This window comes from Gordonia sp. NPDC003424 (genome assembly GCF_053588655.1).
Genome location: NZ_JBSFQJ010000021.1, coordinates 56,705 through 101,116 on the forward strand (window position 1 = coordinate 56,705; position 44,412 = coordinate 101,116).

Here is a 44,412-nt window from a genome sequence, read left to right on the forward strand (position 1 = left end):
CAGGACACCGTGCACGAACTGGCCGAGACGGTCGATCTGCTCAACCAGACGGTGGCCCCGCTCGGCGGTCTGGCCGACCGCCTGCCGAAGCGACTCACCCGCGCGCCCCGCGGCGGATCGTCGCAGCAGTCGACCGACACCCACCACGCACTGACCGACGGCAGCGAACGCTACGACCGCAACGGTCACCCACCGCGGACCTGATCCGACAACGTCTGCCGCACCGTTCGTATGACCTCGATCAACCTCGCGACGTAGGCGTCCACCTCCGACCCCGACATGATGTCCGGGCTGGTGGTCACCGACAGCGTGACGGTGTCGCCGATCCCGTGCACTCCGTGCGTGAGCCCCTGGGCGGGCGAGAGCGCCGGAAAGCCGGCGGTGCACAGGACCTTTCCGCCCGCCAGGGTGAGATCGGCCGGGCCCCGGTGGACCGACGACACCACCGTCACCCCGATCATCGTCTCCGGTCGCTCCTCAACGTCGAATCGGCCGACACCCCAGTGGGTCAGCGCCGCGGGGCTCGCGTCGGATGCGCGGCGTTCGGCGACGCGGACGGGGTCGGCGTCAGCGGTTCGGGCGCGGGCGATCTCGGCGTCGATCGCGTCCGCGCGGTCGGCCACGTCGTCGAGTTCGGTGTGCAGGTCGATACCGACGTTACGGAAGTTGTTGCGCGCGTGCGTTTCTGATGACCGACCGATGGTGAGTTCGACCGCGAGCGGGCCGACGCCGAGGTGACTGCCGAGCGCGAGGGAGACCGCGGTGAGCGCTCCGACGGTCACCGGGTGTGTGGTGGGCAGCATGTCGCGGGGACCGACGATGGTGCGCAGCAGGCGATCCGGTCCGGGCGGCCGGTTGAGGCGGGTCGGCGGCACACCCGATGACGGTCGGGGCGGATGCGCGTGGGCGGCGCGATAGGCGGCGGCGCCACGGACGATCGTGCGGGCCAGGTCGACGGGCAGCCGCGCGATACCGACCGCGAGGGCACCACCGGCCAGCACCCGGTCCGGAAGTCGGTCGACCACCGGGATCGCAGCCGCTGCCGCACCGGACGCGTTGTCGGAGAACAACATCCGCGCGATCTGTGACGCCCGGCGCCCGTCGCCGAGCGCATGACAGATCTGTAGGACGACGACGACACCCGCGCCGGAGCCCATCGGCGGATCGGCGATGGGGCCGAACAGGTGGACCCGCCACGCGGCGCGGGTGGCATCGAGCGATTCGCCCGTCAGGTCACCGAGGCGATCGAGACACGCCTGCCAGGTGGCGGGACCGGGGTGCACGACGATCTGATCGTCGGACGGCGGCCGCTCCACCCAGTACGGCCGGTCGAGCGTGGCGGGGACCTCCAGCACCCGAAGCGAGAGTTCGGCCGTCGCCCGGCTGCGCCGGCGTAGGTCCGTCGCGATCTCGGACAACGGGACCTGTTGATCGGCAAAGCAATACAGCAGGAACTGGTCGTTGGGGATGACGTCCGACAGCCAGTGGAACAGGGCGTCGGCGGGCGCGAGGCGTCTCACCCGGCGCGGCTCTCCAGGTGCACGAGGGCCTGCACGTGAATGTCACTGCCGTCCAATGCCTCTCGCACATCCTCCACAGCGTCCCCGACGACCGACGCGAGCTCGGCGAACGAATGGGTCGGTGCGGCGGTGACGGTGAGTCGGATGATGGTCCGGCCGCGGTCGTCGGTGGCCTTCGACGTCACCCGATGCAGGATCGGTGCCCTCGCGAGTTCGTCGCCGACCGCGTCGGCGATCAGCTTCGGCGCGACGGTCATCTCCCCTTCCGCTCCGCTGCCCGCGAGGACGAGGTCTTCGGCCTTGCCCGGGCGGATGACGGTCGCGATCAGGCGCCACCCCCAGATCAGTGTGACCAGCGCGATTCCGATCAGCACCACGGGCCACCAGTCCGTGTCGGCGAGCCGCGCCCCGGCCCGCTGGTCGATCCGGTCGACCCAGGTCTGGACGGGATCGACGCCCAGTTTCCAGAGGATGGCGGCGATTCCGACGACCACCAGCACGATTCCCACGAGGGCGACGGTGATGCGCAGCAGCGCGGCGGGTCCGCGGTTCATCGTCGGTCACCTCCGCCCGGAGCGCGTACATAGCCGACGCGGGCGGTCAGCGGCGCGTCGACGGCCGACACGACGGTGCCGACCACCCGGTCGATCTCGTCGGTGTCGACGTCGGGGCCGGCGTTGACCGACACGCGCACGGTGCGGCGTCCGACGACGGTGCTCGCGTGGTCGACACCGGGCACCTCGGATACCGCGGCGCTGCACCGGCGGGCGAGATCGACTCGACGGGTCCACATGACCTGGTAGCCGGCCAGGCTCAGGTGGGTCCGCTGCCGGGGCCTCACCGCATGCCAGAGCAGGAACAGACCTGCCAGGATCGCCAGCACGGCGACCGGCCACATCCAGGTCCACCACCGGATGGCGGCCACCCGGTCGAGGGCGGCACGAATCCACTGTTCTCCGGACAGCCAACCGATGTCGACGAGAAGGTCACGGACGGCGATCGCCGCGAGGGCCAGCAGGGCGATGCCCACGAGCAGCCCCGGCCAGGTCGCCGACGGCATGGCGGCCGGCGCGAAGACCTTGGCGTCGGCGGTGTCGACGGTTTTCGCGGTCGCCGGCGTGGCGTCGTCGGGCCGATCGATCTCGGTGGTCATCGGGGCACCTCCTGCTCGTCGCGCTCGGGGATCGTCTCGATAGGGGGCGGCAGTTCGACGAATCCGGGCCGGTCGCCGGCCGGATCGGGGATCGACGCGGTCGGTACCACGGCCGCGACGGTGACGTCGACGCGGTCGGGCCGGATGCCGGTCAGCCGCGCGAGTTCGTCGGCGACCTCCGCCCGCACCGACCGGCAGATCTCGGTGACCGGCGTCGGCCAGCGCACGGCGATGGTCATCGCGACCCACGGGGTCACCGGGGAGAGGTCGACCGTGGCGCACGGATAGTCGCCGCCGGCGACCGCCCGTCCCGGCGTCGAACCGGACAGCAGCGCGCCGAGCGTCGTCGTGTGTTCGATGACGCCGTCGACGCCGAGCGCCGTGCGCACCGCGATCTTCTCGCCCACCCGGTCCGCGATCGTCAGCGAGCCGCGGGGTTGGCGGTCATCCACGATTCCGGCTCCGCAGCAGAACGCCCAGATCGACGGTGCCGTCGCGCTGCAGCCCGACGGCCAGACCGACGGCGCCGAACAGGACGGCCAGGATGAAGCCGCCGAATCCGCCGGTGGTGACCGCGAGCGCCAGCAGTAGCCCGACGAAGAGTCCGATGGTTGCGTTGTTGGGCATGGTTTTTCGTCCTCGGTTCAGGTGTGCGGGGCATCCGGGATGGTGATGTCCTCGACCGTCACCGTCGTCGGCAGGCCGGTGAGGTCGCCGACGACGTCGCGGACCCGGGCCGCGGTGTCGCGCAGGTTGTGGGACATGTCGACGACGATGTGGATCGCGACACCGTCGTGGCCGATGACCACGCCGTTCACCCGGCCGCCCGGAAGGTAGGTGGCGACCTCGCCGAACATGCCGCCGTGCAGTCCGGTGACGCCGTCGACGGCGGTCACCGCGTCGGCGATGCGGCGGGCGGTCGGCGGGCCGGCGGGCGGATGCGGGTCAGGGGCCATCACTGGACCCGAGGAGGCTCGTCGACGTCGTCGGACGGAAGGTCGTCGTCGCCGAAGTGGACGTCGTGGACGGTGACGTTCACCTCGGTGACCTCGAGTCCGGTCATCTGCTCGATCGCGGCGATCACATTGCGGCGGATGGCGCCGGCGAGCTGGTGGATCGCCACCCCGTAGTCGGCGACGATGGACACGTCGACGGCCGCCTGCCGCTCGCCGACCTCGACGTTGATGCCTTGCGTGGTGCTCGTGGTGGTGCCGGGCAGCACGTCACGAACCTTGCCGACGACGCGCTCGGTGGTGCCGCCGACGTCGTACACGCCGTCGATCTCGCGGGTCGCGATGCCGGCGATCTTGGCGACGACGATGTCGGAGATCGAGGTCTTGCCACGCTCGGAGATCAGCGAGGATCCCTTGCCGGCCAGGGCGAGACTCGTGCCCGTCGTGCCGGCGTTACCGGTGGCGACCTCGGCGGGGGCCACGCCGGGCGTTGCGGCGTCCTGCGGGCGTTGTGCGGCGTCTGACATCTGAACTCCTTCGTTCTCGACGGACCTCGGTCATCGTGTGACCCGTGTATAGAGTCAGTCGCAGTGGACGCGGAAAGTGCACGCACGATTTCTGGTGAGGCCGATCACACCGCTCGCGTGGTGTCGATCGCGGTGGCCCCTGCCGGCGGCAGGCCGGCCGCCGAGCGGCGGGGCGTGGACCTGTCGGAGATGTCCGACGATTCACTGGCGGCGGCGGCCGCCGCCGGTGACCGGGAGGCCTTCCGGGTGCTGGTGGCTCGCCTGTCACCGGGTCTGCTGCGTTATCTGCGGCGGATGATCGCCGACCCGCAGACCGCCGAGGACCTTGCGCAGGAAACGCTGCTGCACACGTGGAAAGGGCTCCCGGATTTCGGGTTCCGCAGTTCGTTCCGGACGTGGATGTTCGCCATCGCGCACCGTAAGACGGTCGATCACCACCGCCGGCGCCGCGACGTGCCCACCGACGAGGAACGCTTCGCCGAGATCGCCGACCCCACCCCACTCCCCGCCGAACAGGTCGAGCATGCCTCTCTGGTGGAGGCGCTGCGACGTGAACTCTCGGCGCTGCCGGCCACCTCGCGCGCGACGTGGTGGCTGCGCGAGGTGGAGGGCCTGTCGCTGCAGGAGATCTCGCGGGTGCTGCAGATCAGCACCGGATCCGTCCGTGGCCACCTGCAGCGCAGCCGTCGCTATCTGTCGGTGCGGCTGGCGCCGTGGAAACCGGCCGACGGCGCCGCCGCGGCCACACCCTCGCATTCGGAAGGAGTCCGCCCATGAGCGACATCGTCGTCGACGACGCCTCTGACGAGACCGACGCCTGGCTGGTGGAGGCGAGTCGTCGGCTCGACGAACCGGCCGGCGACGTGCAGAGGCTGATCGCGTCGATCTCGGCCAACCTGTCGCGGGTGCGCCGGCCCGCCCGCGTGCTCGCCACCGATACCGCCGGGGTATGGGTGAGTGATCGAATCCTCAAGCAGCTCTTGGCAACCCGCATCCGGACGAGTATCGGGCGGCTGGTGGTGTTCGTCGCCCTCGACGGTGCCGGCGACGCGGTCGACGGGGTGCGCATCGGGCTGATCGCACAGTACGGCGACGACCTGCCGGCCGCGTCCGAGGATGTGCGCGACGTCGTGGAGGACCTGATGGGCGACGCGCTCGGTCCGACGATCACCGCACGGGCGCGGCGCAGCATCGAGGTGCACTGGCGCGACGTCTACACCCGCGAGTGGCTGTCGTAGCCGGTCGTCGTAACCGGTCGTCGTAACCGATTTCAGGCCGGGTTCGGCCCCGCGTCGCGGATCTCGTCGACCCGGCTCATCGCGTCCCGCAGGTCCGCGAGCCACGAATCCGTGTGCTGGCCGACCAGTTTCACGCACCAGGCGAGGGCATCGGCACGGCTGCGGGCCACTCCGGCGGCGACCAGGGTGTCGAGCACCTGCCGCTGAGGTTGCCGTAGCCGCGTCATCACCGGGACCGCGAGGTGCGTGAACAGCTGTGACGACTCGCCGCACCGCACCCCCCAGGCGACCTTGCGGTCGAACCGGTGCTCGGCCTCCCGCGCCACCTCGATGCGCCGCTCCCGCGTGGACTCGCGGAAACGCGCGATCCGTCCGGCCTCCGCCTGCCGGCGACCCGCGTCGTCGGCCGCCGCATCGCCACTCGCCGCGTACTCCGGCGGTTCGATGGTGCCGACGATGGTGATCTCCTCACGGTCGACGGTCACTTCCGGGGTTCCGGTGAACAGGTCGTCGGGCAGTCGGCCCGTCAGCCACCCGGCGATGGATGTATCGGTGTCGGTCATGTTCTTCTCCTTGTTCTCCGCCCGCGCCCTGACGTGCGAGGCGACAGCCGTGGCACGTACCGTCACGGTAATTACTTGTAATCACTGTAACACCGTAATGGCGCCGTGAACCAGGAATAGGAACCTGTTACAGGGCCGGTGAACGCCGCATCGGGCGCGGATGGATAAATAGAGCGAGCACCCTGTCATCGACCCGCTCGAGGAACCGAAAGGTCGTCCGATGTCGTCGCCGTCCCAGCCGCTGTCCGCCCTGGCCCCGAACACGCCGGTCATCGTCGGTGTGGGCCAGTCGTCCGAGCGACTCGGCGACCCGGACTATCGCGCGCTGTGCGAAGCGGATCTGGCCACCCTCGCCGTCGAACAGGCCTTCACCGACATCGGGATCAGTGTCGCCGCCGTGGCCGCCGAGATCGACACCGTCGTCGGCGTCCGCACTTTCGAGGAATCGAGTCCACTCTCCACCTCACCCCTCGGCCGGCCCGACAACATGCCGCGCGCCATCGCCAAGCGAATCGGCATGGATCCGCCCCGCGCGGTCCTCGGGGTCACCGGCGGCCAGAGCCCGCAGAGCCTGCTGACCGAGTTCGCGGGCCAGATCGCGGCCGGACGGTCCGCGGCAGTCGTGCTCTATGGCGCCGAAATAATCTCCACCACAAGACATCTCAGCAAGGAAGTCGACGAGGCCGAACGCCCCGACTTCAGCGAGCGGGTGGGCGGTCAGCTCACCGATCGCGGGTACGGCATCGCCGGGCTCACCTCGGCGCAGGAGGCGCGGCATCATCTGCTGGCCCCGATGACGCAGTACGCCGTGCTGGAGAACGCCCGACGGCACCGGCTCGGCCTGAGCCGCGACGAGTACGCCGCCGCGATGGGCGAGCTGTTCGCCCCGCTGTCGGTGGTGGCCGCGGCCAATCCGCACGCCGCCGCGCCGACCGTCCGCACCCCCGGCGAACTGGCCGCCGTCACCGACGACAACCGGGTCGTGGCCGACCCGTACACCCGCCTCCTCGTCGCCCGTGACCAGGTGAATCAGGCCGCCGCCGTGGTGCTCACCTCGGTGGCGACCGCCCGGTCCCTCGGCATCCCCGCCGAGAAGTGGGTGTTCCTGCACGGTCACGCCGACCTCGTCGAGCAGACCCTGATGGTCCGGCCCGACCTGTCGCGAGCCCCCGCTGCCGCGGTCGCGGTCCGGCACGCACTCGACGTCGCCGAGGTGGGCATCGACGACATCGATCACCTCGACCTCTACAGCTGTTTCCCGATCGCGGTGTCCAACGTCATCGATCCCCTCGGCATCGCGCCCGACGATCCACGTGGACTGTCCCTGACCGGCGGTCTGCCCTTCTTCGGCGGCCCCGGCAACAACTACTCCCTCCATGCGATCGCCGAGGTCGTCGATCGGGTCCGACGCTCACCCGGGTCCTACGGCCTCGTCGTCGCCAACGGCGGTCTGCTGTCCAAGACGTCGGTGGGTGTCTACTCGACCCGCCCGACGCAGTGGCGCGACGACGAATCGGCCGACCTGCAGAAGGTTCTCGATGCGGCAGAGCAGGTCCCGCAACGCCGAGCGGCCAACGGGCCCGCCACCATCGAGTCGTTCACCGTGGCGCCCGGCAGATCGGGCCGCCGCACCGGGGTCGTGCTGGGCCGGATGGACGACGGCGCACGATTCGTCGCCAATGTCGAGCCCCACGACGACGCGATGTTCGACCTGCTGGCCACCGACGACCCCATCGGCACCCGGGTGCACGTCCGGTCGGACGCCGAGGGAAACCGGGTGTTCGTCGACCGGTCGGCGATGCGCCGCCGACACCCGATCGCCGCACCGGGATTCCGGGAGTCCTACGAGCACATCCGGATTCACCGCGACGGCCACCTACTCGAGGTGACCATCAACCGGCCCGAGGCGCGCAACGCGCTGCACCCGGCCGCCAATGCCGAACTCGATTCGGTCTTCGACGCCTACATCGCCGACCCCGACCTCTGGGTCGCCATCCTCACCGGCGCCGGCGATCGGGCGTTCTCCGCCGGAAACGATCTGGCGCACACCGCAAGTGGCGCCGGACTCGAGATGCCGGAGAACGGATTCGCCGGCCTGACCTCACGCCGGCACCTGCCGAAACCGGTGATCGCCGCCGTCAACGGGTATGCGCTCGGCGGCGGGCTGGAGATCGCGCTGGCCTGTCACATCATCGTCGCCGACGAACGTGCGACGTTCGGCCTGCCCGAGGTGAAGGTCGGGCTGGCCGCGCTGGCGGGCGGACTCGTCCGGCTGCCGGAGGCGATCGGCCCGGCGCTCGGCCGTGACATGATCCTGACCGGCCGCCGGCTCGACGCCGCCGAAGCGCTGGCCGCCGGGCTGGTGAGCCGGGTCGCACCCGCCGGCGAGGTGATGACGCTGGCCCGCCGGGTCGCCGACGAGATCCTCGCCGCCTCACCGACATCGGTGCGGGTGTCGCTGGAGACGATGGCCGCGGTGGCCGACATCCCCGACCGGATCGACGCGATCGATCGCACGCTGTCGGCCATGGACGGTCTGCTCGTCAGCAAGGACACCGTCGAGGGCATCACCGCGTTCGTGACCAAGCGCGAACCCCGATGGACCGGACGCTGACAAGTCATCACCCCGGGATGAGCGGTCTACGCCTCTGCGACGTTACGATCAGCGCAACTCACGGCGCGTCGCCGTGTCACGGAGAGGCGTGCGATGACTGTTGACGGATCGGTGACCGACTCGGACAAACACTGGTCGATTCCTCGCGGCACCATCGTGCTGCTCACGCTTGCCGGACTCGTGATCACGGTGGGCGGCCTGAAGGAGATCCGCGGCATCGTCGGTCCGGTGTTCCTCGCACTCATGTTGACCGTCGCCGTGCAACCGATCCCGGCCTGGATGCGCCGCAAGGGGATGCCGACGTGGCTCGCATACCTCACCACACTGCTGGTGCTGTGGGGCATTCTGATCGGGATCTTCGCGTCGCTGGTCTTCTCGGTCGCCCGGCTGGCCACGATCCTGCCCGAGTACAGCGACAAGATGCAGAGCCTCATCAACAACTTCCAGAAGTTCCTGACCGATCATGGCGTCAGTCAGGAAAAGGTGCAGGACACGCTGTCGCACGTCAGCCCCAGCACGATCGTCGGCTACCTGAGCGACGTGCTGTCGAGCACCCTGTCCGTCGCTTCGGCAGTGATCCTGGTCCTCACCCTGCTGCTGTTCATGGCCGCCGACGCACTGTCCTACGACAAACGCATCGCGGTGGTGCGCGGCCAACGATCCGACATCGCCGCCGCGTTCAGTTCGTTCGCCCACGGCACCCGGAGCTACCTGCTCGTCTCCACCGTGTTCGGCTTGATCGTCGCGGTCCTCGACACCGGCGCCCTCTGGCTCATCGGCATTCCGCTGCCGGCGCTCTGGGGTCTGCTCTCGTTCATCACGAACTACATCCCGAACATCGGGTTCGTCATCGGCGTCATCCCGCCCGCGCTCCTCGGACTGCTCGACGGCGGCGTGTCGAAGATGCTGCTGGTGATCGTCGTGTACAGCGTGATCAACGTGATCATCCAGTCGGTGATCCAACCCAAGTTCGTCGGCGACGCCGTCGGACTGTCGACCACCCTCACGTTCCTGTCGCTGGTGGTGTGGGCGTGGGTCATCGGCCCGCTCGGCGCCATCCTGGCCGTGCCGCTGACCCTCATGTGCAAGGCCCTGCTCATCGATATCGACCCGTCGACGCGCTGGGCCGACGTGCTGCTCACGTCTGCGGCACCCGCCGCCATCGCGGAGGTGGCCGAAGAGGAGGAAGAGGCCGAGGCCGAGGGCGAGGAACCGCCCATCGAGCCGCACCCGGCGGCCAGATCATCGGCCGACGACGATGCGTCCCCGGACGACCCGAACGCCGGATCGCGCGCGTCTACGCAATCCGATTGAGTAGTCGCACGCATGTGAACCCCGGCGCGATGGCCGAATCTGGTTGCCATGACCAACACCGAGATTCCCCAGACCCCCACCACCGCCGCCTACTTCCTGCAGGCCGCCATCGCCTTCGGCATCAGCCTCGCCACCGCCGTCGTCGGCATCGCCTACCTGCCGATCGACCCGTGGCAACGCGGATTCCTCGGCATCACCCTGATGTTCCTCACCTCGAGCACCTTCACCCTCGCGAAGGTCGTCCGCGACCGGCAGGAGCAGGGCACCGTGCGGGCACGCCTCGACGAAGCGCGCATGGACAAGATCATGGCCGACCACGACCCCTTCAACCGCATCGCCTGACCCGTCGGACTCCCCCTTTTGCTCCCCGCTGCCCGTCCAGTACCCTCCTTCACATCACATATATTTGATATGCCATCGATCCTGATGGCCTGATGCGAGGCAGGGTGACAGCCCGATGGACATGACCTGGTCGGACGCCGACATCGCGTTCCGCGATGAGGTGCGGACGTTTCTCGACGAGAAACTCACCCCCGAGTTACGCGCCGCAGGCCGCCTGAACACCAGCGTGTACGCCGATCACGAGGCGTCCATGCACTGGCAGGCGATCCTGCAGGAACGCGGATGGGCCGCGCCCGCCTGGCCGGTGAAATACGGCGGCTGCGACTGGTCGCTCACCCAGCACTACATCTTCAGCCGCGAATCGGTCCTCGCCGGGGCACCGTCCCTGTCGCCGATGGGCATCCGCATGGTGTCGCACGCCATCATGGCTTTCGGCACGCAGGAACAGAAGGACTTCTTCCTGCCCGGCATCCTCGACGGCAGCGTCTTCTTCTGCCAGGGCTACTCCGAACCCGAGTCGGGATCCGACCTCGCGTCGCTGACGATGGCCGCCGTCAGCGACGGCGACGATCTGGTGGTCACCGGCTCCAAGATCTGGACGACACACGCGCAGGAGGCCAACTGGATCTTCTGCCTGGTCCGGACCTCCAAGCAGGAGCGCAAGCAGCAGGGCATCACCTTCATCCTGATCGACATGACCTCGCCCGGCATCGAGATCCAGCCACTGGTCATGGCCTCCGGCGAGGAAGTCCAGAACCAGGTCTTCTTCGACGGCGTCCGGGTGCCCAAGAAGAACGTGCTCGGTCAGATCGACGACGGCTGGACGGTCGCGAAGTACCTGCTCGTGTTCGAGCGCGGCGGCGGTGCGGCCGCACCCGCGCTGCAGGTGATGACCGAGAACCTGGCCGAGGAGGCGAAGTCGGTGACCGGTCCCCTCGGCGGTCCACTGAGCGAGGACCCGGCGTTCATCCACAAGCTGGCCGATGCCCGCGTGCGCGCGAAGGTGCTCGAGGTCCTCGAATACCGGGCGTTGGCGACGATGAGTTCCGGCAAGGACCCGGGGCCGATCGCGTCGATGCTCAAGATCCTGGCCACCGAGTTGAGCCAGAAGATCACCGAACTGAGCCTGGAGGCGGCCGGATCACATGGCCGCGTCTATCAGCCGCATGCCACCAAGCCGGGCGGACCGATCGAGAAGTACATTCCGCCGGCCGACGGATACGTGAGCGGCGAGGCGTGGCAGGCCGTCGCGCCGCTGCACTACCTCAACGATCGTGCGGGCTCGATCTACGCCGGCAGCAACGAAATTCAGCGCAACATCCTGGCCAAGGCCGCTCTGGGACTGGGCTGAGAGAGCAGGAGAACAACAGATGGACTTCACCCTCACGCCCGAACAGCAACTGCTGCGCGACGGCCTCGCCAAGTTCCTGGACACCCGCTACGACCTCAACACCAGCCGTGACGTCGCCAAGATCGGCGACGGCTGGCAGCCCGAGATCTGGCGCGCCTTCGCCGACGACCTCGGGGTCATCGGCGCGGTGCTGCCGGAATCGGTCGGCGGCGCCGACGGCGGACCCGAAGAACTCATGGTGGTCACCGAGGCGCTCGGACACGCGCTGGTCGTCGAACCGTTCGTCGACACCGTCGTCCTGGGTGCGCGACTCCTTGCGCGATTCGACGACAAGAACGCACTCGCGGTCGCCGAGGCGATCGCCGAAGGCACCGCACTCACCGCGCTGGCCGCTCTCGAGGACACCTCCGGCGGCAACCCGGGCCGGGTGTCGACGACGGCCATGCGCGCCGACGACGGCTGGATCCTCAACGGCGCCAAGGCTGTTGTCACCACCGCTCCGCTCGCCCAGTACCTGCTCGTCAGCGCACGCACGTCGGGTGACGTGGCCGACCGCGACGGGATCTCCCTCTTCCTGGTCGATCTCACCGACGGTGTACCCGACGGCCTGCGCATGGAGCCGGTGCGGACGGTCGACGACCGCCGCGCCGCCGACATCACCATCACCGATCTGCGGCTGCCCGCCGACGGCCTGATCGGCACCGAGGGCGAGGCACTCGATGCTCTCGAGTTGGCGTGGGACGAGGCGACGGCCGCCGTCGTCTCCGAGGCGGTCGGCGCGATGCGCAAGGTCCTCGACGACACCGTCGAGTACAGCAAGCAACGCCAGCAGTTCGGTCAGCCGATCGGTCACTTCCAGGCGCTGCAGCACCGCATGGTGGACATGTTCATCGAACTCGAACAATCCGTTGCCGCACAGTATCTCGCGATCCTGACGCTGGACGCGCCGGCCCCGGAACGCGCCGCGGCGGTGTCGGCGGCGAAGGCGACCATCAGCCGCGCGGCGCGGTTCATCGGGCAGAACGCGGTGCAGCTCCACGGCGGCATGGGCATGACCGAGGAACTCGCGATCGGGCACTACTTCCGGCGCCTCACCGTCATCGAGTACGAGTTCGGTTCCGCCGACGCGCATCTCGCGAGATACGGGGCCCTCACCGCACGCTGATCACGAGCGGCCCTGCTGATCAGGTAAGCCAGGTGATGCTGGCGCCGAGTCCCCTCGCTGATCGGGTAAGGCCCCGAGGCCCCGCGCATCCCCCCGCTGATCGAGTAAGGCCCCGAGGCCCCGCGCATCCCCCCGCTGATCGAGTAAGGCCCCGAGCGAAGCGAGGCGCCGCATCGAGATCACCGGGCAGGAGATCGCAAGCTCGCTCGCTTACTCGATCAACGGGGAGGACCCTTCGGATCAGGCTCCGAGCGCAGCGAGGCGCCGCATCCGGTGGGTCGAGTAAGCGCGGCGACGAAGGAGCCGTGCGCATCGAGACCGAGATCACCTGCCCGAACTCCCAGCGGGGTTCAGGAGTCGGTCCAGACGGGATCCCGCTTGTCGAGGAAGGCCGAAATGCCTTCCTGCGCATCGCAGGTCATCGCGTTGGTGGCCATAGTCTCCTGCATGAGGGTGTACGCGTCGGGTTCGGTGGCGTCGATCTGCCGGTAGAACGCCTCCTTGCCGATCGCCAGCGTCGAGGTGCTCGACTCGGCGATGCGCAGCGCGAGATCGCGGACCGCCGTGGGGAGTTCGTCGTCGTCGACCACGTCGTTGACCAGTCCCCAGTCGGCGGCGGTGGGTGCGTCGATGATGTCGCCGGTGAGCAGCATCTTCATCGCGCGCTTGCGCCCGATCGCCCGGGTGAGCGCGACCATCGGGGTGGAACAGAACAGCCCGATCCGCACGCCCGGAGTGCTGAAGCGCGCCGAGCGCCCGGCGACCGCGAGGTCACAGGTGGCGACGAGCTGGCAGCCCGCGGCGAAGGCCATGCCGGCGACCTCGGCGATCACCGGCTGCCGCACGGCGTGCACCGCCGTCATCAACTCGGTGCAGGCGGCGAACACCGCGCGCTCGTCGTCGAGGGTGCGGTCGACGAGTTCGCGAAGGTCGTGACCGGCCGAGAAGGCCGGCCCGAGCGCGCGGATGACGATCACCCGGACCGCCGAATCGGTCCCGAGTCGCCCGAGCGCGTCGGTGATCGCGGCCATCGTGGGCACCGAGAGCGGATTGCGCCGCTTCGCCTCCACGAGCGTGATCACCCCGAGCGGGGCGTCGACCTCGACCTCAACCGAACCCTGCGACATGACGGTCTCCTCATCGATCCTCGGCGTGCGCGCTACTCGTCTCGGTTGTAGCACGCGGGGCGACCAGCGGTAGCACCACTTCGTCGACGATCGCGGCCATCGCCGCTTCGGACAGCGGCGCCATGCTCATCATCAGATCGTGCCGGAACAGGTCGAAGGCCACCGATCGGACGCGCGGCGTCAGGCGCGCCGGGTCCGCCTCGCCCCGGGCGACCGCACGGTCGAATATCGCGTTCATGTTCGCGGTGGCGCGTTCGCCGAACGCTTCTTCCCGCAGGTCGGCGAATGTTCGCCCGGTCTCCGAGTGGTAGGCGCCGACGATGGCGACGATCAGTGCCGCGGTCTGGCCGCGGTTGTCGTTCGCTCGCCGCAGGATGGCGAGCAGGTCTCCGCGCAGCGACCCCGTGTCGTCCGGTTCACGGTGCGACCTGCGGTTCAGCGCATGTTTTATGGCGGCTCCGGCCAGCTCCTCGCGATCCTTCCACCGTCGGTAGATCACCGGCCGCGATGTCCCCGCCCGCTCGGCGACACCTTCGATGGTGAACCCGGCGTACCCGGACTCGGCCAACTGCGCCCAGGCGGCATCGAGGATCGCCTCCTCGAGTTGGCGGCCGCGACGTCGTCGAGGGCGCGCCACATCAAGACTCATTTGTGTATCTTAACGCCAGAGCGTACGGTTCTGTTAGATACACGACTGTTTCTTGCATGGCAGGGAGACCTCATGACCACACCGAGCAGTCCGTCGGCCGCTCCGCCGATCCCCCGGTCGGCGATCATCACCGCTCTCGTGCTGATCGTCGGCGGCATTGCGGTCATCTTCGACGCGACCATCGTCAGCATCGCCCTGGACACGCTGGCCCGCGAGTTGAACGTGGGCGTGTCCACGATCCAGTGGGTCAGTACCGGTTACCTCCTCGCACTGGGTGTGACCATTCCCGTCGTGGGCTGGGCGCAGGCTCGCTTCGGCGGCAAACGCCTGTGGCTGGCCGGACTGGTGATCTTCATGCTGGCCTCGATCGCCTGTAGTCTGGCGTGGAATGCGCCCAGCCTCATCGCTTTTCGGGTGATCCAAGGCGTCGGCGGCGGCATCCTCATGCCGCTGATGGCAACGCTGGCCATCCAGCAGATGCCCGGCACCGCGAACCTCGGTCGGCTGATGGCGATGGTGAGTCTGCCCGCCGCGCTCGGCCCGATCCTCGGACCGGTCGTCGGCGGCGTCATCCTGAACTGGGGCGACTGGCCCTGGCTCTTCTGGGTCAACGTGCCGTTCTGCGTCATCGGGTTCGCCCTCGCCTGGAAGTTCGTCCCGCCCGACGAGCCCAGCGGACGGGCGCGCCTGGACACCGTCGGCCTGCTGCTCGTCTCGCCCGGCCTGGTCGGCATCCTCTACGGACTCTCCAACGTGCACGGCGACGGCGGCTTCGCCCGCACCGACGTGTGGCTGCCCGTCGTGGCCGGCGCGGTCCTGGTGGCGGCCTTCGTCGGCTGGGCAGCGAGCCGTCCCACCACCGCCCTGGTCGATGTGACCCTACTCAGGCGCCGGTCGGTGGGTTCGTCCTCGGCGGTTCTGTTCCTCTCCGGCGCATCACTGTATGGCTCGATGTTGTTGTTGCCGTTGTTCTTTCAGATCGTGCACGGCACCGACGCGCTCAAGGCCGCGCTACTGCTCATCCCCCAGGGAATCGGGGCGCTGCTCAGCCGCACGCTGGCCGGCACATACACCGACACCATCGGCGCGCGGATCGTCGCGATCTCCGGTTTCGTCATCATGGGCGCCGCGACCATCCCGTTCGCCGTCGCCGATGCGAACACCAGCGACTGGTGGCTGATGGCGGTGCTGCTCGTGCGCGGATTCGGCATGGGCGCGGTGATGATCCCGGTGATGGCGGTCGCCTTCGTCGGCCTGGACCGCGCGGAGATCCCGCACGCGAGCATCATCACCCGGCTGGCCCAGCAGGTGGGCGGCGCGTTCGGCACCGCCTTGCTCGCGGTGATCCTCGAGGCCTCGATGTCCGGCGCCCTGACCCTCGGCGATCGCGCACATGCCTTCGACATCGCGTACTGGTGGGCGGTCGGCTTCACCGTCGTCGCGATCGTCATCTGCATGGCGCTCCCATCACGGCCGGCGGGTGCAGCGGCGGGATGACACCTGCGGCAGGCGATCTCGATGCGCTCGTCGCTATCGCTCCTCGCTTACTCGATCAACGGAAGATGCGCTTCGTCGCTATCGCTCCTCGCTTACCCGATCAACGAACAATCCTCGGCCCTCCCCCGATGATCGAGTAAGACACCGAGCGAAGCGAGGCGCCGCATCGAGATCACCTCCCGGCCAACCGAAGTGGCCTCGATGCGCTCCCTCGCTAGCGCTCGGTCGCTTACTCGACCAACGACGGGTCGGCCCGATAGGAGGCCACAATGTCCGGCACGACCCCTATCCGCTGATCGAGTAAGGCACCGAGCGAAGCGAGGCGCCGCATCGAGATCACCTGCCGACCAACCGAAGTGGCCTCGATGCGCTCCCTCGCTGGCGCTCGGTCGCTTACTCGACCAGCGATGGGGACTGCCCGCTCGACCAGCGACGGGGACTGCCCGCCCGACCAGCGATAAGGCGGCCCGCTCGACCAGCGACGGGGACTGCCCGCCCGACCAGCGATAAGGCGGCTCGCTCAATCAGCGGGGTTGCGCCGAGGCGAGCAACTCGTCGAGGGCGACGGCATCGAGGCCGAGCATCGGTGCGATCCGTCCGATCGGGAACGACGACACCAACATCAGCATCGTGGGATCGAGATCGTCCATACCCAGCGTCGCGGCGACGCGTTTGCGCAGCACCGGACCGACGGTCGGGTCGTCGAGGATCTCACCGAGGGTCGACGACCGACCGAGCGGGCCCGCAGCGGCGTCGCCGGGGGTCTGCACGGTCGTACCGATGCGGATGTCCCGGCTCGAGGCGCCGATCTCGATGCGATACTCACCGGCCTCCACCGCCCAGTCGTCGGTCGACCGATCCCAGTAGGCCAGGTCGCCGCGCGCGATCTCGATGCGGAGGCGTTGCCGCGCACCGGGTTCCAGGTCGGCGACACCGATCCCCTTGAGTTCGCGCGGCGCCCGGGCCACCACCGACGTGTCGAGTCCGACGTAACACTGGGCGATCGCGCGGCCCGCCCTGCCGCCGGTGTTGGCCGCGGTCACCTCCACCACGATCCCGTCGTCGGTATCGGCGACGGTGAGGTCGGTGAACTCGACTGTGGTGTAGGACAATCCGTGGCCGAACGGATAGCGCACCGGCATCTGGCGGGCGTCGTACCACCGGTGGCCGACAAACACCCCTTCGCCGTAGCGGACGTGGAGTTTCTCGCCGGGGAAGTCGAGGAAGGCCGGGCTGTCGGACAGTCGCAGCGGAATCGTCTCGGCCAGGCGCCCCGACGGGTCGCTGTGGCCGTAGAGGATGTCGGCGATCGCGACGCCACCGGCCTGCCCCAGCAGCCAGCCCTCGAGGATGGCCGGCGCGACCTCCACCTCGGTGAGGTCGACGACCCCGCCGTTGGACAGCACCACCACCGTCCGCGGGTTCGCTGCCACGACCTCAGCCAGCAGCGCGAGCTGCGGTGCGGGCAGCCGCCAGTCGGCACGATCGAACCCCTCGGATTCGTCGTCGTCGCCGAGGCCGAGAAAGACCACCGCGACGTCGGCGGCGGTCGCCGTGCGCACCGCCTCGGCGACCAGATCGGGATCGGATTGCGCTGCGCCGACGACGAATCCGGGAGCGAACGTGATCTCCCCCGCGCCGGCGAGCGACCGCATCTCGTCGAGTGCGCAATCGAGCCGGAACGGATTGATACGAGAACTGCCGCCGCCCTGGTAGCGCGGTGTGCGGGCGAACTCGCCGATCACCGCGACCGTGGCCGACTCGCCGAGCGGCAGGACGGGTCCGCCGCCGTCGACGTCCTCGTTCTTGAGCAGTACCGCGCAGCGCCGGGCAACCTCGCGCGCCAGCCGATGATGCGCCTCCCGGTCGTAATCCGCACCCTCCCGACGATTTCCCGCCGCCGCCAGGGCGAGCTCGACGACGCGCTGCGCCGCGGCGTCGAGCACGTCGGTATCGAGCCGGCCCTCGGCGATCGCCGCGCGCACCGCTCCCGGCCCGACATCACCGCTCGACGGCATCTCCAGGTCGACCCCGGCCGCCAGCGCGGCGACCCGATTGTCCACGGCCATCCAGTCGGACATCACGAGTCCGTCGAAACCCCAACGACCACGCAGTGTTTCGGTGAGCAGCCAACGGTTCTCGGTGGCGTAGACGCCGTTGATCTTGTTGTAGGCGGCCATCACGGTCCACGGCTGCTCGGTGCGCACGAGATATTCGAAGGCCCGCAGATAGATCTCGTGCAATGCGCGCTCGTCGACGTCTGCACTGATGCGCAGTCGTTCGTGCTCCTGGTTGTTCACCGCGAAATGCTTGACCGCGGTACCGATCCCGTGGCGTTGCACACCCCGGACGATCGACGCGGCGATCCGTGCGGTCAGATACGGGTCCTCGGACAGATACTCGAAGTTGCGGCCACCGAGCAACGACCGCTTGATGTTGATCCCCGGCCCGAGGATGACCCCCACCGCTTCCGCGAGACATTCGGCACCCAAGGCGTCACCGACCCGTTCGACGAGATCGGAGTCGAACGACGACGCCATCGCCACGGCCGGCGGGAAACACACCGCGGGGACCGAATCGTTGAGTCCCACCGCATCAGCGCTCCCGGTCTGTTTGCGGACGCCGTGCGGGCCGTCGGTCAGCATCAGCGGTTCGACCCCTTCGTTCTCGACGGCCGCGGTGTACCAGAACGAGGCGCCGGTGGTCAGTGCCGCCTTGTCGGCGACGGAGAGCCGACCGACGATCTCGGCTGCGCGGACACGGTGAGCATCGGGTCTGCTGATCTCGGTCATGTCACAAGCCTGCCGCAAAACCGTTCCGGTGTATGCGAACTCGGCGGGAACGGGGATGGTGCCATCGGGCCGGAGGAATCGAAGGCGGTATAGTGACGCCGGCCACACTCTCCCCGAGGAAAGGCACGACGATGACGGCGACCGACGAACGCTCCGAGGACCCGAACATCGAGTACATCCGGACCGATCCCGATCGTCCGCCCGTGGCGATCATCGACCGGTCACCCATGACGACCGGCAAGAAGATCCTCTTCGCGGTGATCGGTGTCATCGGTGCGATCGCATGGGCGATCGTCGCGTTCGTCCGCGGGGAGAACGTCAACGCGGTCTGGTTCGTCCTCGCCGCGGTGTGCACCTACGTGGTCGCGTACCGGTTCTACGCGCGGCTCATCGAGATGAACGTGGTCAAACCCCGTGACGATCACGCGACGCCGGCCGAGATCCTCGACAACGCCCGCGACTACATGCCGACCGACCGGCGGGTGCTCTTCGGGCATCACTTCGCCGCGATCGCCGGCGCCGGACCGCTGGTGGGCCCGGTGCTCGCCGCCCAGATGGGCTACCTGCCGGGCACCATCTGGATCATCATCGGCGCCGTGTTCGCCGGGTGTGTCCAGGACTACCTGGTGCTGGCGATCTCGACGCGCCGGCGCGGCCGGAGCCTCGGCCAGATGGCCCGCGACGAACTCGGCGCGTTCGGCGGCACCGCGGCCATCGTCGCCGTGTTCGTCATCATGATCATCTTGATCGCGGTGCTCGCGCTGGTCGTCGTCAACGCGCTCGCACACAGCCCGTGGGGCGTCTTCTCGATCGCGATGACAATCCCGATCGCGCTGTTCATGGGCGTGTACCTGCGGTACCTGCGACCCGGACGGGTCAGCGAGGTGTCCCTGATCGGCGTCGTGCTGCTGCTGGCGGCCATCGTCGCCGGTCGCTACGTCGGCGAATCCGCCTGGGGCCAGGACTGGTTCAGCCTCTCCCCGGTGTTCCTGAGCTGGGCGCTGATCATCTACGGCATCGCCGCCGCGGTGCTGCCGGTGTGGTTGCTGCTCGCCCCGCGTGACTACCTGTCCACCTTCATGAAGGTCGGCACCATCGCCCTGCTCGCGCTCGGCATCCTGCTGGTCCGCCCGGTGATGCAGGCACCCGCCGTCAGCGACTTCGCCTGGAACGGCAAGGGGCCGGCGTTTGCCGGCGCGTTGTTCCCGTTCCTGTTCATCACCATCGCCTGTGGCGCGCTGTCGGGCTTCCACTCCCTCATCGCGTCGGGCACCACGCCCAAGATGCTGGCGAAAGAAGGGCAGGCGCGGATCATCGGTTACGGCGGCATGCTCACCGAGTCGTTCGTGGCGATCATGGCCCTGGTGACGGCGTGCATCCTCGATCAGCACCTCTACTTCGGCATGAACGCGCCCGCCGCGGTGACCAAGGGCACCGCCGAGGGTGCGGCCGAATACGTGAACGGCCTGGGCCTGCACGGCGACCCGGCCACCGCCGAGAAGTTCGCCGAGGCCGCCCGGGCGGTCGGGGAGGAATCGATCGTCTCCCGCACCGGCGGCGCGCCCACCCTCGCCATGGGCATGGCCGACACCCTGCAGCGCGCCATCGGCGGAGAGTCGTTGCGATCCTTCTGGTATCACTTCGCGATCATGTTCGAGGCGCTGTTCATCCTGACCACCGTCGACGCCGGCACCCGCGTCGCCCGCTTCATGCTCTCCGACGGCATCGGCAACCTCCCCGGCGCACACCGGTTCAAGGACCCGTCGTGGCGTCCCGGCGCCTGGATCTGCACGCTTCTCGTGTGCGCCGGCTGGGGATCGATCCTGCTGATGGGTGTCACCGATCCCCTCGGCGGCATCAACACCCTGTTCCCGCTGTTCGGCATCGCCAACCAGTTGCTGGCCGCCGTCGCGCTGACCGTGGTCACGGTCATCCTGTTCAAACGCGGACAGTTCAAGTGGGCCTGGGTGTCGGGCCTGCCCCTGATCTGGGATCTCATCGTGACCATGACGGCGTCGTGGCAGAAGATCTTCTCCAGCAACCCGGCGATCGGCTACTGGGCGCAGCATCGGGCGTTCGTGAACGCCAAGGACCAGGGCCTGACCACATTCAAGACGGCCAAGTCACCCTCGGAGATCGACGCGGTCATCCGCAACACGTTCATCCAGGGCACGCTCTCGATCGTGTTCGCGGTGCTCGTGCTGATCGTGTTCGTCGTCGGCGCCGCCATCTGCATCCGCGCGCTGCAGCGTGGTGGCCTGCCCACGACCGAGGAAGAGCCGATCGACTCGCATATCTTCGGGCCGGACGGCCTCATCACCACCCCGGCGGAGAAACGGGTGCAGAAGGAGTGGGACGAGTACTACGCCGCGCATCCCGAGGACGCAGCGGTTGCCGCACGGGGCGCACATTGATCCGCACGGTGCGGCGCGGGTGCGCCGCACTCGGCTGGTACGTGGGATCACTGATGGGTGACCGCGACTATGACCGCTACCGCGCTCATCAGGCCGCCCGGCATCCCGGTGAATCATTGATGTCCGAACGGGACTACTGGCGATCCCGTTATGCCGCACAGGATCACAACCCCGGAGCCCGCTGCTGCTGATCTGCCGTCCACCCGTCGGCACGTCCACTAGCGCTTCCGTGCGCCGATCGCACGTCCAAATCGGTGACGGGGACCACAATATTACTGTGTTCTGCGTCACATTTTCGTGATGCACACTAAAGGCTCGCCCGAGGTGCGACACGCCGGGATGCGCAGGGAATTCTCAGCATTCTGCCACCGTTATCACGGCGTTATCCAAACGTCGCCCACCGCATCCATAGCGTGACCAATCCGTTATCAGCTTGTACGGTCTGTCTCGTTCGAAGTTCAGCTGCCCAGCCCGCTACGGGGCGGCGATAGGAGAGACGATGACCATGAGCATGAAGAAGCTCGCCATGCGCGCCGGAATCGTCGGCGCACTGACCGTTGCACCCCTCGCTGCGTTCGCCGGCACCGCCTCGGCGCACAACTGGGACGCCGTCGCCGCATGCGAAAGCGGTGGCAACTGGTCGACCAACACCGGCAACGGCTACTACGGCGGCCTGCAGTTCTCCCAGAGCACCTGGGAGGCCAACGGCGGCAGCGGCAGCGCGGCCAACGCCTCGCGCGAAGAGCAGATCCGCGTCGCGGAGAACGTCCTGGCCACCCAGGGCCCCGGCGCGTGGCCGACCTGCGGCGCGAATCTCTAGATTCGACGCCGGCTGACACAGCCTGCAACGCCGGGCCGACGCACTACTGCGTCGGCCCGGCGTTCGTCGTCTGCGGGGCCGTGCGGGACCCGATCCAGCGCGCGATCATCGGGAACACCAGAACCGTCGTCGCGCCGGCGGCCACCAGCGTCGACGCCAGACCGTCGGACATCAGGTCGGCATCGGTGGCGAACTGCGTCACCGCGACGATGATCGGCAGGCCGGTCGCGGCGTACAGCGCCAGCTGAATCCGTTCCGGCTCCGACGACAGGTTCAGCTCGTGCGACACCAACCGCTCGCTGACCCACACCGGAACACCCCGCGCGAGCACGATCGCGACGACGAACAACAACCACATCAGCGGACGGCTCAGCACCGCGTCGACGTTGATCCCCATGCCCGAGGTCACGAAGAAGATCGGGATGAACACGCCGTAGCCGATCACGTCGAGTGACCGGCCGATCTGCGGATGTTCCGGTCCGATGAGCCGACGCAGGATCAATCCCGCCGCGAACGCGCCGAGCACCACATCGAGATCGAACTCGGTGGCGACGGTCATCAGTGCCAGCAACAGCAGCATGACCACCCGCACCGGCATCTGCGTGGTGCCGCCGGCCATCTGCCCGATGGCCTGCCCCATCCCCGGGATACGGTCCAGCATGCGTTGCGGCACGGCCCAGATGACCACTGCGGCCAGCACGAAGAGAAGCACCACCACGGCCGCGGCCTCAATGCTGCGACTGGTGAGCAGCAGCGACATCGCGAGAATCGGCCCGACCTCGCCGACGGCGCCGTGTGCCATGACCGCGCGCCCGAGCGGCTGACCGAGCACGCCGAGCTGTCGCAGGATCGGGAGCAGCGTGCCCAGCGCGGTGGACGTGACCGCGATCGCCACCGCGACCCGCGACGTGAAGTCGTCCGACCGCGCCGCCAGCGTGATGACCAGCAGGGCGAACGCCAGGCTCGCAAACCACGTCAGCCGCGCGACGCGCCCCGACCGGCCACGGACCAGATCGGGATCGAGTTCGTATCCGGCGAGCAGGAAGAGCATGCCCAGACCGAGTTGGCTGAGGATGTCGACGGAGGCGGGATTGGCCCAGCCCAGCGCGAAGGGACCCAACACCATGCCCAACACGAGCAGTACGACGACGTCGGGCACGAAGCCACGCAACACCCGCGCGACGATCGGAGCGAGCGCCACCGCCACGACGATCCAGAACAACGACACGATCGCCGTCGTCTCCGCAGCCGTGGAGGACTCGGCGAGCAGCACCATGACGGTCATCCTGACACAGCGACTCGGCCGTCCCGCACCGGGTTCGAGTGTGAAATCCTGCGCACGACCCGACCTGACCGACGAGTAGGTGCAAAGGTGAGAAACACGGCAATTCGACACCGTTGGGAGCACCAGATGACCACCGCCGACGGCGAGACCGCCCTCGTCCCCGAGGCCGACGACCTCGACGACCGCATCAGCCTCTCGATGTCCCTGCTGATGACCCCCGATATGGCGAACTTCTCCGGCAACGTCCATGGTGGCACCCTGCTCAAGCTGCTCGACCAGGTCGCCTATGCCTGCGCCAGCCGCTATTCGCGCCAGTATGCGGTGACGCTCTCGGTGGACCGGGTGATCTTCCGCGAGCCGATCCGCGTCGGCGAGATCCTCACCCTGACCGCCTCGGTCAACTACACTGGGCGCACCTCGATGGAGGTCGGCATCCGCGTCGACACCGAGGACGTGCACACCGGCGAGCGACGCCACACCAACAGCTGCTACTTCACGATGGTCGCGACCGGAGACGACGGTCGGCCCCACCCGGTCCCGCAACTGGTGCCCCGCACCAGCACCCAGCTGCGTCGGCAACGAGAGGCCCAGGCCCGCCGGGCGGCCTTGCGCGAGGCGCAGTAGCGCCGCGCGTCAGTCGGTGCCGTGCAGTAACGGGAGTCGCTCGTAGCTGTCCCGGATGTGCTGTTCGGCCAGGCGCGCGGCGGTGTCGGCGTCGCCGTCCTCGATCGCCGCCAGGATGGCGCGATGCTCGACCATCAGCTCGTCGCGTAGCCGCGGCCAGTCCTCGATCTCACGGAATGCGTCAAGGATGCTCGCGCGCAACGCATTCCGGATCGCGACGGTCAGCGCGGTCACCAGGCGATTGCCTCCCGCCTCGGCGATCGCGGCGTGGAACGCGGTGTCGTCGTCGTTGAACTGGGCGCGGTCGGTGTCGTTATCCGCCATCCGCTGCAGGGCGTCCCGGACGCGGTCCAACCGTTCGGGATCGGCGGCCTGCGCGGCGAGCGCGACGCTCGAGCACTCCAGGGTCACCCTCGCCTCGACGATCTCCGCGAACTCGAAGTTCGCGAGCGCGATGTGCAGGCGGAGGAATCGGCTCAGCGCCTCGCCGGGCATCGCGGCGACGAACGTCCCGGCACCGGCCCCGCTGCCGGTCGCCGACCGCAGCACCCCCTGCGCCTCGAGCACCCGCAGCGCCTCGCGCACCGCGGGCCGGCTGACCTGCAGCTTCGCCGCCAGTTCCCGCTCGGGCGGGAGGGCGTCACCCACCCGGAGCGTGCCGGCGAGGATCTGGTCCTCGATGGCGTCGATGACGAGCTCGTAGGTGCGGGCGCGGGCCACCGGCTGCCACCCGCCGTCGACGGACGGCGCCTGGGCGGAGTGCTCAACGGTCATGGTCGACAGCCTTTCAAAGGTGCTCACGTATTGACACGTGACGCCAGTCACCCTACGGTACACCGTGTGGTCAGACCACACGAGGTCTGACCACACACGCCCGGTCATCAGCCCGGCCGGGCCCGCCCAACCCCCCGGTGGTGATTCATGTACGTACCCGATCTCGATCCGGTCGGTAACAGCCTCTTCTGGTCGTCGGTCGTCGCAGTGCTGCCTCTGCTGACCGTGTTCGTGACCCTCGGCATCCTGCGCTGGAAGGCCCACTGGGCCGGACTGTCCGGCCTGCTCGTGGCGCTGGCGATGGCGATCGCCGTCTACCAGATGCCCGTCCACCTCGCCGTCCTGTCCGGGACCGAGGGCTTCGTCTTCGGCATCTTCCCCATCATGTGGATCGTCGTCAACGCGATCTGGCTCTACGAATTGACCGTTGCCAGTGGACGTTTCGAGGATCTGCGACGGGTCATCAACAACGTCTCCGACGACCCGCGGATTCAGGCGATCATCATCGCGTTCTGTTTCGGCGGTCTCCTCGAGGCACTCGCCGGCTTCGGCGCGCCGGTGGCCATCACCGGCGTGATGCTGATGGCCGTCGGGTTCACCGCGATGCGCGCGGCCGCGGTGGTGCTGCTGGCCAACACCGCGCCGGTCGCCTTCGGCGCGATCGCCACCCCGATCATCACCGCCGGCAAGCTGACCGGCATCGACTACCACGACATCGGTGCGGTGATCGGTCACCAGACACCGTTCCTCGCCGCGTTCGTGCCGTGCTTTCTGGTGCTGCTGGCCGACGGGCGTCGCGGTCTGCGCGACGTCTGGCCGATCGCCGTCGTCGTCGGCGTCGTCTTCGGCGTCGCCCAGTGGTTTTCCGCCAACTTCCTGTCCGTCGAGCTGACCGACATCATCGCCTCGCTCGTCGCGCTCGCCGCCGCCGTGATCATGCTGCGGTTCTGGCAGCCCTCGGGCGGTGACGCCGCCCGCGAACGACTACTGACCGAGCGGTCTGCCGAGGTCGACGCGATCGGCGACGACCTCGGCGGCAGCGGTGGCTCCGCGTCGCGACCGGCGTCGGGCGGCACCGCCGTGGCGCAGCGCGCCGAGCCCGACACCACGCCCCTGGGTGCGCAGCGCACGCTGATGGCGCTGTTCCCCTACCTGTTGGTCGTGGTGGTGTTCGCCCTCGCGAAACTGCTGACACCGCTCAAGAATTTCCTCACCGACACCGATACGACCTTCGGCTGGCCCGGACTCGACGGCAACATCGCCAACGCCGCGGGCAAGGTGTCGTCGTCGACGCAGTACACCTTCGGGTGGTTGTCGTCGCCCGGCACGCTGCTGCTGATCTGCGGCGTCATCGTGGCACTGGTCTACCGCATGTCGCTGGGTGAGGCCGCCGCGATCTGGGGCCGCAACGTCTACAAGATGCGCTGGTCCATCCTGACCGTCGCATCGGTCCTCGCGTTGGCCTACGTCATGAACCAGTCCGGGCAGACCATCACGATCGGCACCTGGATCGCCGGTGCCGGAGCGGCTTTCGCGTTCTTCTCCCCCGTCCTGGGCTGGCTCGGCACCGCGGTGACCGGCTCGGACACCAGCGCCAACGCCCTGTTCGCGACCCTGCAGCAGGCCGCCGGTGAGAAGGCCGGCATCGACCCGACGCTGTTGGTCGCGGCCAACACCAGCGGTGGCGTCGTCGGCAAGATGATCAGCCCGCAGAACCTCACCATCGCGGCGACCTCGGTCGGGCTGCTCGGCCGTGAGTCGGAGATCTTCCGCAAGGTGATCCTGTGGAGCATCGGACTGCTCATCGTGCTCTGTCTGCTCGTAGGCCTGCAATCGACGGTGCTCTCGTGGATGATTCCGTCATGAGGGTCGCGCTGTTCGCCACATGCTTCAACGACACCATGTGGCCCAACACCCCGAAGGCCACGGTGCTGCTCCTCGAGCGGCTCGGCGTCGACGTCGAGTTCCCCGTCGAACAGACCTGCTGCGGGCAGATGTTCACCAACACCGGCTACGCCGACGAGGCGATACCCGGGGTCCGCAAGTTCGTCGACGTGTTCGACGGCTACGACGCCGTGGTCGCCCCGAGCGGCTCCTGCGTCGGGTCGATCCGGCACCAGCATCCCGGCATCGCCGACCGGGCCGGCGACCCCGGACTGCGTCGCGCGGTCGACGAGATGACGCCGCGGGTCTACGAACTGTCCGAGTTCCTCGTCGACAAGCTCGGGGTGACCGACGTCGGCGCCTACTTCCCGCACCGCGTCACCTATCACCCGACATGCCACTCGCTGCGGATGCTGCGGGTCGGCGACAAACCGCTGCAGCTGCTGCGCAACGTCCGCGGCATCGATCTGGTGGAGTTGCCCGCGGCCGACCAGTGCTGCGGTTTCGGCGGCACGTTCGCCGTGAAGAACGCCGACGTGTCGGTCGCGATGGGCGGCGACAAGGTGGCCAACGTGAAGGAGACCCGATCCGAAGTGCTTGTGGCCAGCGATAATTCGTGCCTCGCACACATCGGCGGACTGCTGACGCGCGAGCGTGCCGGAATACGCACCATGCATCTCGCGGAGATCCTCGCCTCGACCGACAAGGAGCTCGCATGACCGCGACCGCACAACCGGGCACCCACCCGACCGGCCACCCGCACGTCGGGGTGACCGCCACGTTCGTCGGCATGCCGAAATTCCCGGCCGCCGCCCGCGAGGAACTGGCGAACCCCACCCAGCGCCGAAATCTCGCGCACGCCACCGGAATCATCCGCACCAAGCGGGCGTCGGTGGTCGAGGAGCTCGACAACTGGGAGGAGCTACGGCTGGCCGCCGAGGCCATCAAGAACCGCACGCTGCGTCACCTCGACACGTACCTGGAGGAGTTCGAGGCCAACGCGACCGCGGCCGGGGCGACGGTGCACTGGGCACGCGACGCCGCCGAGGCCAACCGGATCGTCATCGACCTGGTGCGTGCCGAGGGCGCCGACGAGGTGGTCAAGGTCAAGTCGATGGCCACCCAGGAGATCGAGCTCAACGAGGCCCTGGCCGACGCCGGAATCGATGCCTGGGAAACCGATCTGGCCGAACTCATCGTGCAGCTCGGCGACGACTGGCCCAGCCACATCCTGGTCCCCGCCATCCACCGCAACCGCAGCGAGGTGCGCGAGATCTTCCTGCGGCGCATGAAGGAGGTCGGCCGCCCCGCACCGCCAGATCTCACCGACGAACCGAAGAGGCTGGCCGAGGCGGCCCGGCTTCACCTGCGCGAGAAGTTCTTACGCGCCAAGGTCGGCATCAGCGGCGCGAACTTCGCGGTCGCCGACACCGGCAGCCTGGTGGTGGTGGAGTCCGAGGGCAACGGCCGCATGTGCCTGACGCTGCCGGAAACCCTCATCTCGGTGGTCGGTATCGAGAAGGTGCTGCCCACCTGGTCGGACCTCGAGGTGTTCCTGCAGGTGCTGCCGCGCTCGAGTACCGGCGAGCGGGAGAACCCGTACACCTCGATCTGGACCGGAGCCGCAGCCGGTGACGGACCACAGAAGGTGCACATCGTGTTGCTGGACAACAACCGCAGCACCGTACTGAAGGATCAGGTCGGCCGCGCCGCCCTGCGCTGCATCCGCTGCTCGGCGTGCCTCAACGTGTGCCCGGTGTACGAGCGCGCCGGCGGGCACGCCTACGGCTCGGTGTATCCGGGACCGATCGGCGCGATCCTCACCCCGCAGCTGCGGGGCACGGGATCCAAGGTCGACCAGTCGCTGCCCTACGCGTCGAGCCTGTGCGGCGCCTGCTTCGACGTCTGCCCCGTCCGCATCCCGATCCCGGACATCCTGGTGCACTTGCGGACTCGGGTCGTCGACGAGCACCGCGGCGGGGTGCCGACCGCGGAGGCGGCCGCGATGAAGGCCGGCGCCTGGATGTTCGACGATCACCGGCGGTTCGAGAAGGCACAGAAGGCCGCGAAGTTCAGTCACCGGTTCTTCGGCAAACGCACCACCATCGGCGCCCTGCCCTGGCCGCTGGCGGGCTGGGGTTCGGCGCGCGACACTCCGGTCCCGCCCGCCCAGACCTTCCGGGACTGGTGGGAATCCGAACGCGGACAACAGAATCCGAACAAGGGAGATCAGTGATGGGTGCGCGGGAGGAGATCCTTGCGCGGGTGCGTGCGGCGATCGCCGACGTCGAGGATCCGGCGGTCACCGAGACGCCCGTCGACTGGACCTACGGGCAACCGGTGTCCACCGGCGACCTCGGCCTGATCGACCGCTTCGACGAGCGGGTGGCCGACTACCGCGCGGTGGTCGAGCAGGTGCCGGCCGACGGCGTGGGCGCTTCGGTCCGCGCCGCGCTCGACGGCGTGAGAGGCGCAGTGATCGGCGACGACACGGTGCGGGCCCTCGTCGGCGACGACGGGATCGACTGGCTCACCGACGACGGGTTGTCGGCCGCCGACCTGGACGCGGCCGGCGCGGTGGTCACCACCGCCGCGGTGGGGATCGCCAACACCGGCACCATCGTGCTCGATCACGGTGCGGGACAAGGCCGTCGAGCGGTGTCCCTGGTACCCGACCTGCACGTGTGCATCGTGGCCGCCGATCAGGTGGTCAGCGATGTGCCGGAAGCCGTTGCGCGGCTGGTGGAATCGGGTGCGAGCACACACCCGCAGACGTGGATCAGCGGACCGAGCGCCACCAGCGACATCGAACTCGACCGGGTCGAGGGCGTACACGGTCCACGGACCCTGCACGTGATCATCGCGACCGGGTAGTCAGTCCTCCGACGACCCGGTGTCCTCCGGCGACCCGGTGCCCGCGTCCTCCTCGTCGAGGGCGCTGACCGCGATGCCGTAGGGCAGGAAACGCACCTTCCGCTTGGGATCGGTGTTGTGCTTGTTGGCGCGCAGCGCGTCGAGTTCGGTGGCGTAGACCTGCTCGACGCGCGCCCCGCCGTGCTCGCCCACGACGAAGACCGCCCACACGCCGGCCCCGGTCTCGCCGGTCGTCGGCGGCTCCGGTCGCGGACGGCGGCCGGTGTCGAACATCGTCGTGAAGGCGTTCTGCCCGGGCTGCCCGGCGAAGAACTTGCCGACCATGTCCTTCAGCCCCTCGGAGGCCTCGCGCGCGAAGCGGTCGAAGTCCTCGGGATCCATACCGAAGGGATTGTTGTTGTCGGCCATGTGTCCTCCTCGTGAACCGGGTCGCCGCGTCTACGCCGCAGCAGCGTCTACGCCGCAGCAGCATCGGCGCCGCATGGCCTCCAGTGTCCACAGAATCGGACACCTGCGCCACCACCGGGATCGCCGGGGGTCAGGCGAGCCCGGCGTCGTGCATGGTGATGGCCACCTGAACGCGGTTCGTCGCACCGAGTTTGGTGAAGATGTGCGAGATGTGCGCCTTGACCGTGGCGACGCTCATGTACAACTCGGAGGCGATCTCGGCGTTCGACGCGCCTCGCGCGATACACACCGCGACGTCGCGTTCCCGTTCGGTGAGGTGCTCGATGGCGGTCTGCGCGGTGGACCGGCCGGCACCCCCGCCGTCCACGACCTGCTTGATGAGGGCTGCGGTCACCGACGGGCTCACGGCGGGCTGGCCGGCGATGACGTTCTTGATCGCGGCGACGATGCCGTCGGGCGGGGTGTCCTTGAGCAGGAATCCGTCCGCGCCGACGGCGAAGGCGCGCACCACGTAGTCGTCGGCGTCGAAGGTGGTCAGGACGATCACCGCGGGCGGGGACGGCAGCGCCTTGAGCGCGGAGGTCGCGGCGATGCCGTCCATCACGGGCATCCGCAGATCCATCAGGAACAGGTCGACCGGGTCGCTGCGGTGGGCGTCGAGGGCCGCCTGCCCGTCGGCGGCCTCGGCGACGATGTCGAGGTCCGGGTCGCCGCCGAGCATCAGGCGCAGGCCGGAACGCACGAGCGGGTCGTCGTCGACGATCATGATGCGCGCGGTCATACCTGCCACGGTAACCAGACATGCAGCACGAAATGGTCGTCGTCGGTGCGTGTCACCGTGTGTCGCCCGCCGCTGAGGTGGACGCGTTCGGCGAGCCCCACGAGGCCAAACCCGGATCGCGGCGGGTCGACAATGTCGGCCTTCAGGGGCAGCGGGTTCTCCACCCGCAGGTCGATGCCGTGGTCGGGCCCGCCGGTGACACGGACCGTCACCGGGGTGTTCGGTGCGTGCTTGCGGGCGTTGGTGAGCGCCTCCTGGACGCACCGGTAGAGGGTGCGTCCCCGGGCGGGGGCCAGACCGCCCAGGTCGGCGGTGCACGCGTAGTCGATGCGCATCCCGCTGCGCCGGTTCTCGTCGATCAGGCCGTCGAGGTCCGACGCGCCGGCCTGCGGCACCTCCGGTTCCGCGTCGCCGGGGTCCTCCCGCAGCACACCGAGGACCTCGCGCAACTCGGTCAGCGCAAGCCGCGAGGTCTCCTGGATCGTCGCGGCGGTCTCGCGGATCTGTTCGGGCGGCAGATCGTCGCGATACGCGAGCGCGCCCGCGTACATGCTTACCGTCGAAATCCTATGCGCGAGAACATCATGCATCTCACGTGCGATCCGGGCCCGTTCCACCGAGCGGGCTCTGCGCACCTCGGCGTCCTGCTCGGCCTCGGCCAATGCCGCGCGGGCCCGCAGACTCGCGAGAAGCTCCCGCCGCGAACCGATGTAGAGCCCCCACCCGATCATCGTCGCGATCAGCGCAAGCAGCACGCCGTAACGGAACAACAGCGGCGCGTCCGGTTCGGGCACCGTCACGAACTCCTCGGAGATCACCCCGGCGGCGACCGCGAGCACCGCCTGCGGAACGATCTCGCGCCAGCGCCGGCGCGTCGACAGCGACACCATAGCCAACGTGACCGGTCCCATCGCACTCGACGAGAGGATGCTCGCCACGTTGACGAACGTGGCAACCGCGACCGGGTGGGATCGACGCCACCACACGGCGACGAAACTCAGTGCGCCCAGCGTCAGATCGGCCACGAACAGCCACCGCGCCTGCTCCCACTGGATCTGTGCGCGGGCACCCCACAGCACACCCGAGATCAGCAGCATGACCGCCAGCCGCCACGCGTGACCACGCCACGTGAGCGGCGGCTGATAGTCCTCGGGACGCATGTGTCCACCGTATTCGAGGGGGCGGTCCGACGGCCTCGTCCGGTCGGCGACGACCGTCTACGACTTTGGTCGTATCCCAACTCTGGCCTGCGGTCCGATGTGGCCGACCACCTGGCGCGACGACCATGAAAGACATGATCACGGTAGAAAACCTCAGCAAACGATATGGCACCCACCTGGCCGTCGACGACGTGTCGTTCGCGTGCCGGCCGGGCCGGGTGACCGGCTTCCTCGGGCCGAACGGCGCCGGCAAGTCCACCGCCATGCGGGTGATCGTCGGGTTGACCCCGGCGACGGCGGGCACCACGACGGTCCGCGGTGTCCCCTACCGCGACCTGCCGAATCCGGGTGTCGAGGTCGGGGTCCTGCTCGACGCGTCCGCACAGCACGCCGGGCGCACCGGGCGGGAAGTCCTGCGGCTGTCCGCGATGACGATGGGGGTGTCGCGTCGCCGTGTCGACGAGGTCCTCGGTCTCGTCGGACTCGCACCCGAAGAAGCGGATCGCCGCATCGGCAACTACTCGCTGGGCATGCGGCAGCGCCTCGGCATCGCCAACGCCCTGATCGGTGAACCCGCCGTCCTGATCCTCGACGAACCGGCCAACGGTCTGGACCCGGCCGGCATCCACTGGATGCGAACCCTGTTGCGCGACTTCGCCGATCGTGGTGGCACAGTGTTGCTCTCGTCGCACCTGCTGCACGAGATCGAGATCGTCGCCGACGACCTGGTCGTCATCGGTCAGGGCCGCATCGTCGCCCAGGGACCCAAGGAGTCCCTGCTCGCCGGCCACGGCACCCGTGCCCGGTCGCTCGACGACCGGATGCTCGCCGAGGCGCTGGCCGCCGCGGCACATCGGACCGAACCCGTGCCCGACGGCGGACTACTCACCGACGCCTCACCCGAGGAGATCGGACGACTCGCCCTCCGCCTCGGCATCCCGCTGATCGAACTGCGGCCCGACGACGGCTCACAACTCGAAGAGATGTTCCTCCAGCTCACCCAATCCACCCAACGCGAACACGTTGGCGCACAGAAAGTCCTGTCATGACCACCCTCGCCGACCAGACCACCACCGTCAATCATCGCCGCCAGACCACGATTCCGCTGTCGCGACTGGTGACCGTCGAACTCCGCAAACTCGTCGACACCCGCGCCGGCTTCTGGCTGGCCATGGTCGTCGGTATCGGCTGTGTCGTCGTGGTGGTGGCGCAGATCCTCCTCAGGCGCGACGACCTCTCGGCCCTCGGATTCGAGAGCTTCGTGCGGATGATGAACACCCCCACCGGAATGCTGTTGCCGGTCATGGCGGTCCTGCTGGTGACCGCCGAGTGGGGACAACGGACCGCGGCGGCCACCTTCACCCTCGAACCGCGACGCGAGCGTGTCCTGCTCGCCAAGGCGCTGACCGTGGTGATCACCGCGATCGCGGCGGTGGTGGTGGTGCTGACGATCGCCGCGCTCGGCACCGTGCTGGCCGGTCTCCTCTATGCCGATCCGGCCGGTGCGTGGGACTTCTCCACCGCCGGCCTGGTGAACCTGCTCGTCGTCCAGCTCTTCGGACTCTTCCTCGGGTTCGCGTTCGCCGTACTCATCCTCAACACGCCGGGGGCGATCGTCGGGTACTTCGCGGTACCGACCCTGACGGCGCTGGCAACCCAGCTGATCCCGTCCTTCGGCGACCGCATCGGTGAATGGGTGTCGGTCGGTGCGACCAACGCACCGTTCGAGACCACCGACTGGGCGACCGGCGGTGAGTGGGCCCGGCTCCTCGTGTCGGCGGTCATCTGGATCGGCATCCCCCTGACACTCGGCCTGATCCGGGTGTTACGCACCGAGATCAAATAACCACGAACACCCGAAGTGTCCGGTTGCCACCCCTGGCGACCGGACACTTCGTCAGTTGTCCCACCCCGTGTCGAGAGCGCAGGGTGGGCGCCATGACTCTCGGCACGCCCACCACCGACGACGCCACCGCGGCTGCACTGTCCTACGGGGACAAGGTCCTCAAGGTCGAGCCCGGCGGGAACGAACCGATTCCGCTCGAGGCCCGCCACGGCACCCCGCGAGGTCTGTTCTGGACGTGGACGGCCCCCAACCTCGAGTTCGCGACGATCTTCGTCGGGGTGCTGGCCGTCGCGGCGTTCGGGTTGTCGTTCTGGCAGGCGGTCGCGGCGTTCGTCATCGGCAATCTACTGTCGGCCATCGCCCACTTCCTGCTCTCGGCCGAGGGCCCGCTGCACGGTGTGCCACAGATGGTGTTGGGCCGCTTGGCCTTCGGCTATCGCGGCAACGCACTGCCGGCCACGTTCATGGCGGTGATGTGCGGCGTCGGCTGGTTCGCCACCAACAGCGTCAGCGGCGCGTTCGCGCTGTCCACGCTGTTCGGGATGGGACCGCTGGTCGCGTTGATCATCATCGTCGTGGTGCAGACCGCGTTCGCGTTCTTCGGGCACAACCTGGTGCAGACCTTCGAACGCATCTCCGCACCGATCCTCGCGGTGATCTTCCTCATCGGCGCGATCATCATCTTCGGCAAGGCCGACGTGATGGCGCCGGCATCCGGTGGCGGATTCTCGATGGCCGGCTTCCTGCTGACGGTCGGCGCGTCCTTCGGCTACACGGCAGGCTGGACGCCGTACGCCGCCGACTACACCCGCTACCTGCCGCCGACGACGTCGAAACTGCAGACCGGGCTGTTCGCGTCGTCCGGCCTGTTCGTGTCGTGCACCTTCCTGATGGTGGTCGGCGCCGCGTCGATGACCATCGGCGCACCCGCGTCGGACAACCCGACCGCCGCGTACACCGCGAACTTCCCGTCGGTCATCGCCGACCTCACCCTGCTGGCGATCGCGGTCGGCGCGGTGGCCGCGAATGCGATCAACGTCTATTCCGGCGCAATGGCTTTCGTCACGATGGGTTTCCGGCTGCCGATCGGCATCCAGCGGGCCCTGGTCAGCGTGTTCTTCGGGATCGCCGGGTTCCTGGTCGCCTGGTGGGCGCTCGCCGACGCGGCCGCATCGTATGAGGCGTTCCTGCTGTTGGTGGCGTACTGGATCGGGCCGTGGCTCGGAGTGGTGTTCGCCGATCGGCTGCTGCGCAAGGAACCGCCGACACTCTCGATGCTCTACGACAGCCGGTACACCAACTGGGGCGGGTTCGCGGCGTTCGTGATCGCCCTGGTGGCCTCGGTGCTGCTGTTCTGCAACCAGGAGAAGTTCGTCGGCTATGTCGTGCGGGCCGTCCCGGACCTCGGTGACATCGGCGCGTTCGTCGGATTCGCGATCGCGTTCGTCGCCTACTTACTGCTCGCGCGCAAGACCGTCGCGCAGTCAGTCGCCGCCGACCGCTGAGGATGCACGAAAAGCGTTGACCGCCATCAGTATCGACGTGTAGGTGTCGGGCGCCGCGGGGTCGAACCCGAGCAGCGCACGAATCCGGTCCAGACGCTGGTAGAGGCTCTGGCGTCCGAGGTGCAACACCTGAGCCGACCGGGTCGCGCTGCAGCCGTGCCGCAGGTGCACCTCGAGGGTGTGCACCAGGTCCGTCGACTGCGCCCGGTCGTGGGCGATCAGCGGCGCGATCACGGCGACCAGGTTGTCGCGCACCTCGGCGGGCAGCGCGCGCACCGCGGAGTCGGCGAGCAGTTGTCGTCCGGTGAACACACGACCGCCCGCCGCACCGTCGCGCACCAGTCCCAGGGCAACGGTGAGGTCGTCACCGGCCCGGCCGAGTGCGTCTGCGACGTCGCGGGCCAGCACCGTGCCGGGCCCGGTGCCGGCCGCGGGATATGCGTCACCGACGACCACCGTGACATCACCCGCCGACCCGAAAGCGGCCGCCACCGCACCCACCGGGTCCGCGGCGGTGCCGGGCGGACCGACGATCACGCCGAACACCGTCGCATCGATGACGGCATGCACGACGCCCGCGCCGAGCGTGGTGGCGACACGGTTCAGCGCGGCGGTGGCCATCCGGGTGTCCGGAGACGCGGCCACGACCGCGACGAGCGGCGCGGCGCTCGCAACCGGCACGCCTGCCGCCCCGAACCTGGCGACGAGGTCGGCCCGCCGAATCGGCCGGCCCGCGACGAGGTCCTCGACGAGCCGGACCCCACTCGCCGATCCCCGGTTGTCCGCCCGGGTGAGTGCGGCACCGACGGGTCCGGCGGCCATCCTCAGCAGCCCGGCCGTTTCCTCGGGCGTCATCGCCCCGCCGGAGCCGGCGACGACCCGCGCGACATGCCGGCCCCGGACGACCACCGGTACGTCGGCGGCGGCGGTGTCGACGATCGTCCACGCCGCCCGGTCGTCGTCGGCTCCGTGCGCGGCGATCAACGCGCCGCCCGACCCGACGAGCACGACGGGTGCAAGGACGGTGTCCGAGACATGCCCGAGCATCCGTGCGACCCCACCCACCGAACCGAGCGCATCGTGCAACGCGTCGTCGAGAGCACGCCGTATCCGCAGATCACCGAGCTCGCGCGACACGATCGCGGTGTTGGCGTCGCGGCAGACCTCGATGAACGGCACCACCCGGCGCAACTCGATGATGGGCAACCGACACGCCGACCCTTCGCGGATCATCTCGTCGGGTATCGCGTCGAAGGTGCGCCCGATCTCGACCGCGACACCCGCGACGCCGCGTTCGGCGAGGTCGCGGACGTAGTGGCGGCGGGTGCCCGCGTCGAGTCCGGCGAGGCCCAGTCCGGTGGTGAGCAACAGTTCGCCGCCCGCGAGCAGCGGCCCGATCTCGAAGATCTCACTCGAGTGCACCCAGTTGACGCGCGTCGCCAGACGATCGTGGGCGGTCAGGACACGTGGGTCGGCCGGCGCGAGGTGACGTTCGATCACGTCACGCAAAGAGGGGGCCGGTGCCGTCGAGTGCATCATGACCGTTGACGATATGCACGTCGCGCCGGCGTCGCGAGGCGACGAAATGTCGGTTGTCGATGCGCCCGCCGGGCGGCAGGGTCGATGACCATGACGACGCGACACGGGCCGCCGCCCATCACCGACGCCGACCTGCTCCTCGAGACCGCCTACCGGCAGGCCCGGTTGGGGCTCGCCGAGGGCGGCATCCCGATCGGTGCTGCGCTGTTCACCGCCGACGGGACGTTGCTCGGCGAAGGCCGGAATCGTCGTGTGCAACACAATGATCCGTCGGTGCACGGCGAGACCGATGCGTTCCGCGCGGCCGGCCGGCAGCGCGACTACTCGTCGACCATCATGGTCACCACGCTGTCGCCGTGCTGGTATTGCAGCGGGCTGATCCGTCAGTTCGGGATCGGTTCGGTGGTGATCGGCGAGAACCGGACGTTCCGCGGCGGCGAGGACTGGCTCACCGAGGCCGGGGTCACCGTCACCGTGCTCGACGATCAGCGCTGCGTCGCCATGATGACCGACTTCATCGCCGAACGCCCGTCGCTGTGGAACGAAGACATCGGTGTACCGGCGAACGGGGCCGCGAGATGAGTGCCAGCCCGATTCTGACCGTCGACCTCGAGCGGTGGCGCGCCGGTGGTGCGGCAGCCGACGAGGTGTGCGCGGCAGTGGACCTCTCCCTGCAGAAGGCAGGTTTCCTTCTGGTCACCGGACACGGCATCGATCCGGCCCTGCCGGGGCAACTTCGGGCGACCGCGCGCGAGTTCTTCGCGATGCCCACCGAGACCAAGCAGCGATATGCGGTCGGCGTCGGCGGTCGCGGCTGGATCGGCCCGGGCATGGAGGCCAACGGGTACGCCGAGGGCACCGAGACGCCACCGGACCTCAAGGAGACCTTCAACTCGGGAGCTCAGACACCGGTCGGGGTGGCAGACGTCGACGACTACTGGTTCGCCCCCGATGTCTGGCCGGCCGAGGCTCCGCGCCTCCGCGATCTGTTCACCCGATGGACGGCGGAGGTGAAACGTCTGTCCGACGAGTTGCTCGCGTTGATGGCCGCCTCGCTCGGCCTGGACGGCGATGCCAATCCGTTCCGGGGACTTGCCGGTCGCGCCACCTGGACCTCGAACATCAACCACTATCCGCCGCTGACCGCGGTCGGTGAGCCCGAGGACGGCCAGTACCGGATCGGCCCGCACACCGATTTCGGCACGGTGACGGTACTCGACCGCGAGCCCGGCGCCGGTGGACTGCAGGTGTTCAGCGACGACGGCGGGTGGGCGGACGCGCCCTACGATCCGACGGCGCTCACGGTCAATATCGGGGATCTCCTCGAGTATTGGTCGGGTGGGCGCTGGCCGGCCGGTCGGCATCGTGTGTTGCCGCCGCAACCCGATGCGCCGGAGGAGGATCTGGTGTCGCTGATCTTCTTCTACGAACTGAACCACGACGCGGTGGTCACCCCGCTCGATCCACCCATCGGTCGCGAGGCGGGACGGCCGCCGGTGGTGTCCGGCACGTTCATCAAGGAACGTCTGGACGCGATCACCGTCGGATGACGGCCGACAAGGCTCTTCACCGGCGTGTCCAGGCCAGGAGTCGGTCGAGCGGCCAGGTGGTGAGGATGCGGTCGGGGTCGATGCCGTGTTCTGCCGCGCGGCGGGCGCCGAGCGCCTTGAACTCGAGTTGCCCGGGTGCGTGTGCATCCGAGTCGACGGCGAACAGGCACCCGAGATCGCGTGCGAGGTCGATGAGTTCGTCTGGCGGATCGACCCTTTCGGGCCGCGAGTTGATCTCCACCGCGGTGCCGTGGGCCGCGCAGGCGGTGAAGACGGCCTCGGCGTCGAAACTCGACGGCGGGCGGTGGCCACGTCCGGTGACGACGCGCCGGCCGGTGCAGTGTCCGAGGACGTCGACGCGGGGGTCGGACACCGCGGCGATCATCCGCGCGGTCATCGGGCCGGCCGCCATGCGGAGTTGGGAGTGCACCGAGGCCGTCACGATGTCGAGGCGGTCGAGCATCTCGTCGGTCTGGTCGAGCGTGCCATCCTCGAGGATGTCCACCTCGATGCCGGACAGGATGCGAAACCCGTTGTCGCACTCTTTGTTCACGGTGTCGATGAGATCGAGCTGATCCTGCAGGCGGTCGACGCTGAGACCGTTGGCCACCGTCAGGCGCGGCGAGTGATCGGTGATGGCCAGCCACTCGTGCCCGGATTGCTCAGCGGCCGCGGCCATCTCGGGTAGCGGCGCGCCGCCGTCGCTCCAGTTGGTGTGCGCGTGCAGGTCGCCCCGGATGCCTGCGTAGATGTCCGCGCCGACACCGGAGGGCGGTTCCGGTGCGGTGTCCTGGAGTTCGGCGAGATACGCGGGCAACTCACCGTCGACCGCCGATGCGATGACGGCGGCCGTCGTCTTACCGATCCCGCGGATGTCGGTGAGCGTGCGGGTGGTCGCGCGCCGGGCGAGTTCGTCGTGGCCGACGTCGGCGGCCGCGGTGGCCGCTGTGCGGAAGGCCTCGACCCGGTAGGTGCTCTCGCGTCGTCGCTCCAGGAGCCAGGCGATCCGGGTCAGCGCGGTCACCGGGTCCACCGGTGCGGTGATCGGATCGTAGGGCTTCACGGCTCGGCAGTGTGGTGTTGTTGTGCCTCGCGCTGTTGGGCTGCCTCGTGACGATCGTGCAGTCGCTCGCGGACGTCGTCGGCGGTGTAGGAGTTGCGTTGTCGTTGGTCACGTGCGACGAGCACCCCGCCGGCGGCGACGCCCACCACGCCGGCCAACCCGAGCCATTTCCACACGCTGCGCATGCGCCCGAGGATAGTGCGAACCGATCGCCGCGGGGGCGAATACGCTGGCGACATGGAGTCGACGATCGATCTCGCTGCGGCCCTCGAGGCCACCCGCACGGGCGACATCTGGCTGTTCCGTGGGCGTTCGGGCCCTGATCGCGCGATCCGCACGCTGACCAACGCGCCGGTGAACCACGTGGCGATGGCGGTGAGCCTCGACGACCTGCCGCCGCTGCTGTGGCACGCCGAGCTCGGCGACAAGCTGACCGATGTGTGGACGGGGACCAATCACCGTGGGGTGCAACTGCACGACGCCCGCGCGGCGGTCGAGCAGTGGATGGATCGCTACGAACAGGCGTGTTGGCTGCGACAGCTGACGCCGGAGGTGACCGCCGGCCAGGAGGACGCGCTCCTGAAGGTGATCGCACGCCTGGACGGCACCCCGTTCCCCACCACCGCGCGTCTGACCGGACGGTGGTTCCGTGGTCGCCTGCCGACCACCCTCGAGGTCGTTCGCGGGGTCCCCTATCTGGATCGCTTCGCACGGAATCGACATGCGAAACGCCACGCTCACCACGCCGACCTGGAAACCGCGTACTGCGCCGAGGTCGTCGCGATCACCTATGCCGAGATGGGTCTGATCGAATCGGGTAAGAACTCCAACTGGTTCGACCCGGGACGCTTCTGGAGCGGCGACGACCTGCCGCTCGCCCCCGGTCACGAACTCGGGCGCGAGATCTCGGTCCGGCGCTGACCGTTGGTCAGGGCGCCCCGACGAGTTCGGATTCCACCTGATCGCGGTCGAGGTAGGGATCGGACCCTGGCACGTAGGTGGGTTCGGTGTGTGCCACCCCGGTGACGCCGGCCACCCGACGGCGCGCCGCGAGGACCTCGGGCGGCTCCCCCATCGACGTGTGCAGCGAGTTGAGCGTCGTCCACACGGCGCTGCGGCGGGCGCGGCGTTCGATCGGGTTCGGGCGCCGATATTGCACCAGCTGCGCCGCCCAGGACGGCATCGTGTCCCGGATCGCCCAATCCACGGCACCGACAAGCGGATTGGTCACGTTGGCGCCGGTGGCCATCGCATTGCCATGGGTCAGTGCGAGTTTCGGCAGATACTCGGCGAGACAGGTCAGCGTGTCAGCCTTGGTCGTCGGCAGATGGGTACCGCCGAGCGCATGGCCGACGCGCACGAACTCGGCGTAGTACCGGTCGAGGTCGGCGCCGCGTAACGGGTGTGGATGGTAGATCTCGTGAGCGGTGGCGATGCCCCAGACCACGGTCGCGTAGTTCCACCGCAACCAGTCCGGATCGTCGGCGTCGGAGGCCAATCCGTCCGGGCGGGTGCCCTTGATGGTGTGGTGCATGGCGCGCACGGTCCGCGCGAGCCGTTCGGCGGTCTCCGTGGACCCGAACGCCGTGCCGACGAAGAACGCGACCGAATGGCCCAGACGCACCGCCGCTCCCGCGGGATCGATGCGTCCGGTGGGGACCCCGTCGTCGTCCTTCTCCACGAGCCGGGAGTGGTCGACTCCCATCCAGAAGATGCTCGGATCGAGGCGTTCGAGATACGACGCACACTGCAGGCCGAAGATCAGTGCCGGCAGGTGGGCATGGACGTGCCAGGTGGCGCTGCCCGCCCCGAACCACCCCGGGTCACCGGTCGGCGCGTCGAAATCCATGCCGCGAAAGAACTTGGCGCGCACGTCCCTGTCGAAGCGGTCGTTGAGCCACATACCCGGGATCTGATGCGGCAGTGGGATGGGCAGAGTTGGATTCAGAAACATCGGTCGCATCTCGGTTTCGCCCTCCCTTGCCCCCGGCCAGTCGCACTTCCCAGCCTATGTTTTGACTACTACCGTGGCCAGAACCGCGTTTCGGGAGGAGAACTCACTGCATTCACTGAGTGAACTGAGCGGACTTCTCTCGGCTGATTCTTGGTCTGCTCTCATCAGCGGTCGGCAATGTGGTGTCGTGAACGAACCTCATCTGCCCCACGGGGACGACGACGCCACCTGGCCCGTCCCCACCACACCCTTCACCGGAGCGCATCCGCGACCGGAATACGCTGCACCACCGCAGAGCCCGCCACCGCCACAGAGCCACTGGCACACCCCCGCTTACGGCACGCCGACGATCCCCCACACCGCTCCGCCGGTGTCGAGCACCCGTACCGGCCGCAGTGTCACCAAGCCCCTCGTGGTCACCGCGGTGATCGCGGGCCTGCTGGGTGGGGGTATCGGCATCGGCGGCGCCGCGTTCCTCGACCATCAATCCAACGCCGCGGCGCCGGTCCTCACCTCCCAGCCGGCGGCCGCCGCCAACGCCGCGGACACCAAGCCCGGCTCGGTCACCTATGCCGCGCAGACCGCGTCGAAGTCGACCGCCGACATCAAGGTCACCATGAGTCAGGGCACCGCGGTCGGCAGCGGAATCGTGCTGTCTCCGGACGGCTACGTGCTGACCAACAATCACGTGGTCGCCGGCGCCGGCAGCGGCTCGTCGATCCAGGTGACCACGACCGACGGCAAGACCTATCCCGCCACCATCACCGGCACGTCCCCTTCCTACGACCTCGCGGTCATCAAGCTGCAGAACGCCTCCGGCCTCACCCCTGCCACGCTCGGCGACTCGAGCGCACTGCAGGTCGGTCAGCAGGTGGTGGCGGTCGGCAGCCCGGAGAACCTGACGAACACCGTGACCTCCGGCATCATCAGCGCGTTGTCCCGCACCGTGACCGCGGGCGACGAGAGTGGCTCGGCTGTGACCGTCTACAACGGCCTGCAGACCGACACCGCGATCAACCCCGGCAATTCCGGTGGGCCACTGGTGAACCTGGCCGGGCAGGTCGTCGCGGTGAACTCTGCCGTCGACACCGGTCAGGCCGGATCGGGTGGGGTGCAGGCCTTCGGCCTCGGCTTCGCGATCCCGATCAACACCGCCAAGCGCATCGCCAACGAACTGCTCCAGGACGGACAGGCGACGAAACCCGTTCTGGGTGTGTCAGGTTCGCTGAACTCGAACTCCTCGGCCGACGGCGCCCAGATCACGTCGTTGCAGTCCGGCGGACCTGCCGCGCAGGCGGGTCTGAAGGCGGGCGATGTCGTCACCAAGATCGGCGACACCCCGATCAGCAACTATGCGGACCTGATGGCCCAGGTCCTCACCCACAATCCCGGCGACACCGTGCCGGTGACCGTCACCTCGGGCGGGCAGTCCCGCACCGTGCAGGTGAAACTGGGTAGTACCGTCGACAAGCAGCAGACCACCATCTCCGAGGGCGGCCAATCCGACGGCGGCCAATCCGATGGCGGCCAGGGCGGTCGCTCCGACGATGGCCAGTCCCAGGGTGGCCAGTCCGAGGGTGGCCAGTCCGAGGGTGGCCAGTCCGACGGCGGCGAGTCGCAATCCCCCTTCGGCTCAGGTGGATTCGGCGGGCTACTGCCCTGATCCGGGATCGGCCGTCTCCTCTATGAGGAACATCGGGTAGTCGGCCGCGATCGCCTCGAACTCCGCGACCGGACGGTCATGCGACACCGGCAGATGCGGGCGTGCGCCAGGCACCTGCTGCAGAAACTCTTTCAGCAGCCGCGCCCGACGCTCCACCGGCACCTCGGCGAGGTGCACCGGTCGGCGGCCTCGGCGGTCGATGATCGCATTTCCCTGCGCTGCACGGACATTGCGCACCCAGTTGCAGTCCTTGCCCAGCATCGCGCCGAGGTAACGACGACCGTCCACGACGGTCACGCCGAGCGGAAACCGCGTGGGACGCCCGGTCGTCCGACCCGGAACCTCGAGCGTGATCCAGTTGCGTCCCGGCGCAATTCCTTTGCTGAACATCCACGACCAGAACCGTGCGTACCGTCGCGCAGTGGTGTTGCCCTTGCCGCCGACATACATCTGCCGCAGCGAACGCGCCCGACGGTCCGCCAGCCGATCGATCAGCCGTGACGGTCGGATGACCCCGTCACCTCGTCCCATCCGTCAAGGATAGGGATCCAGGCGCTTGCCGCAACCAACTTGGCGTCGGCAAGCGCCCGGAGCCTTCTCACACTATGGAGTTCTCAAGGTGCGTGCGCGGTCCCGACCGTGGTCGGGTGCGCGGGAAAGGTGCTTCGCTGGAATGTGCTGCGCGTCAGAGGGTTACACAGGTTTGGGTGGCTGACTCTGCTTCATCGGCTGACCATGCTTCATTGGCTGACTGTGTTGTATCACCGGGCACCGACAAGTTACGCGGCGATGCGGTCGTCGAGGGTCAGGGTGCGTCGGTTGTAGGCCGGTAGCGGTGTGCGTGTCGGGTCGATCGAGGCTGGTGGGATGAGCCAGGGGTGGCGGTCGGCGCCCAGGACGATCTGCCAGTCGCCGTGGTGGATCTGGGTGTGACAGGCCGGGCACAGCAAACATCCGTTGTCCAAATCCGTGGGACCACCCTCGCTCCACCAGTCGATGTGGTGCACGTGGGTGTAGCCGGCACGCGCCCCACATTTGATGCAGCAGGCGTCGCGGATGATGATCGCCTTACGCAGGTGCGACGGGAACAGCCGTTTGTCCCGGCCCATCTGCAAGGGCACGGTGTCTCCGTTGATGATGACCGCGCCGATCGCCGCGTCACAGGCCAGCAGCGCGGCGGTCGCCGCGGTGACCGGACCGGTCCATCCCAGCACGGCCTGCTCGGGTGTATCGGCCGGAACCAGCACACTGACATGGGTTTTCGGTGGGGTGACCAGGGTGGTGTCGGCGACCGCCGCCGCCTCGAGGATCGCCTCGAGGGCATCGGCGTGGCGTTGCCCGGTCGAGCGGGCATCGGGGGAGCCGTCCGGTTCGGGGCGTGTGCCTGACAGTGAGGTGATCGCCGAGAGCAGTTTTTCCCCGGTGATGATGTCGACATCCCCGCGGATCTGGATGCGGCCGTC

46 protein-coding genes (1 of these 46 running past the window's edge) are annotated in these 44,412 nt (G+C 68.6%); 24 read left to right on the forward strand and 22 right to left on the reverse strand.

The genetic code is table 11. From position 1 onward, the window contains the following. Positions 1 to 204 carry the end of a hypothetical protein gene (locus ACWDTI_RS23235; RefSeq protein WP_449740487.1) on the forward strand. It extends 723 nt beyond the left edge of the window, so the window shows 204 of its 927 coding nt (coding positions 724-927); its start codon lies beyond the left edge, outside the window; it ends in the stop codon at positions 202 to 204. Here ACWDTI_RS23235 and ACWDTI_RS23240 read toward each other — a convergent pair. The 7 genes from ACWDTI_RS23240 to ACWDTI_RS23270 are packed head-to-tail and all read right to left on the reverse strand — an operon-like array spanning position 186 to position 4,153. Continuing rightward, positions 186 to 1,520 carry a wax ester/triacylglycerol synthase domain-containing protein gene (locus tag ACWDTI_RS23240; RefSeq protein ID WP_449740488.1) on the reverse strand — a complete coding sequence of 445 codons (1,335 nt, stop codon included), beginning with the start codon at positions 1,518 to 1,520 and terminating at the stop codon, positions 186 to 188. The two genes, ACWDTI_RS23235 and ACWDTI_RS23240, sit on opposite strands and share 19 nt — an antisense overlap. Continuing rightward, complete coding sequence (locus ACWDTI_RS23245; protein ID WP_449740489.1) at positions 1,517 to 2,074, reverse strand: hypothetical protein; 558 nt, start codon at positions 2,072 to 2,074, stop codon at positions 1,517 to 1,519. Before ACWDTI_RS23245 ends, ACWDTI_RS23240 begins: the two co-directional genes overlap by 4 nt. Continuing rightward, positions 2,071 to 2,673, reverse strand: coding sequence for a DUF6286 domain-containing protein (locus ACWDTI_RS23250; RefSeq protein WP_449740490.1), 603 nt, complete (start codon positions 2,671 to 2,673; stop codon positions 2,071 to 2,073). The genes ACWDTI_RS23245 and ACWDTI_RS23250 overlap by 4 nt, the downstream gene beginning before the upstream one ends. Beyond that, positions 2,670 to 3,125 (reverse strand): Asp23/Gls24 family envelope stress response protein, encoded by a 456-nt coding sequence (locus tag ACWDTI_RS23255; RefSeq protein ID WP_449740491.1) that lies wholly within the window; start codon positions 3,123 to 3,125, stop codon positions 2,670 to 2,672. The genes ACWDTI_RS23250 and ACWDTI_RS23255 overlap by 4 nt, the downstream gene beginning before the upstream one ends. Beyond that, on the reverse strand, positions 3,118 to 3,300 hold the full coding sequence (locus tag ACWDTI_RS23260; protein ID WP_449740492.1) for a DUF2273 domain-containing protein: 183 nt from the start codon (positions 3,298 to 3,300) through the stop codon (positions 3,118 to 3,120). Before ACWDTI_RS23260 ends, ACWDTI_RS23255 begins: the two co-directional genes overlap by 8 nt. Positions 3,301 to 3,317: 17 nt before the next feature. Beyond that, a complete protein-coding gene (locus tag ACWDTI_RS23265; protein WP_449740493.1) occupies positions 3,318 to 3,629 on the reverse strand; it encodes a hypothetical protein in 312 nt (103 codons plus the stop codon). Further along, positions 3,629 to 4,153, reverse strand: coding sequence for an Asp23/Gls24 family envelope stress response protein (locus tag ACWDTI_RS23270; RefSeq protein WP_449740494.1), 525 nt, complete (start codon positions 4,151 to 4,153; stop codon positions 3,629 to 3,631). The genes ACWDTI_RS23265 and ACWDTI_RS23270 overlap by 1 nt, the downstream gene beginning before the upstream one ends. A gap of 189 nt (positions 4,154 to 4,342) precedes the next feature. On the opposite strand from ACWDTI_RS23270, the gene ACWDTI_RS23275 reads away from it, so the two are divergent. Together ACWDTI_RS23275 and ACWDTI_RS23280 are read left to right on the forward strand one after the other, a co-directional pair. Next, positions 4,343 to 4,930 (forward strand): RNA polymerase sigma factor, encoded by a 588-nt coding sequence (locus ACWDTI_RS23275; RefSeq protein WP_449740535.1) that lies wholly within the window; start codon positions 4,343 to 4,345, stop codon positions 4,928 to 4,930. Further along, a complete protein-coding gene (locus ACWDTI_RS23280) occupies positions 4,927 to 5,391 on the forward strand; it encodes a hypothetical protein (RefSeq protein ID WP_449740495.1) in 465 nt (154 codons plus the stop codon). The genes ACWDTI_RS23275 and ACWDTI_RS23280 overlap by 4 nt, the downstream gene beginning before the upstream one ends. 32 nt (positions 5,392 to 5,423) lie before the next feature. Here the strand turns inward: ACWDTI_RS23280 and ACWDTI_RS23285 are convergent, their stop codons facing one another. Continuing rightward, positions 5,424 to 5,954, reverse strand: coding sequence for a hypothetical protein (locus tag ACWDTI_RS23285; RefSeq protein WP_449740496.1), 531 nt, complete (start codon positions 5,952 to 5,954; stop codon positions 5,424 to 5,426). 220 nt (positions 5,955 to 6,174) lie between these two features. On the opposite strand from ACWDTI_RS23285, the gene ACWDTI_RS23290 reads away from it, so the two are divergent. The 5 genes from ACWDTI_RS23290 to ACWDTI_RS23310 all read left to right on the forward strand — a co-directional run bounded on the left by ACWDTI_RS23290 (position 6,175) and on the right by ACWDTI_RS23310 (position 12,740). Further along, on the forward strand, positions 6,175 to 8,568 hold the full coding sequence (locus ACWDTI_RS23290; RefSeq protein WP_449740497.1) for an acetyl-CoA acetyltransferase: 2,394 nt from the start codon (positions 6,175 to 6,177) through the stop codon (positions 8,566 to 8,568). A gap of 93 nt (positions 8,569 to 8,661) precedes the next feature. Then, complete coding sequence (locus ACWDTI_RS23295) at positions 8,662 to 9,882, forward strand: AI-2E family transporter (RefSeq protein WP_449740498.1); 1,221 nt, start codon at positions 8,662 to 8,664, stop codon at positions 9,880 to 9,882. A gap of 48 nt (positions 9,883 to 9,930) precedes the next feature. Next, positions 9,931 to 10,224 (forward strand): YiaA/YiaB family inner membrane protein, encoded by a 294-nt coding sequence (locus ACWDTI_RS23300; RefSeq protein ID WP_449740499.1) that lies wholly within the window; start codon positions 9,931 to 9,933, stop codon positions 10,222 to 10,224. A gap of 115 nt (positions 10,225 to 10,339) precedes the next feature. Next, positions 10,340 to 11,575, forward strand: a complete 1,236-nt coding sequence (locus ACWDTI_RS23305; protein ID WP_449740500.1) for an acyl-CoA dehydrogenase family protein — start codon at positions 10,340 to 10,342, stop codon at positions 11,573 to 11,575. Between the two features lie 19 nt (positions 11,576 to 11,594). Beyond that, entirely contained in the window at positions 11,595 to 12,740 is a 1,146-nt protein-coding gene (locus tag ACWDTI_RS23310; protein WP_449740501.1) for an acyl-CoA dehydrogenase family protein, read from the forward strand. Between the two features lie 350 nt (positions 12,741 to 13,090). Here the strand turns inward: ACWDTI_RS23310 and ACWDTI_RS23315 are convergent, their stop codons facing one another. Together ACWDTI_RS23315 and ACWDTI_RS23320 are read right to left on the reverse strand one after the other, a co-directional pair. Further along, positions 13,091 to 13,867 (reverse strand): enoyl-CoA hydratase, encoded by a 777-nt coding sequence (locus ACWDTI_RS23315; RefSeq protein WP_449740502.1) that lies wholly within the window; start codon positions 13,865 to 13,867, stop codon positions 13,091 to 13,093. 10 nt (positions 13,868 to 13,877) lie between these two features. After that, the gene (locus ACWDTI_RS23320; RefSeq protein ID WP_449740503.1) at positions 13,878 to 14,516 is read right to left on the reverse strand and encodes a TetR/AcrR family transcriptional regulator; all 639 of its coding nucleotides are present in this window, start codon (positions 14,514 to 14,516) and stop codon (positions 13,878 to 13,880) included. A gap of 72 nt (positions 14,517 to 14,588) precedes the next feature. Here ACWDTI_RS23320 and ACWDTI_RS23325 point away from each other — a divergent pair, with 72 nt between their 5' ends. Next, positions 14,589 to 16,013, forward strand: coding sequence for an MDR family MFS transporter (locus ACWDTI_RS23325; protein ID WP_449740504.1), 1,425 nt, complete (start codon positions 14,589 to 14,591; stop codon positions 16,011 to 16,013). Positions 16,014 to 16,537: 524 nt separating this feature from the next. On the opposite strand, the gene ACWDTI_RS23330 is transcribed toward ACWDTI_RS23325, so the two are convergent. Then, positions 16,538 to 18,805 carry a glycoside hydrolase family 3 C-terminal domain-containing protein gene (locus ACWDTI_RS23330; protein WP_449740505.1) on the reverse strand — a complete coding sequence of 756 codons (2,268 nt, stop codon included), beginning with the start codon at positions 18,803 to 18,805 and terminating at the stop codon, positions 16,538 to 16,540. Positions 18,806 to 18,936: 131 nt separating this feature from the next. Here ACWDTI_RS23330 and ACWDTI_RS23335 point away from each other — a divergent pair, with 131 nt between their 5' ends. The 3 genes from ACWDTI_RS23335 (at position 18,937) to ACWDTI_RS23345 (ending at position 22,039) form a co-directional block, all read left to right on the forward strand. After that, positions 18,937 to 21,219 carry a carbon starvation CstA family protein gene (locus tag ACWDTI_RS23335; RefSeq protein WP_449740506.1) on the forward strand — a complete coding sequence of 761 codons (2,283 nt, stop codon included), beginning with the start codon at positions 18,937 to 18,939 and terminating at the stop codon, positions 21,217 to 21,219. Positions 21,220 to 21,227: 8 nt separating this feature from the next. Beyond that, entirely contained in the window at positions 21,228 to 21,410 is a 183-nt protein-coding gene (locus ACWDTI_RS23340) for a YbdD/YjiX family protein (RefSeq protein WP_449740536.1), read from the forward strand. Positions 21,411 to 21,718: 308 nt separating this feature from the next. Then, a complete protein-coding gene (locus ACWDTI_RS23345; protein ID WP_449740507.1) occupies positions 21,719 to 22,039 on the forward strand; it encodes a transglycosylase family protein in 321 nt (106 codons plus the stop codon). A 43-nt stretch (positions 22,040 to 22,082) separates the two neighbouring features. Here ACWDTI_RS23345 and ACWDTI_RS23350 read toward each other — a convergent pair whose 3' ends face one another. Beyond that, on the reverse strand, positions 22,083 to 23,315 hold the full coding sequence (locus tag ACWDTI_RS23350) for a cation:proton antiporter (RefSeq protein ID WP_449740537.1): 1,233 nt from the start codon (positions 23,313 to 23,315) through the stop codon (positions 22,083 to 22,085). 135 nt (positions 23,316 to 23,450) lie between these two features. Between ACWDTI_RS23350 and ACWDTI_RS23355 the strand changes: the two genes are divergently transcribed. Further along, positions 23,451 to 23,948: an acyl-CoA thioesterase gene (locus ACWDTI_RS23355; protein ID WP_449740508.1), complete on the forward strand. Its 498-nt coding sequence runs from the start codon at positions 23,451 to 23,453 to the stop codon at positions 23,946 to 23,948. Between the two features lie 9 nt (positions 23,949 to 23,957). On the opposite strand, the gene ACWDTI_RS23360 is transcribed toward ACWDTI_RS23355, so the two are convergent. Next, positions 23,958 to 24,722 (reverse strand): FadR/GntR family transcriptional regulator, encoded by a 765-nt coding sequence (locus tag ACWDTI_RS23360; protein WP_449740509.1) that lies wholly within the window; start codon positions 24,720 to 24,722, stop codon positions 23,958 to 23,960. 147 nt (positions 24,723 to 24,869) lie between these two features. Here ACWDTI_RS23360 and ACWDTI_RS23365 point away from each other — a divergent pair, with 147 nt between their 5' ends. Genes ACWDTI_RS23365 through ACWDTI_RS23380 form a run of 4 tightly spaced genes read left to right on the forward strand, consistent with a single transcriptional unit; the run spans position 24,870 to position 29,480 of the window. Beyond that, positions 24,870 to 26,588, forward strand: coding sequence for an L-lactate permease (locus ACWDTI_RS23365; protein WP_449740510.1), 1,719 nt, complete (start codon positions 24,870 to 24,872; stop codon positions 26,586 to 26,588). Next, positions 26,585 to 27,325, forward strand: coding sequence for a (Fe-S)-binding protein (locus tag ACWDTI_RS23370; protein ID WP_449740538.1), 741 nt, complete (start codon positions 26,585 to 26,587; stop codon positions 27,323 to 27,325). Before ACWDTI_RS23365 ends, ACWDTI_RS23370 begins: the two co-directional genes overlap by 4 nt. Next, positions 27,322 to 28,842: a LutB/LldF family L-lactate oxidation iron-sulfur protein gene (locus ACWDTI_RS23375; RefSeq protein ID WP_449740511.1), complete on the forward strand. Its 1,521-nt coding sequence runs from the start codon at positions 27,322 to 27,324 to the stop codon at positions 28,840 to 28,842. The genes ACWDTI_RS23370 and ACWDTI_RS23375 overlap by 4 nt, the downstream gene beginning before the upstream one ends. Further along, positions 28,842 to 29,480: a LutC/YkgG family protein gene (locus ACWDTI_RS23380; protein WP_449740512.1), complete on the forward strand. Its 639-nt coding sequence runs from the start codon at positions 28,842 to 28,844 to the stop codon at positions 29,478 to 29,480. The genes ACWDTI_RS23375 and ACWDTI_RS23380 overlap by 1 nt, the downstream gene beginning before the upstream one ends. On the opposite strand, the gene ACWDTI_RS23385 is transcribed toward ACWDTI_RS23380, so the two are convergent. From ACWDTI_RS23385 to ACWDTI_RS23395, 3 genes are all read right to left on the reverse strand, one after another. Next, positions 29,481 to 29,888, reverse strand: a complete 408-nt coding sequence (locus ACWDTI_RS23385) for a hypothetical protein (protein ID WP_449740513.1) — start codon at positions 29,886 to 29,888, stop codon at positions 29,481 to 29,483. It abuts the gene before it with no gap. 130 nt (positions 29,889 to 30,018) lie between these two features. Next, a complete protein-coding gene (locus tag ACWDTI_RS23390; protein WP_449740514.1) occupies positions 30,019 to 30,669 on the reverse strand; it encodes a response regulator in 651 nt (216 codons plus the stop codon). Continuing rightward, complete coding sequence (locus tag ACWDTI_RS23395; protein ID WP_449740515.1) at positions 30,666 to 31,829, reverse strand: histidine kinase; 1,164 nt, start codon at positions 31,827 to 31,829, stop codon at positions 30,666 to 30,668. The genes ACWDTI_RS23390 and ACWDTI_RS23395 overlap by 4 nt, the downstream gene beginning before the upstream one ends. Positions 31,830 to 31,954: 125 nt before the next feature. Between ACWDTI_RS23395 and ACWDTI_RS23400 the strand changes: the two genes are divergently transcribed. The 3 genes from ACWDTI_RS23400 to ACWDTI_RS23410 all read left to right on the forward strand — a co-directional run bounded on the left by ACWDTI_RS23400 (position 31,955) and on the right by ACWDTI_RS23410 (position 35,180). After that, entirely contained in the window at positions 31,955 to 32,878 is a 924-nt protein-coding gene (locus ACWDTI_RS23400) for an ABC transporter ATP-binding protein (RefSeq protein ID WP_449740516.1), read from the forward strand. Then, positions 32,875 to 33,675 carry an ABC transporter permease gene (locus ACWDTI_RS23405; RefSeq protein WP_449740517.1) on the forward strand — a complete coding sequence of 267 codons (801 nt, stop codon included), beginning with the start codon at positions 32,875 to 32,877 and terminating at the stop codon, positions 33,673 to 33,675. The genes ACWDTI_RS23400 and ACWDTI_RS23405 overlap by 4 nt, the downstream gene beginning before the upstream one ends. A 92-nt stretch (positions 33,676 to 33,767) precedes the next feature. Next, positions 33,768 to 35,180 carry a purine-cytosine permease family protein gene (locus ACWDTI_RS23410; RefSeq protein ID WP_449740518.1) on the forward strand — a complete coding sequence of 471 codons (1,413 nt, stop codon included), beginning with the start codon at positions 33,768 to 33,770 and terminating at the stop codon, positions 35,178 to 35,180. On the opposite strand, the gene ACWDTI_RS23415 is transcribed toward ACWDTI_RS23410, so the two are convergent. After that, positions 35,160 to 36,719 (reverse strand): PucR family transcriptional regulator, encoded by a 1,560-nt coding sequence (locus ACWDTI_RS23415; protein WP_449740519.1) that lies wholly within the window; start codon positions 36,717 to 36,719, stop codon positions 35,160 to 35,162. The two genes, ACWDTI_RS23410 and ACWDTI_RS23415, sit on opposite strands and share 21 nt — an antisense overlap. A gap of 90 nt (positions 36,720 to 36,809) precedes the next feature. Here ACWDTI_RS23415 and ACWDTI_RS23420 point away from each other — a divergent pair, with 90 nt between their 5' ends. Further along, the gene (locus ACWDTI_RS23420) at positions 36,810 to 37,301 is read left to right on the forward strand and encodes a nucleoside deaminase (RefSeq protein ID WP_449740520.1); all 492 of its coding nucleotides are present in this window, start codon (positions 36,810 to 36,812) and stop codon (positions 37,299 to 37,301) included. Further along, on the forward strand, positions 37,298 to 38,269 hold the full coding sequence (locus ACWDTI_RS23425; protein WP_449740521.1) for an isopenicillin N synthase family dioxygenase: 972 nt from the start codon (positions 37,298 to 37,300) through the stop codon (positions 38,267 to 38,269). The genes ACWDTI_RS23420 and ACWDTI_RS23425 overlap by 4 nt, the downstream gene beginning before the upstream one ends. 16 nt (positions 38,270 to 38,285) lie before the next feature. On the opposite strand, the gene ACWDTI_RS23430 is transcribed toward ACWDTI_RS23425, so the two are convergent. Next, positions 38,286 to 39,332: a PHP domain-containing protein gene (locus ACWDTI_RS23430; protein WP_449740522.1), complete on the reverse strand. Its 1,047-nt coding sequence runs from the start codon at positions 39,330 to 39,332 to the stop codon at positions 38,286 to 38,288. Next, positions 39,329 to 39,517, reverse strand: coding sequence for a hypothetical protein (locus ACWDTI_RS23435; RefSeq protein ID WP_449740523.1), 189 nt, complete (start codon positions 39,515 to 39,517; stop codon positions 39,329 to 39,331). The genes ACWDTI_RS23430 and ACWDTI_RS23435 overlap by 4 nt, the downstream gene beginning before the upstream one ends. Positions 39,518 to 39,569: 52 nt before the next feature. On the opposite strand from ACWDTI_RS23435, the gene ACWDTI_RS23440 reads away from it, so the two are divergent. Then, on the forward strand, positions 39,570 to 40,253 hold the full coding sequence (locus ACWDTI_RS23440; protein ID WP_449740524.1) for a guanylate cyclase: 684 nt from the start codon (positions 39,570 to 39,572) through the stop codon (positions 40,251 to 40,253). 7 nt (positions 40,254 to 40,260) lie between these two features. On the opposite strand, the gene ACWDTI_RS23445 is transcribed toward ACWDTI_RS23440, so the two are convergent. Further along, positions 40,261 to 41,295, reverse strand: a complete 1,035-nt coding sequence (locus ACWDTI_RS23445; RefSeq protein ID WP_449740525.1) for an oxygenase MpaB family protein — start codon at positions 41,293 to 41,295, stop codon at positions 40,261 to 40,263. 178 nt (positions 41,296 to 41,473) lie between these two features. Between ACWDTI_RS23445 and ACWDTI_RS23450 the strand changes: the two genes are divergently transcribed. Further along, positions 41,474 to 42,949: a S1C family serine protease gene (locus ACWDTI_RS23450; RefSeq protein WP_449740526.1), complete on the forward strand. Its 1,476-nt coding sequence runs from the start codon at positions 41,474 to 41,476 to the stop codon at positions 42,947 to 42,949. Here the strand turns inward: ACWDTI_RS23450 and ACWDTI_RS23455 are convergent. Continuing rightward, positions 42,938 to 43,480, reverse strand: a complete 543-nt coding sequence (locus ACWDTI_RS23455; RefSeq protein ID WP_449740527.1) for a nitroreductase/quinone reductase family protein — start codon at positions 43,478 to 43,480, stop codon at positions 42,938 to 42,940. The genes ACWDTI_RS23450 and ACWDTI_RS23455 overlap by 12 nt on opposite strands. A 248-nt stretch (positions 43,481 to 43,728) precedes the next feature. Further along, the coding region (locus ACWDTI_RS23460) for an HNH endonuclease (RefSeq protein ID WP_449740528.1) at positions 43,729 to 44,412 on the reverse strand (684 nt) is incomplete at its 5' end.

Coding starts and splice junctions, on each gene's coding strand:
- ACWDTI_RS23245 (WP_449740489.1), bottom strand. CDS start 2,074: ATGAACCGCGGACCCGCCGCGCTGCTGCGCATCACCGTCGCCCTCGTG.
- ACWDTI_RS23250 (WP_449740490.1), bottom strand. CDS start 2,673: ATGACCACCGAGATCGATCGGCCCGACGACGCCACGCCGGCGACCGCG.
- ACWDTI_RS23260 (WP_449740492.1), bottom strand. CDS start 3,300: ATGCCCAACAACGCAACCATCGGACTCTTCGTCGGGCTACTGCTGGCG.
- ACWDTI_RS23265 (WP_449740493.1), bottom strand. CDS start 3,629: ATGGCCCCTGACCCGCATCCGCCCGCCGGCCCGCCGACCGCCCGCCGC.
- ACWDTI_RS23270 (WP_449740494.1), bottom strand. CDS start 4,153: ATGTCAGACGCCGCACAACGCCCGCAGGACGCCGCAACGCCCGGCGTG.
- ACWDTI_RS23275 (WP_449740535.1), top strand. CDS start 4,343: ATGTCCGACGATTCACTGGCGGCGGCGGCCGCCGCCGGTGACCGGGAG.
- ACWDTI_RS23280 (WP_449740495.1), top strand. CDS start 4,927: ATGAGCGACATCGTCGTCGACGACGCCTCTGACGAGACCGACGCCTGG.
- ACWDTI_RS23285 (WP_449740496.1), bottom strand. CDS start 5,954: ATGACCGACACCGATACATCCATCGCCGGGTGGCTGACGGGCCGACTG.
- ACWDTI_RS23290 (WP_449740497.1), top strand. CDS start 6,175: ATGTCGTCGCCGTCCCAGCCGCTGTCCGCCCTGGCCCCGAACACGCCG.
- ACWDTI_RS23295 (WP_449740498.1), top strand. CDS start 8,662: ATGACTGTTGACGGATCGGTGACCGACTCGGACAAACACTGGTCGATT.
- ACWDTI_RS23300 (WP_449740499.1), top strand. CDS start 9,931: ATGACCAACACCGAGATTCCCCAGACCCCCACCACCGCCGCCTACTTC.
- ACWDTI_RS23305 (WP_449740500.1), top strand. CDS start 10,340: ATGGACATGACCTGGTCGGACGCCGACATCGCGTTCCGCGATGAGGTG.
- ACWDTI_RS23310 (WP_449740501.1), top strand. CDS start 11,595: ATGGACTTCACCCTCACGCCCGAACAGCAACTGCTGCGCGACGGCCTC.
- ACWDTI_RS23315 (WP_449740502.1), bottom strand. CDS start 13,867: ATGTCGCAGGGTTCGGTTGAGGTCGAGGTCGACGCCCCGCTCGGGGTG.
- ACWDTI_RS23320 (WP_449740503.1), bottom strand. CDS start 14,516: ATGAGTCTTGATGTGGCGCGCCCTCGACGACGTCGCGGCCGCCAACTC.
- ACWDTI_RS23325 (WP_449740504.1), top strand. CDS start 14,589: ATGACCACACCGAGCAGTCCGTCGGCCGCTCCGCCGATCCCCCGGTCG.
- ACWDTI_RS23330 (WP_449740505.1), bottom strand. CDS start 18,805: ATGACCGAGATCAGCAGACCCGATGCTCACCGTGTCCGCGCAGCCGAG.
- ACWDTI_RS23335 (WP_449740506.1), top strand. CDS start 18,937: ATGACGGCGACCGACGAACGCTCCGAGGACCCGAACATCGAGTACATC.
- ACWDTI_RS23345 (WP_449740507.1), top strand. CDS start 21,719: ATGACCATGAGCATGAAGAAGCTCGCCATGCGCGCCGGAATCGTCGGC.
- ACWDTI_RS23350 (WP_449740537.1), bottom strand. CDS start 23,315: ATGGTGCTGCTCGCCGAGTCCTCCACGGCTGCGGAGACGACGGCGATC.
- ACWDTI_RS23355 (WP_449740508.1), top strand. CDS start 23,451: ATGACCACCGCCGACGGCGAGACCGCCCTCGTCCCCGAGGCCGACGAC.
- ACWDTI_RS23360 (WP_449740509.1), bottom strand. CDS start 24,722: ATGACCGTTGAGCACTCCGCCCAGGCGCCGTCCGTCGACGGCGGGTGG.
- ACWDTI_RS23365 (WP_449740510.1), top strand. CDS start 24,870: ATGTACGTACCCGATCTCGATCCGGTCGGTAACAGCCTCTTCTGGTCG.
- ACWDTI_RS23370 (WP_449740538.1), top strand. CDS start 26,585: ATGAGGGTCGCGCTGTTCGCCACATGCTTCAACGACACCATGTGGCCC.
- ACWDTI_RS23375 (WP_449740511.1), top strand. CDS start 27,322: ATGACCGCGACCGCACAACCGGGCACCCACCCGACCGGCCACCCGCAC.
- ACWDTI_RS23380 (WP_449740512.1), top strand. CDS start 28,842: ATGGGTGCGCGGGAGGAGATCCTTGCGCGGGTGCGTGCGGCGATCGCC.
- ACWDTI_RS23385 (WP_449740513.1), bottom strand. CDS start 29,888: ATGGCCGACAACAACAATCCCTTCGGTATGGATCCCGAGGACTTCGAC.
- ACWDTI_RS23390 (WP_449740514.1), bottom strand. CDS start 30,669: ATGACCGCGCGCATCATGATCGTCGACGACGACCCGCTCGTGCGTTCC.
- ACWDTI_RS23395 (WP_449740515.1), bottom strand. CDS start 31,829: ATGCGTCCCGAGGACTATCAGCCGCCGCTCACGTGGCGTGGTCACGCG.
- ACWDTI_RS23400 (WP_449740516.1), top strand. CDS start 31,955: ATGAAAGACATGATCACGGTAGAAAACCTCAGCAAACGATATGGCACC.
- ACWDTI_RS23405 (WP_449740517.1), top strand. CDS start 32,875: ATGACCACCCTCGCCGACCAGACCACCACCGTCAATCATCGCCGCCAG.
- ACWDTI_RS23410 (WP_449740518.1), top strand. CDS start 33,768: ATGACTCTCGGCACGCCCACCACCGACGACGCCACCGCGGCTGCACTG.
- ACWDTI_RS23415 (WP_449740519.1), bottom strand. CDS start 36,719: ATGATGCACTCGACGGCACCGGCCCCCTCTTTGCGTGACGTGATCGAA.
- ACWDTI_RS23420 (WP_449740520.1), top strand. CDS start 36,810: ATGACGACGCGACACGGGCCGCCGCCCATCACCGACGCCGACCTGCTC.
- ACWDTI_RS23425 (WP_449740521.1), top strand. CDS start 37,298: ATGAGTGCCAGCCCGATTCTGACCGTCGACCTCGAGCGGTGGCGCGCC.
- ACWDTI_RS23435 (WP_449740523.1), bottom strand. CDS start 39,517: ATGCGCAGCGTGTGGAAATGGCTCGGGTTGGCCGGCGTGGTGGGCGTC.
- ACWDTI_RS23440 (WP_449740524.1), top strand. CDS start 39,570: ATGGAGTCGACGATCGATCTCGCTGCGGCCCTCGAGGCCACCCGCACG.
- ACWDTI_RS23445 (WP_449740525.1), bottom strand. CDS start 41,295: ATGCGACCGATGTTTCTGAATCCAACTCTGCCCATCCCACTGCCGCAT.
- ACWDTI_RS23455 (WP_449740527.1), bottom strand. CDS start 43,480: ATGGGACGAGGTGACGGGGTCATCCGACCGTCACGGCTGATCGATCGG.